This window comes from Phocaeicola paurosaccharolyticus JCM 15092 (genome assembly GCF_000613805.1).
Classification (GTDB): domain Bacteria; phylum Bacteroidota; class Bacteroidia; order Bacteroidales; family Bacteroidaceae; genus Phocaeicola; species Phocaeicola paurosaccharolyticus.
Genome location: NZ_BAJR01000022.1, coordinates 1 through 57,671, shown reverse-complemented (window position 1 = coordinate 57,671; position 57,671 = coordinate 1). Strand labels below are relative to the sequence as shown.

The 57,671-nt window shown below is 37.5% G+C and carries 48 protein-coding genes and 3 pseudogenes; 27 read left to right on the top strand and 24 right to left on the bottom strand.

Annotated features, from left to right (window positions below):
- Positions 1–13: 13 nt before the first annotated feature.
- Positions 14–715: a Crp/Fnr family transcriptional regulator gene (locus JCM15092_RS09950; RefSeq protein WP_024994527.1), complete on the top strand. Its 702-nt coding sequence runs from the start codon at positions 14–16 to the stop codon at positions 713–715.
- A 489-nt stretch (positions 716–1,204) separates the two neighbouring features.
- Here JCM15092_RS09950 and kdsA read toward each other — a convergent pair.
- The 4 genes and pseudogenes from kdsA to gap all read right to left on the bottom strand — a co-directional run bounded on the left by kdsA (position 1,205) and on the right by gap (position 5,000).
- Positions 1,205–2,007, bottom strand: a pseudogene (gene kdsA, locus JCM15092_RS15760) (3-deoxy-8-phosphooctulonate synthase).
- A gap of 5 nt (positions 2,008–2,012) precedes the next feature.
- On the bottom strand, positions 2,013–2,942 hold the full coding sequence (locus tag JCM15092_RS09940; RefSeq protein ID WP_024994526.1) for a diacylglycerol/lipid kinase family protein: 930 nt from the start codon (positions 2,940–2,942) through the stop codon (positions 2,013–2,015).
- A gap of 11 nt (positions 2,943–2,953) precedes the next feature.
- Positions 2,954–3,868 carry a tRNA (adenosine(37)-N6)-dimethylallyltransferase MiaA gene (miaA, locus tag JCM15092_RS15755; RefSeq protein WP_034541879.1) on the bottom strand — a complete coding sequence of 305 codons (915 nt, stop codon included), beginning with the start codon at positions 3,866–3,868 and terminating at the stop codon, positions 2,954–2,956.
- A 121-nt stretch (positions 3,869–3,989) separates the two neighbouring features.
- Complete coding sequence (gene gap, locus JCM15092_RS09930) at positions 3,990–5,000, bottom strand: type I glyceraldehyde-3-phosphate dehydrogenase (RefSeq protein ID WP_024994525.1); 1,011 nt, start codon at positions 4,998–5,000, stop codon at positions 3,990–3,992.
- Positions 5,001–5,152: 152 nt separating this feature from the next.
- On the opposite strand from gap, the pseudogene mscL reads away from it, so the two are divergent.
- Together mscL and guaA are read left to right on the top strand one after the other, a co-directional pair.
- A pseudogene (gene mscL, locus JCM15092_RS15750) lies at positions 5,153–5,588 on the top strand (large-conductance mechanosensitive channel protein MscL).
- Between the two features lie 100 nt (positions 5,589–5,688).
- Positions 5,689–7,212, top strand: a complete 1,524-nt coding sequence (gene guaA, locus JCM15092_RS09920) for a glutamine-hydrolyzing GMP synthase (RefSeq protein WP_024994524.1) — start codon at positions 5,689–5,691, stop codon at positions 7,210–7,212.
- A gap of 136 nt (positions 7,213–7,348) precedes the next feature.
- Here guaA and JCM15092_RS09915 read toward each other — a convergent pair whose 3' ends face one another.
- The 4 genes from JCM15092_RS09915 to JCM15092_RS09900 are packed head-to-tail and all read right to left on the bottom strand — an operon-like array spanning position 7,349 to position 12,547.
- A complete protein-coding gene (locus JCM15092_RS09915; protein WP_024994523.1) occupies positions 7,349–8,056 on the bottom strand; it encodes a LytR/AlgR family response regulator transcription factor in 708 nt (235 codons plus the stop codon).
- A 7-nt stretch (positions 8,057–8,063) separates the two neighbouring features.
- On the bottom strand, positions 8,064–9,122 hold the full coding sequence (locus tag JCM15092_RS09910; protein ID WP_024994522.1) for a sensor histidine kinase: 1,059 nt from the start codon (positions 9,120–9,122) through the stop codon (positions 8,064–8,066).
- Positions 9,119–10,168, bottom strand: a complete 1,050-nt coding sequence (locus JCM15092_RS09905; RefSeq protein ID WP_204367516.1) for a histidine kinase — start codon at positions 10,166–10,168, stop codon at positions 9,119–9,121. The genes JCM15092_RS09910 and JCM15092_RS09905 overlap by 4 nt, the downstream gene beginning before the upstream one ends.
- 18 nt (positions 10,169–10,186) lie before the next feature.
- The gene (locus JCM15092_RS09900; RefSeq protein ID WP_024994520.1) at positions 10,187–12,547 is read right to left on the bottom strand and encodes a TonB-dependent receptor; all 2,361 of its coding nucleotides are present in this window, start codon (positions 12,545–12,547) and stop codon (positions 10,187–10,189) included.
- A 248-nt stretch (positions 12,548–12,795) separates the two neighbouring features.
- On the opposite strand from JCM15092_RS09900, the gene JCM15092_RS16650 reads away from it, so the two are divergent.
- A complete protein-coding gene (locus JCM15092_RS16650; protein WP_024994519.1) occupies positions 12,796–14,772 on the top strand; it encodes a transporter substrate-binding domain-containing protein in 1,977 nt (658 codons plus the stop codon).
- A 53-nt stretch (positions 14,773–14,825) separates the two neighbouring features.
- Here JCM15092_RS16650 and bamJ read toward each other — a convergent pair whose 3' ends face one another.
- From bamJ to JCM15092_RS09845, 10 genes are all read right to left on the bottom strand, one after another.
- Positions 14,826–15,233, bottom strand: a complete 408-nt coding sequence (bamJ, locus tag JCM15092_RS17090; RefSeq protein ID WP_024994518.1) for a BamJ family beta-barrel-assembly machinery protein — start codon at positions 15,231–15,233, stop codon at positions 14,826–14,828.
- Positions 15,234–15,260: 27 nt separating this feature from the next.
- Entirely contained in the window at positions 15,261–16,466 is a 1,206-nt protein-coding gene (locus JCM15092_RS09885) for a transporter (RefSeq protein ID WP_024994517.1), read from the bottom strand.
- Complete coding sequence (locus JCM15092_RS09880) at positions 16,463–17,107, bottom strand: ATP-binding cassette domain-containing protein (RefSeq protein ID WP_024994516.1); 645 nt, start codon at positions 17,105–17,107, stop codon at positions 16,463–16,465. Before JCM15092_RS09880 ends, JCM15092_RS09885 begins: the two co-directional genes overlap by 4 nt.
- A gap of 2 nt (positions 17,108–17,109) precedes the next feature.
- Entirely contained in the window at positions 17,110–18,618 is a 1,509-nt protein-coding gene (locus JCM15092_RS09875; protein ID WP_024994515.1) for a DUF4836 family protein, read from the bottom strand.
- A 3-nt stretch (positions 18,619–18,621) separates the two neighbouring features.
- The gene (locus JCM15092_RS09870) at positions 18,622–19,323 is read right to left on the bottom strand and encodes a 16S rRNA (uracil(1498)-N(3))-methyltransferase (RefSeq protein WP_024994514.1); all 702 of its coding nucleotides are present in this window, start codon (positions 19,321–19,323) and stop codon (positions 18,622–18,624) included.
- A 3-nt stretch (positions 19,324–19,326) separates the two neighbouring features.
- Positions 19,327–19,902 (bottom strand): bifunctional nuclease family protein, encoded by a 576-nt coding sequence (locus JCM15092_RS09865; RefSeq protein ID WP_024994513.1) that lies wholly within the window; start codon positions 19,900–19,902, stop codon positions 19,327–19,329.
- Positions 19,903–19,907: 5 nt separating this feature from the next.
- The gene (locus tag JCM15092_RS09860) at positions 19,908–21,176 is read right to left on the bottom strand and encodes an MFS transporter (protein ID WP_024994512.1); all 1,269 of its coding nucleotides are present in this window, start codon (positions 21,174–21,176) and stop codon (positions 19,908–19,910) included.
- 208 nt (positions 21,177–21,384) lie between these two features.
- Entirely contained in the window at positions 21,385–22,569 is a 1,185-nt protein-coding gene (locus JCM15092_RS09855; RefSeq protein ID WP_024994511.1) for a class I SAM-dependent rRNA methyltransferase, read from the bottom strand.
- The gene (locus tag JCM15092_RS09850) at positions 22,544–23,203 is read right to left on the bottom strand and encodes a 3'-5' exonuclease (RefSeq protein WP_024994510.1); all 660 of its coding nucleotides are present in this window, start codon (positions 23,201–23,203) and stop codon (positions 22,544–22,546) included. Before JCM15092_RS09850 ends, JCM15092_RS09855 begins: the two co-directional genes overlap by 26 nt.
- Positions 23,200–23,760 (bottom strand): DUF5063 domain-containing protein, encoded by a 561-nt coding sequence (locus tag JCM15092_RS09845; RefSeq protein ID WP_024994509.1) that lies wholly within the window; start codon positions 23,758–23,760, stop codon positions 23,200–23,202. The genes JCM15092_RS09850 and JCM15092_RS09845 overlap by 4 nt, the downstream gene beginning before the upstream one ends.
- Positions 23,761–23,938: 178 nt before the next feature.
- On the opposite strand from JCM15092_RS09845, the gene JCM15092_RS09840 reads away from it, so the two are divergent.
- The 9 genes and pseudogenes from JCM15092_RS09840 to rpmA all read left to right on the top strand — a co-directional run bounded on the left by JCM15092_RS09840 (position 23,939) and on the right by rpmA (position 35,614).
- A complete protein-coding gene (locus JCM15092_RS09840) occupies positions 23,939–26,371 on the top strand; it encodes an FtsK/SpoIIIE family DNA translocase (protein ID WP_408636522.1) in 2,433 nt (810 codons plus the stop codon).
- 12 nt (positions 26,372–26,383) lie between these two features.
- Positions 26,384–26,989, top strand: coding sequence for an outer membrane lipoprotein periplasmic chaperone LolA1 (lolA1, locus tag JCM15092_RS09835; RefSeq protein WP_024994507.1), 606 nt, complete (start codon positions 26,384–26,386; stop codon positions 26,987–26,989).
- 80 nt (positions 26,990–27,069) lie between these two features.
- Positions 27,070–28,013, top strand: a pseudogene (trxB, locus tag JCM15092_RS15740) (thioredoxin-disulfide reductase).
- A gap of 18 nt (positions 28,014–28,031) precedes the next feature.
- Entirely contained in the window at positions 28,032–30,854 is a 2,823-nt protein-coding gene (locus JCM15092_RS09825) for a M16 family metallopeptidase (RefSeq protein ID WP_024994506.1), read from the top strand.
- A 2-nt stretch (positions 30,855–30,856) separates the two neighbouring features.
- A complete protein-coding gene (locus JCM15092_RS09820; RefSeq protein ID WP_024994505.1) occupies positions 30,857–32,344 on the top strand; it encodes a DUF5687 family protein in 1,488 nt (495 codons plus the stop codon).
- A gap of 15 nt (positions 32,345–32,359) precedes the next feature.
- Positions 32,360–33,067 carry an ABC transporter ATP-binding protein gene (locus JCM15092_RS09815; protein ID WP_024994504.1) on the top strand — a complete coding sequence of 236 codons (708 nt, stop codon included), beginning with the start codon at positions 32,360–32,362 and terminating at the stop codon, positions 33,065–33,067.
- A 27-nt stretch (positions 33,068–33,094) separates the two neighbouring features.
- On the top strand, positions 33,095–34,858 hold the full coding sequence (locus JCM15092_RS16905) for an HAD-IA family hydrolase (RefSeq protein WP_024994503.1): 1,764 nt from the start codon (positions 33,095–33,097) through the stop codon (positions 34,856–34,858).
- Between the two features lie 153 nt (positions 34,859–35,011).
- Complete coding sequence (gene rplU, locus JCM15092_RS09805; RefSeq protein WP_024994502.1) at positions 35,012–35,329, top strand: 50S ribosomal protein L21; 318 nt, start codon at positions 35,012–35,014, stop codon at positions 35,327–35,329.
- Positions 35,330–35,350: 21 nt separating this feature from the next.
- Complete coding sequence (rpmA, locus tag JCM15092_RS09800) at positions 35,351–35,614, top strand: 50S ribosomal protein L27 (RefSeq protein WP_024994501.1); 264 nt, start codon at positions 35,351–35,353, stop codon at positions 35,612–35,614.
- A gap of 76 nt (positions 35,615–35,690) precedes the next feature.
- Here rpmA and JCM15092_RS17585 read toward each other — a convergent pair whose 3' ends face one another.
- Both JCM15092_RS17585 and JCM15092_RS15735 read right to left on the bottom strand, forming a co-directional pair.
- Positions 35,691–35,978: a hypothetical protein gene (locus JCM15092_RS17585; protein ID WP_235782325.1), complete on the bottom strand. Its 288-nt coding sequence runs from the start codon at positions 35,976–35,978 to the stop codon at positions 35,691–35,693.
- Positions 35,975–37,957, bottom strand: a complete 1,983-nt coding sequence (locus JCM15092_RS15735; protein WP_235782324.1) for a beta propeller repeat protein — start codon at positions 37,955–37,957, stop codon at positions 35,975–35,977. The genes JCM15092_RS17585 and JCM15092_RS15735 overlap by 4 nt, the downstream gene beginning before the upstream one ends.
- 254 nt (positions 37,958–38,211) lie before the next feature.
- Here JCM15092_RS15735 and serS point away from each other — a divergent pair, with 254 nt between their 5' ends.
- On the top strand, positions 38,212–39,486 hold the full coding sequence (gene serS / locus JCM15092_RS09790) for a serine--tRNA ligase (RefSeq protein WP_024994500.1): 1,275 nt from the start codon (positions 38,212–38,214) through the stop codon (positions 39,484–39,486).
- A 158-nt stretch (positions 39,487–39,644) separates the two neighbouring features.
- Positions 39,645–41,939, top strand: coding sequence for a bifunctional dihydroorotate dehydrogenase B NAD binding subunit/NADPH-dependent glutamate synthase (locus tag JCM15092_RS09785; protein ID WP_024994499.1), 2,295 nt, complete (start codon positions 39,645–39,647; stop codon positions 41,937–41,939).
- A 381-nt stretch (positions 41,940–42,320) separates the two neighbouring features.
- Here the strand turns inward: JCM15092_RS09785 and JCM15092_RS16900 are convergent, their stop codons facing one another.
- The gene (locus tag JCM15092_RS16900; RefSeq protein WP_084488530.1) at positions 42,321–42,491 is read right to left on the bottom strand and encodes an integrase core domain-containing protein; all 171 of its coding nucleotides are present in this window, start codon (positions 42,489–42,491) and stop codon (positions 42,321–42,323) included.
- Between the two features lie 330 nt (positions 42,492–42,821).
- On the opposite strand from JCM15092_RS16900, the gene JCM15092_RS15730 reads away from it, so the two are divergent.
- Together JCM15092_RS15730 and JCM15092_RS09770 are read left to right on the top strand one after the other, a co-directional pair.
- Positions 42,822–43,124: a helix-turn-helix domain-containing protein gene (locus JCM15092_RS15730; protein WP_034541885.1), complete on the top strand. Its 303-nt coding sequence runs from the start codon at positions 42,822–42,824 to the stop codon at positions 43,122–43,124.
- Between the two features lie 15 nt (positions 43,125–43,139).
- Positions 43,140–44,630 carry a type II toxin-antitoxin system HipA family toxin gene (locus JCM15092_RS09770; protein ID WP_024994498.1) on the top strand — a complete coding sequence of 497 codons (1,491 nt, stop codon included), beginning with the start codon at positions 43,140–43,142 and terminating at the stop codon, positions 44,628–44,630.
- Positions 44,631–45,055: 425 nt separating this feature from the next.
- Here JCM15092_RS09770 and JCM15092_RS16640 read toward each other — a convergent pair whose 3' ends face one another.
- A complete protein-coding gene (locus JCM15092_RS16640; RefSeq protein WP_024994497.1) occupies positions 45,056–46,183 on the bottom strand; it encodes a winged helix-turn-helix domain-containing protein in 1,128 nt (375 codons plus the stop codon).
- Between the two features lie 165 nt (positions 46,184–46,348).
- Here JCM15092_RS16640 and JCM15092_RS09760 point away from each other — a divergent pair, with 165 nt between their 5' ends.
- The 4 genes from JCM15092_RS09760 (at position 46,349) to JCM15092_RS09745 (ending at position 50,719) form a co-directional block, all read left to right on the top strand.
- Positions 46,349–47,209 (top strand): GLPGLI family protein, encoded by an 861-nt coding sequence (locus JCM15092_RS09760; protein WP_024994496.1) that lies wholly within the window; start codon positions 46,349–46,351, stop codon positions 47,207–47,209.
- A gap of 3 nt (positions 47,210–47,212) precedes the next feature.
- Entirely contained in the window at positions 47,213–49,078 is a 1,866-nt protein-coding gene (locus tag JCM15092_RS09755) for a carboxypeptidase-like regulatory domain-containing protein (RefSeq protein WP_024994495.1), read from the top strand.
- Positions 49,000–49,725, top strand: a complete 726-nt coding sequence (locus JCM15092_RS09750) for a TonB-dependent receptor (protein WP_148296641.1) — start codon at positions 49,000–49,002, stop codon at positions 49,723–49,725. The genes JCM15092_RS09755 and JCM15092_RS09750 overlap by 79 nt, the downstream gene beginning before the upstream one ends.
- 226 nt (positions 49,726–49,951) lie before the next feature.
- Entirely contained in the window at positions 49,952–50,719 is a 768-nt protein-coding gene (locus JCM15092_RS09745; protein WP_024994493.1) for a DUF4858 domain-containing protein, read from the top strand.
- 11 nt (positions 50,720–50,730) lie between these two features.
- Here the strand turns inward: JCM15092_RS09745 and JCM15092_RS09740 are convergent, their stop codons facing one another.
- Entirely contained in the window at positions 50,731–51,102 is a 372-nt protein-coding gene (locus JCM15092_RS09740) for a DMT family protein (RefSeq protein ID WP_024994492.1), read from the bottom strand.
- Positions 51,103–51,128: 26 nt separating this feature from the next.
- Positions 51,129–51,872, bottom strand: a complete 744-nt coding sequence (locus tag JCM15092_RS09735) for a PP-loop family protein (RefSeq protein ID WP_024994491.1) — start codon at positions 51,870–51,872, stop codon at positions 51,129–51,131.
- A gap of 136 nt (positions 51,873–52,008) precedes the next feature.
- Between JCM15092_RS09735 and JCM15092_RS09730 the strand changes: the two genes are divergently transcribed.
- The 6 genes from JCM15092_RS09730 to mnmE form a co-directional block, all read left to right on the top strand.
- The gene (locus tag JCM15092_RS09730) at positions 52,009–53,412 is read left to right on the top strand and encodes a tetratricopeptide repeat protein (protein ID WP_024994490.1); all 1,404 of its coding nucleotides are present in this window, start codon (positions 52,009–52,011) and stop codon (positions 53,410–53,412) included.
- Positions 53,403–53,876, top strand: coding sequence for an NfeD family protein (locus tag JCM15092_RS09725; protein WP_024994489.1), 474 nt, complete (start codon positions 53,403–53,405; stop codon positions 53,874–53,876). Before JCM15092_RS09730 ends, JCM15092_RS09725 begins: the two co-directional genes overlap by 10 nt.
- Positions 53,877–53,898: 22 nt before the next feature.
- Positions 53,899–54,897 carry a flotillin-like protein FloA gene (gene floA / locus JCM15092_RS09720; RefSeq protein WP_024994488.1) on the top strand — a complete coding sequence of 333 codons (999 nt, stop codon included), beginning with the start codon at positions 53,899–53,901 and terminating at the stop codon, positions 54,895–54,897.
- A gap of 24 nt (positions 54,898–54,921) precedes the next feature.
- Positions 54,922–55,800 (top strand): nucleoside phosphorylase, encoded by an 879-nt coding sequence (locus JCM15092_RS09715; protein WP_024994487.1) that lies wholly within the window; start codon positions 54,922–54,924, stop codon positions 55,798–55,800.
- 4 nt (positions 55,801–55,804) lie between these two features.
- Positions 55,805–56,290: a free L-methionine (R)-S-oxide reductase MsrC gene (locus JCM15092_RS09710; RefSeq protein WP_024994486.1), complete on the top strand. Its 486-nt coding sequence runs from the start codon at positions 55,805–55,807 to the stop codon at positions 56,288–56,290.
- A partial coding sequence (gene mnmE / locus JCM15092_RS09705) for a tRNA uridine-5-carboxymethylaminomethyl(34) synthesis GTPase MnmE (RefSeq protein WP_024994485.1) occupies positions 56,291–57,671 on the top strand: 1,381 nt, incomplete at its 3' end.

The window sequence follows — 57,671 nt, the reverse complement described above, 5'->3', positions numbered from 1 at the left end:
GTTTTGTATAATTATGGTTAAGAAGGATTTATCAGAGACAGAGATTGCAGAGAGTATTCCAGATATTTGGCATCCCTTGACTAAAGATCAAAAAGATTTTTTGGCCCAGAACTTTTCAATTCAGAAATACAAGAAAAACGAAACAATCTACTGTGAAGGAGAGACACCTATGCATCTTATGTGTCTTCTTAGCGGAAAAGTGAAAATTTTCAAGGAAGGAGTTGGAGGAAGGAGTCAAATTATCCGTGTTATAAAGGATAAAGAGTACTTTGCATACAGAGCATATTTTGCTGAAGGCAATTTTGTTACTGCAGCAGCTGCTTTTGAGCCATGTACTATATGTCTTATCCCGATGCCTGCTATCATGAAACTACTTCATGAAAATAATGAATTAGGGCTATTCTTTATAAAACAGCTCTCTGTCGACCTTGGTATATCAGATGAAAGAACTGTCAGTCTTACCCAGAAACATATACGAGGACGTCTAGCAGAATCTCTTATCTTCTTGAAAGATACATATGGAGTTGAAGAGGATGAGTCTACCCTGAGCATTTACCTCTCAAGAGAAGATCTGGCAAACCTTTCAAACATGACCACATCCAATGCAATACGAACTCTCTCTAACTTCGCAAATGAAAAACTCATCACAATAGATGGAAGAAAGATAAAGATTATTGATGTGGAGAAGTTAAAGAAGATTAGTAAGATCGGTTAATTCATATAATGCCTATTAATAGTTTAGCTATTTATTTTGCATTACTTCTCAAATAATACATATAAACGATATAGGTACTATATCTGAAATATTTTAATTCTACATTTATTGATTCAACACCGGCATTGGTCATCCCCTGCATCTGGTTTTGTGCTTTAAACCGGTCTATTATCTGTGATACAAAATCTGTCGTGATCGGTTCATCAATGAATCATGATCGGTTGAACAATGAATCATGATCGGTTCATCAACGAATCATGATTGGTTAGTCAATGAATCGTGATCGGTTAAACAATGAAAATAATTTATCCTCTTTTTTCTTTGCATGAAACAAAGATAATACTATTAATCAAGAAGAAATAGAGTTTGTTAAATCCCAATGTAACAGAGTGGTCCAAAGCATTTCAGTCATCAGCGACTGACACTACCATATAAAATAGCAAAGAGGCTGTATACAGTGATATACAGCCTCTTTGCTATTTCTTTATATTATAAAGCCTTTCTCAATCTTACAAGCTTATTCAACAAAGGTTCAAGAAGATCCAGTCTAAGCATATTTGCGCCATCACTCTTAGCAACAGAAGGATCTTCATGAGTCTCCATAAATAGTCCGTCTACTCCAACAGCAACACCGGCTTTTGCTACAGTCTCTATCAGTTCAGGCATTCCCCCTGTAACTCCACTTTTCTGATTTGGTTGCTGAAGAGAGTGTGTTACATCAAGAATAACAGGAAAACCAAATTTCTGCATTTCAGGGATACCTCTGTAATCAACTATCAAATCACCATATCCAAATGTTGTCCCTCTCTCGGTCAGCATAACTTGGTTATTTCCTGCTTCAACCAATTTGTCGGCAACAAACTTCATAGCATCAGGTGAGAGAAACTGTCCCTTCTTAACATTAACTATTTTTCCTGTCTTAGCAGCAGCAATAAGAAGATCTGTCTGTCGGCAAAGGAACGCCGGAATCTGAAGTATGTCAACATATTCTGCGGCCATATCAGCTTCATCAGCAGAGTGAATATCAGTAACTACAGGCACGTCAAAGTTTCACGAACTTTCCTCAATATCTTTAGAGCCTTCTCATCACCTATCCCCATGAATGAGTCAATACGTGAACGATTAGCCTTTCTGTATGAACCTTTAAAGACATATGGAATTCCAAGGTTGGATGTTATATCAACCACTTTTTCGGCAATTCTCAATGCCATCTCTTCTCCTTCTATTACACAAGGTCCTGCAAGAAGGAAAAACATATCATCTTTTTTAATATCTTCTATTCTGTTTATCATTTTATTTATGTCGGAATAATAAGTGTTAGAGCTTCAAGCTTTATCTCAATATCAACAGGAAAATGTTTTTCCAGGATTCTTCCATCTGCGCTTATTGAAGCATTCTGAGCACGTAATAATTTTACTTTCTTCGTTCTATATGGCTTGACTGTTTTATGGTTTAGCAATCGTCCTTGAGCCATCATCCACAAACCGGAAATCAACTGTAATAATTCCGGGCGGTAAACAACCGATACATCGAGCCACCCATTGTATGGCACTGCACTAGGTGTAAGTCCATAGCCTCTGGCACTACCCACACATACAAGCATTATCCTGCCTCGTATATGTTCATCGTTCACCTTAAGGTGCATTCTGTATAGCTTTCTTTCAAAAAGGAGAAGGAACATTGATGCAGCGAAAGATAGTTCACGCATTCCCCAGAAACGTTTTGTACTATTGGTAATCTGTACTATCCTGGCTCCTAAGCCAATATATACTGCATTTACAAAATATCTTTCTATATGTTTGTCCCCATCGAAATATGAGCATGTGCCCACATCAATACGACGGGTTCTCTTATTTATAATCCAATCAACAGCCTGTTTATAATCATCATCCTCAATACCCCAAAATTTGGCGAAGTCATTCCCTATACCATTAGGTATAATACCAAGTGCGATAGATCTTTTATCTTCAACATCCGACCTCATGATTCCATTTACAGCATCATTTATCGCACCATCACCTCCAACAACAACGATGGTCTTATATCCATTATTGGCCAATATTCCTACCAGCCTTTCCACTGAGCCGAATCCTTCAGATTGCACATAGTCAAAACGGATACTCTTAGATTCCATATATGCACGAATCTCGTTCCATCTTTTCTGCGTTTTCCTGCTTCCAGCCTTAGGATTATAAACTATCCCCCATCTGTTTGGTTCTATAGCCATGACTTCTAATTTTAGTCCAACATTTGTTTTATTGCATCTATTTTTTCATTCATAGGCAAACTGGCGTCAATCCAATTAATTTTCAACCCTCTTCTCTCCATGCCTCTGAACCATGTCATCTGTCTTTTTGCGAACTGATGAATTGCTGTCTCAAGCTGAATAAACATCTCCTGATATGTCAGTTCCCCTATCACATGCAGGGTAAGATATTTATATTCAAGCCCATAGTATATCAGTTCGTCAGGAGTAAGTCCCCTTTCCAAAAGTCCTCTCACCTCATCTACCATGCCTTCATCCAAACGTTGCTTGAGCCGTTTTGTAATCTTTTGTCTTCTTATTTCACGGTCAATATCAAGACCAACAATAACAGAGTTAATCATTGGAAAATCACGGTATTCAGCCGGTTTTGACTTATAATACTCCTCAATTTCTATTGCTCTCACCGCTCTCTTTACAGTGTCTACATCAGTTGAGTTATGTAGTTTCTTGTATGATGATAGCATCTCTGTGAGTTCTTGGAGACTCTTTTTTTCAAGTTTTTCTCTCAGCTCAGGATTTTCCGGGACAGGAATTAGTCTGTATCCTTTTAGCACAGCTTCAAGATACATACCAGTGCCACCACATAAAATTGGGGTTATTCCTCTACTCTTTATATCATTATATGCTTCAAGAAAATCATGTTGATATTCAAAGACATTATACTTGTAACCAGGATCAGCGATATCAATAAGATGATAAGGAATATCTTTATCATTAACCTTATATTCACAAAGATCCTTACCCGTTCCCAAGTCCATTCCACGATAAATCTGTCGGCTGTCAGCACTTATTATTTCCGAATTAAGCATGTATGCCAATTCAACTGATAAAGACGTTTTACCACAGGCAGTAGGTCCTAAGACCGTTATCATATCATAGTTTGTCATCAAAACACAATTTCATTTTCACAAAGATATTGATTTTGGACTATTACTCGTACAAAAAAGCACAAAAAAAGTCGCCCGAAACATATCGGGCGACTTCCATATATTTTAGTTCTGACTAAAATTATTTGTTTACTGTAGCCATGTGAGCGATCAAATCCAATACTTTGTTAGAGTAACCGATTTCATTGTCATACCAAGAAACAACTTTAACGAATGTATCTGTCAAAGCGATACCAGCTTTAGCATCGAAGATAGAAGTACGAGTGTCGCCAAGGAAGTCAGAAGAAACAACTGCATCTTCAGTGTAACCAAGGATACCCTTCAATTCGCCTTCAGCAGCCTCTTTCATTGCAGCACAGATCTCAGCATAGCTAGCTGGCTTAGCCAAGTTTACTGTCAAGTCAACAACAGAAACGTCCAAAGTAGGAACGCGCATAGACATACCTGTCAATTTGCCATTCAAAGCTGGGATAACTTTACCTACAGCCTTAGCAGCACCTGTTGAAGAAGGGATGATGTTACCTGCAGCAGCACGACCACCTCTCCAGTCTTTTACTGAAGGACCGTCAACTGTTTTCTGAGTAGCTGTTGTAGAGTGAACTGTAGTCATCAAACCGTCTGTGATACCGAACTTATCGTTCAATACTTTAGCGATAGGAGCAAGACAGTTAGTAGTACAAGAAGCGTTAGATACAAACTGAGTACCCTTAACATAACTCTTCTCGTTTACACCACAAACGAACATTGGAGTGTCATCTTTAGAAGGAGCTGACATTACAACATATTTAGCACCAGCTTCCAAGTGAGACTGAGCTTTTTCTTTAGTAAGGAACAAACCTGTAGATTCAACTACATATTCAGCACCGATAGCATCCCATTTCAAATCAGCAGGATTTCTCTCAGCTGTAACACGGATAGCTTTACCGTTTACAATAAGCTTGCTGTTTTCAACATCTGCTTCGATAGTTCCGTCGAACAGACCGTGCATTGTGTCGTACTTAAGCATATATGCCAAATAATCAACTGGGCAAAGGTCATTAATACCAACGATTTCAATATCGCTTCTTTTCTGAGCTGCACGGAATACAAAACGGCCAATACGACCAAATCCGTTAATACCTACTTTAGTCATTTTTGTTTAAATTTTAAAGGTTTTATAATATAGCTTTTAACATCTAAAAACCAAGTTTTAAATAATAATTGCACTTTATATTTTAAATGCGGTACAAAAATACAAATTTGTTTTTATATTAGTGACATATTTAAACTTTAAAATTTAAAAAAATGGCTAAAAGTAACTTTTTACAAGATTTCAAGGCGTTTGCATGAGAGGTAATGTGATTGATATGGCTGTGGTATAATTATTGGAGCTGCTTTCGGCAAGATTGTCTCAGCAATTGTATCTGATGTGATTATGCCGTTAGTCGGATTACTCGTTGGTGGAATAAATTTCACAGATCTTAAGATTCTTCTTAAACCTGAAGAGATTGTAGATGGAGTAGAAAAAGCTGCCGTTTATCTAAATTATGGAGTCTTTATGCAGGCTGTTTTGGATTTCTTGGTAATCGCTTTGTCTATATTTTTCTGCATCAAAATGATAAGCAAATTTAACAAAAAACAGGAAGAGGCTCCTGCAGCACCTCCTGCTCCTTCTAAAGAGGAAGTTTTACTTGGTGAAATCCGTGATTTACTTAAGGAACAGAACCAAAAAGAGAAATAATTAACTGTTTATTTCCGTTTTCTTCTGCAGAGAGTATTATGGATTACAATTTTCTAAGTATCTTTGCGCCACAAATCATTATATATTATTATCAATAGCTATGCAGCAAAAAGTTATTATTCTTGATTTCGGCTCGCAAACTACTCAGCTTATCGGACGACGCGTTCGTGAACTTGACACATATTGCGAAATTGTACCGTATAATAAATTTCCACACGAAGATCCTTCTGTAATCGGTGTTATCCTTTCAGGTAGCCCTTTTTCGGTATACGATGAAAAGGCTTTTAAGGTTGACCTTACAAACATCAGTGGAAAATATCCTATATTAGGTATTTGTTATGGTGCTCAGTTCATGTCGTATGTTAACGGAGGTAAAGTTGAGCCAGCTGGTACACGTGAATACGGTAGAGCTCATCTTTCTAAGTTCGAGCAGAACAACCCTCTTTTCAAAGATGTGCGTGCAAACTCACAAGTATGGATGTCCCACGGAGATACTATAACAGCTATCCCAGACAACTTTGAGATCATTGCTTCTACAGATAAAGTAGCAATTGCTGCTTATCAAGCAAAGAACGAGAAACTTTGGGGCGTTCAGTTCCATCCGGAAGTATTCCACACTGAAGACGGCACACAGATTCTTAAGAATTTTGTTGTTGATGTATGTGGCAGTAAGCAAGATTGGAGTGCAGCTTCATTCATTGAAACAACAGTAAAAGAGTTGAAAGAGACTCTAGGAGATGATAAGGTTGTACTCGGACTAAGTGGTGGTGTAGATTCATCCGTTGCTGCTGTACTTCTTAATAAAACTATTGGTAAAAATCTTACTTGTATATTCGTAGATCATGGTATGCTACGTAAGAATGAGTTCAAGAATGTAATGAACGATTACCAGTGCCTTGGTCTTAATGTTATCGGAATTGATGCAAGTGAGAAATTCTTCTCTGAACTTGCAGGTGTAACAGAACCTGAAAAGAAGAGAAAAATAATCGGCAAAGGATTCATTGATGTATTCGATGCTGAAGCTCATAAGCTGAAAGATGTAAAATGGTTGGCACAAGGAACAATCTATCCTGACTGCATTGAGTCACTTAGTATTACAGGTACAGTCATCAAGAGTCACCACAATGTAGGTGGCCTTCCTGATAAAATGAACCTTAAGCTCTGTGAACCTCTTCGTCTTCTATTCAAAGATGAGGTACGTCGTGTAGGTAGAAAACTTGGAATGCCTGAACATCTTATTACACGTCATCCTTTCCCTGGTCCAGGTCTTGCTGTAAGAATCCTTGGTGATATAACTCCGGAGAAGGTAAGTGTACTTCAGGAAGCTGATGATATATTCATACAAGGTCTTCGCGACTGGAACCTTTACGACAAAGTATGGCAAGCAGGTGTTATACTCCTTCCTGTACAGAGTGTAGGTGTTATGGGTGATGAAAGAACTTACGAAAGAGCTGTTGCACTACGTGCTGTTACAAGTACAGATGCAATGACTGCTGACTGGGCACATCTTCCATACGAGTTCATGGCTAAGGTATCAAACGACATCATCAATAAGGTTAAAGGGGTTAACAGAGTATGTTATGACATCTCTTCAAAACCACCTGCAACAATTGAATGGGAATAACCAGAGATAAAGGTTATAATTAATTATATCCATAATATTAAAGCACATAAGTATTATAGTTATCTATATACTTATGTGCTTTCTTTATTATTGACAACTCCCTACTCTACTGATATATAACTTTCTAACACCAAGCTTACATACTACGTGTAACAAAGCTATGAAAAAAGTTATCGCGGTAACTGTTACCTATTGCTATCTGATAGCTTTTTACATAGATATCATTGTTATCAAACGACTCAATGTGTGAAGTATTCACAATATATGATTTGCTGATTCTTATAAAATCTTTTTTAGGTAGCAGATCTAATATTGTTTTGAGATTCATCTTGGTAATGATTCTCTGATTATCCATCTGCAATATCACATAATCTTTCAGTCCCTCGACAAAAAGAATATCATCATATTTCACCTTGAAATATCTCCTTTCAGATTTAACAAAAAAATAGTCCATTCCATCCTCAATATCATCTTTTTCTTCTTGTATCAGCAGAGAATGATAGGCCAAAGCCTTTGCTACAGCCTTAGAGAAACGTTTTTCATCTATTGGCTTAAGAAGATAATCTATAGCCTCCGTTTCATAACTTTCTACTGCATATTCAGCATATGCAGTAGTAAATATCACCAATGTTGTCTTAGGTATTTGGCGAGCAAACTCCAGACCCGTAACACCGGGCATCTGTATATCTAGAAAAACAAGATCAACTATGTTGTCTTTCATAAAGTCTGCTGCAGAAGTTGCATTGTTGAAACTGCCTACGAGATTCAAATCTTTTGTACCCGACACAAGCGATTTAACTGCCTGACGTGCCAATGGTTCGTCATCTACAATAATACAATTCATTATATATTTAAATAAGGTTATATATGGTCAGAACAATCTTAAAACTATCATCTTCATCATAAATTTTCAAAACATGACTATCGGGATAGAGTAATTCCAATCTTCGGCGTATATTACTTAATCCAAGACCTCCCACTTGCCTATTGACCATCTCCTTAGTCTTAGTGTTTTCACACTCAAAAATAAGATTACGTCTATTTATTGTAAACTTCATATCAACTTTTGCACCACTATCCGAATTATGTTTTACTGCATTCTCTACAAAAGGAATAAACAGCAATGGAGGTAACGAAACATCATCAATCATCCCATTTACTGAACAACCGAAATCAAATTTATCGCGACGTATTTTTTCCAAATTCAGATAATCGTTAAGAAACTGAATGTCATTCTTAAGCATTACCCTCTCTTTACTACAATCTTTAAACTGATACCTTATAAGGTCTTCCAATTTAAATAGTACCTGAGATGCCTCATAGTCAGATTCACGAAGTAACACATTTGCATTATTAAGAGTGTTGAAAAGAAAATGCGGATTAATCTGAGACTTTAAAATTTCCAATTCTGTGTTTCGAGTAGTCACCTCTAGCTCGCGAACATTAAGCATTTCCTTTGTCCAAAAGCGAAAAAGCATAAGAGTTGTAGTAGAAATAATAATTATGCAGATGTTTATAAACGATGCTATCAAATTTACCAACAAAAGTATGGGACTATTTTGGTAGTTATCTTCTGTATTCGCCCATGACTGAATTATTACTATTACATACATGAAAAGAATGACCTCTAAAAATATGCATAATAAATAAAATAATATTTTCTTCCTCATAAACAGCTTGGGAACGAATATGAACATATTTACATAGCAAACCACATTTAGCATACCATAGAATACAACCCAAATACGAAACCTCTCTTCATTGAAAACAAATATTTCTGAAGATGAACCAAATGCATTCAAGGAGAGGATAAAAAGCATTATCTGTAACATCATATGTCTAGCCCAAGCATATCGGCTACTAGACATAATGAGTTCAAAATGTATTTTACTGCCTATTTTTGTACTCATAATGGAATTATTATTTTAGAGTAGCCAATATTTGTCATTAAAATAAAATCATCAGAGAAAATATGTTGAAGTCTGTCTCTCAACCTAAACTGTTCATATTCTGATAAGCTCTGGTGTTCGTCGTAATCCACGGTAAAGATGAGTTTATCTTTTTCAATCACAAATTTCATATTAACATAGCCTTGTGCTACCGAAATAAGTGAAACGAACAAGAGCGGTGGGACAAACACTCCAAAGCTTTTCCCTTCCACATCCAAAGAATAGTCTTTGCAAAAGCCATTTAGTTTGTTCAACTGCATATAATCGCTAAGAAATTTCACCTCTCCATCTAGCAGAACTTCTCTACGTTTACAATCATATAGTTGATATCTCAAAAGTTTGCTTAGTAGCATAAGCCTTTGTGAGGCCTCTTTTGAATCAGACAGAGTCAATTCTCCACATTTATGTAATGTATTGCAAAGAAACTCCGGAGAAACCTGTTCCTTAAGAAGTTCAGATTCCATTTGTAACTTAGAAGCCTCTATTATTTGTTTACGATTCCTCTCATTTAACCAATAACTAAGCAGATATCCCATAGAAATTCCAATAAGAACAATAAGCCACTGAACAAATTGAACAGCAAAGTCTATAAGGTAAAAGGAGAAGTAACCCATATGTTGTAAACGCCAGAATGGTAATCCATAAACATTGCATGTCAAGAATTCTAATGCGTGTTGTGATAACAACGATGTAAAAATAACAGCGAATGTTAAACTCCAAAAATGACCATATTGATGCTTCGGCAAAAAACGAGGCATTATAACCTTTAGCATAAAGAAGATAGGAAATATCTTACAGATTGTACTTACGAAACAGAGAATAATGAACGGCATTATCCCTGAATCAACATTATGATATTGATATCCAGTATCACCTAGAGAAAAAAGTAACATCAATAAACATAGCAGCAGACATCTTACCCATTTTAAATGTGAAGAAGTTAGTAGATAAGAAAACCATGTAATATTCGAATTCTCAGGCATAATAGCTCGTATTGTATAATTCACAAATGTAATAATAATTTATTAAAACTCAAATTTGTATGATAAATTAGGTAGAGAAAATGCCATTCCATATGCTTCGATACGGCCAGTACGGAAATTATATCTGTGCCCCCAATAGCTCTTTGTTCCTGTTGCATTAACATGCTTAATTGAGAATTCATGAGATAAGCCTTTCTTATTTACTTTATAGCTTATTGTATAGTGCATCAATAGTTCCGGATTATAATGACAAGAGAATGCTCTTGTCTCATCATATTGTACTTCATGATCAGGATGAGCTATTGTCTTATCGAAATCTATTGGAGAATAGTTCTCACCTCCCTGCATAGTTAAGCGGAGGTTCACACTAAACATATTCTGCTTATTCTTTCCAACCATCCACTCCTTTCCAACAAGAGAATTTATTATATAATGGCGGTTATATCTTGTATTTCTCCAAACTTCATCACCACCACTATATTTTGAGTCAAATATTGAGCCGGTAAGCATGCCATACCATCCATTCTCAAGATATCTTTCCAAAGTAAAATCAACACCATAACTTCTACCATTTCCACTATTTACTAATGCTTTGTCAAGATAGAAATCGTTGCGGTTTAAGACCGAATAAGAACTTCCATTCTCAACAGGTACATTAAATAGAAGCTGACAATATGGTTCAACTTTCAATGTCAGGTTTTCCGCTATACTCATAGAATAAGTAAGCATAAAATGATGAGCTTTGGTAAAACCTAAGTTTTCATTCACATTTACATCACCTAATCTCACAAAATAAACATCTGTCTTTTCTGAACGACTATACATACCATATGCTGCAGCAAGAGATTGTTTTTGATTTAGTTGCCATTTTACCCCTATTCTAGGTTCTACAGTCGCAGAATTATTCAAAGCCAACCATTGAGCATTTAATCCAAAATTAATAGTAAAAGTAGGCATACATCTCCATGCAAAGGAACTGTATCCCGAGATAAGTTCTGTATTACCTTTTCCTTTATAAACTACCCCAAGAGGCGTACCAAAGTTTTCAGCCTTATCCATGTGCATATCATATATCATCTCTGTAAATGTCAAGCCACTTTTATTAGTTAGTCTAGGAGTTATCTTTCGTGTATATGAAATGTCGCCTACTATATTGGAATACATACGATGAATATCCATATATGGTTCCTTAATCATGATATTGTTGTATGTATCGACAGAAGCATTTTCTTTGAAATAGGTTGCGGCAATACTACTCTTTAACAACCCTCCATTAGGGAAGAAATATGAGTGTGTGCCTCCTCCTGCTACCATATATTGCTTTGATAATGAACAGCCGTTGTCATCATTGAACTTCCATTCTGTGCTGTCACTCTTTTCATTTTTATAGTTATCTATCAATCCCGTTCCCCAAACAGAGAAAGTTCCACTTTTTACTGTAGGGAAATTAAGTTTAAAGTTCAAATCTTGATAGTCTATAGTCTGCCCATCCATATCCATAAGTCCGACTTTATCTACTAGTCCGGTCATTGAGTATCTGTAATTTACCAAATATGACGAGCCTTTTTCCTTATTTATTGGTCCTTCTGAAGCGAAATCTATTCCTGCAATTCCTACTTGAAAAGCATTCTCATTGTATCTGTCATTTCCATTTCGCATCTTCATATCGAAAACTCCTGATACAGCATTACCATATTCTGCTGGGAAAGCTCCGGTAAAGAAATCAGAATTACCTAACACAAAAGAGCTCAATGAAGAGAATACACCTCCTCCTAATATAGATATATCGGCAAAATGGTTTGGATTTGGTATCTCTATGCCTTCCATTTTCCACATTAATAGATGTGGAGCATTACCATGTATAGAAATTCCATTTGTGGAACCTTCGGAAGCTACACCTGAAAAAGAGCTTGCTAATCTAGCAGGATCGTCGAATCCTCCGGCATATCTGCTAGCCTCCTCAACACTAAACATACGTGCACCTGTAGTGGCCATCACATTTAGTGGCTGCTCCTTATTAATATGTGGCCTGACAATTATCTCATCTATTTGTTCTATGTTCTCTACCATAGGGATTTCAACATATCTGTCTCTACCCGAAGTAACGAGAACTTCTTTGACTAAAGATGGCTCATATCCTATTGATGAGGCTTTGATAGTGTGCCTGCCAAGTGTTACATTATTTATGACAAAAACGCCGAGAGAATCGGTTATAGCACCTGCCTGAGGATCATCCAATAATTGTACCGAAACAAATGGGAGTGGCTTTCTAGAAGATATATCTGTAACCACTCCTCTAATAACATTCTTACCTATAATACCTTTATTTGGCTCTACAGCTTGAATTGTAGCTGTAACTTCCATTATAATTGCTAGTATTAATATCAATTTTCTTTTTTTCATCTGATATATATTATTAATCTGATGCAAAAATAATTTGATATTACTTTAATAATGAAAATAGTATACAAAACGATCCAAATAATGTACTAAACATTATATTTTGAATACATTTGTCTATTTTTAATTGCTTATTATACAAATATCTATCCTAAACATTGAATAACTACAATCAATTAATATCATTTTTTAGAGATTACATATTTATTCATACAAAAACACTATTTTTGTAAATATGTAAAAATAAAAATATGAAATGCCGATTATTGTTGTTGATGATACTCGTTAACCTTTCATTTAATCTATTCTCTCTAAACTCATCATTCTCAAGGGACAAAGTTCTCTTTGTAGGAGGAAACAACCCTCCATATGAGTACAAAAATGAAGATGGAGAACCTGAAGGTTACGATATTGATCTCGTAAAAGAGATTATGAAAAGAATAGGTTCTGATTACGAGATAAAACTCTTTAATTGGGACAAGGCATTGAAGTATGCTAAGGAATATAAGAATGCAGTTCTGTTAGGAATGATCTATTCAAAAGAAAATGCTGCGGAATTTTTCTTTACTACCCCATTCGAATATATTTCGTTAAGTATCATAAGCAATAAAAATAATAAATATCAAACTTTCAGGGAGCTAAAGGATAAGAGCGTCATTGTTATTGATGGCAGCTATGAAGAAATGCTTGTCAATAATAATAAAGAAAAATTCAATATAAAACCTATCATTATAAACAAGGTCCAGGAAGGAGCTGAAATGATTCACCACGATATTTGTGATGCATTTTTGGTCAAATCATCCATGGGTATCTATGCAATAAAGCAGAGAAACTATGACCTAAACATATGTGAGATAAATGATCAGCCTCCTTTGAAGTATTGTATGGCATCATCTGTAGATAACGACTCCATTATCATGCAGATAAATCACTCTCTATCCAGTATCAAATCGGATGGAACTTACAATGTAATCTATGATAAATGGATGAAAACAATAGAGAAAGATAGAGAAATACCTGCTTGGGTAAAGTATGTTGTACTCATAGGATCATCCTTATTATTCATTGCGATAATCTTCACAATATTGCTTGTGAGAAGAATACACAAATCTAGACTGAAGATAAAAGATCAAAACGAAAAGATGCGTAAGATGAATGAGCAACTGTCACTCATCATAAAGAATACTAATTCAGGTTATATATATCTATCCCCAAATCTAGATGTAATATGGGAAAGTATCTCTCAAAACAAGTCTTTTATTTTCAATAATTTATACTACACTACAGATCGTAAATGTTACTCATTAATTGATGATAATGAGTTGTGCAAGAAATGTCCGGTCAGAAAATCCATATTCACTGGTATGATTCAGATCTCCGAGAACATGATGGGCAATATTCCTATTGAGCAGACAGCAATACCTATTTTAGACAAAGAAGGTTTGACTGCAGGAGTAATTCTCAAGATAGAGGATATTTCACAAAGAAAGAAAAATAGAGATGAACTTATCAAGGCAAAGGAAGAAGCTGAAAAATCAGATAAGTTAAAATCTGCTTTCCTTGCAAATGTGACACATGAATTCAGGACACCTCTAAACTCTATTATGGGTTTCTCTTCGCTACTTGTTGATGAAGAGAGGAAAGAGGAGAGACAAAAATACCTTGATATAATACAGCTTAATACCGATATGCTGGTTAATCTGATAGATAGTATACTTGATATGTCTAGCCTTGAAATTGGAGATGTTACAATAGATAATCTTGAGTTCAATGTGAACGATCTGTTCATAAGCATAAAGTCTAATCTGGATACGACTTTTTTATTAGCACCTGGCGTTGAGTTTATAATTGAAAGTCCGTTGGATATACTTATGGTCAATCTTGATTTCAGAAGGGCAGAACAGATACTTCTGAATTTTCTCACTAATGCATCGAAATATACTTCTATTGGTTCTATAACTTTAGGATATGAGATTACCGATAATGAAATGAAGTTTTATGTCAAGGATACCGGATGTGGCATTCCAAAAGATAAGATAAAGTTACTTTTCACATCATTCCAGAAACTTAACTCTTACAAGCAGGGTATCGGATTGGGATTATCAATTGCCAAGATTGTAGCAAAAGCTATGGGTGGTAAAGTAGAGGTCGATAGTGAACTCAACGTGGGAAGTACATTCTGGCTTATCTTTCCAAAGAGTGTTATATCAGACCTTAATGATAAATAAAAAATAGCTCTTTTTTAAAGAGCTATTTCTATTTTTTTCATACAAAATCAAAACTACATTACCCCTAGAAGTTCAACATCGAATACTAGTGTGGAGAAGGCAGGTATATCGCCATTACTTTTATTACCATAACCTAAGTCGTATGGTATGTAAATAATCCATCTGTCACCTAAGTTCATCTTTTGCAAGGCAATCTGCCAACCATCAATAACATCTCTCAGACGGAAAGCTTCAGGGCAGTTTCTTTTTATTGTGCTATCGAACTCTTTACCATTAATCAGTTTTCCTGAATAATTAACAGTAACAATACTGTTTATATTAGGTGAAAGCTTCTTATCGCTGCTCTTAATGACTTCGTATAGAATTCCACCTTCCAGCTCACCTACTCCACTCTTTTTTTTCAATTCATGGAGAAATTCCTCATTACTTCTTCTGTACAACTCCTTCTTCGATAGCGCCATTTTTATTTATTATTAATTTTGAGAAAATCAGCTTTTATGCCTCCATATAAGCATAATTTTCTTCTTAACGGCAAATATATTAAATATTGAAACAGAAACAAATAAAATAAAGCCAACAACGATGGCATACACCATTTGACCTTCTGGAAGATCAGGGAATATATTTGATATGAAATCCATATATTGCTTTCGGATACACCATACTATTGCAATACTTACAAAGAGCACTAATATATTTAGTGTCAAGGTAAGTACCTGATAAGGAAGAGCAACTTTTCCGGGACTATACCCTATGAGAAGCAGGTTCTCCAACTTAGATGTGTTTTTCTGAAGAAGCAGATATATACTGAGCATAAGTATATAGAAAGATAGAATACTTATTATAAGTCCCACTGAGAAAACTATACCCGATACAACCTTAAGGAACCATGTTGTCTTTCCTGCATCCAGTTTATCGTTTTCGGTATCATATCCCTTATCCTTGAAAAACTTGGCAATCTTATCATCTGTTGGGTTATTAACTTCAACAATAAGTCTTGATGGTTGACCACTCTTGCTACTTGCAAATTTGTTATTTGCCCATCTCATGAATGATTCAGGGACAAGAATAGTATTAAGCCTGTTTGAAAAACCTACAATATTACCATTCATATTTACCACCTGGTTATCCTGAGTAAGTATTCTTATATCAAGGTTTATCATACCCATCACTCCCTCAGAGAGCTGCGGAAGGTTTCTGCTCTGTGCAAAACCAAAGTTATACAGATTGAGATAGTTTCTTGGTATTATGATAGGTACACTATTCTCATTCTCATTAAAGTGCCATTTGTCCAACTTCAAGTCAATAAATTCATCGGGTACCGATTCAAAAAACATATCTGTTGACATCTTTAAACCACTATTCGACATGCCCATTCCTGCCGACACCTTAAACTGCGATGATGTAAAAGAGCCTACATTTTTAGTGAATGACTGCTCCTTAATCTCATCGATATCATCTTGTGAGAATGTACTTGTCTTCCCTACCAGAGAGCCCAAAGTAGAGACCTTCTTGCTAACAATAAAATAGTCTTTTTTTATAAAGCTGTCACCTTGACTGAATACAGGAGTAATATCTTTATAGAACTGCACACTCAGCAGCACTATAACCATACCGCAAAGGTTAGCGAAGAAAAAGCCTACAAACTGTGGTAGACTAATATGATGACGTAATAATTTCCATACTAATTTCATAGCGCAAATGTTTTATTGTAGTTCAGTTCAAGGTGTTTTCCGATAGATGTCACTATTATACCGCTTCCGCTCTTATCCGACTCTTCTGTCAGTATAGAAGAGATTATCTTGGCATTCTCCGAGTCAAGATGACTTATTGGTTCATCAAGGAATATAAAGTCGGATGGCTGACAGAGTGACCTTATGAAGGCAACTCTCTGCTGCTGTCCAAATGACATTTTTTTCAAGAGGGCATTCTTCTTATCACCTATTCCCAAAGCCTCAAAAAGAGCTTCAATCTCCTTCTTTGATTTATAGTTTGTCAATGAGTTCTTTATCTGAATATTCTCCATTGCAGTAAGTTCCGAAAAGAGTCTAAGCTCTTGAAAAAGCATGCTTATTGATTGTTTACGTATCTCTGTCCACTGCTTTATTGACCAGCTGCGTATGTTCACTCCATCAAAGCATATCAATCCCTGATAATCATTTCTATAGCCATAGATAAAACTGCAAAAAGAGGATTTACCTGTTCCCGAAGCTGCCTCTATGAGATATTTCTCTCCCTTGTTGAGGGTAACTGTCTGATGCCATATTTCAGACTCTATGCTATCTCTTCCCGCGAAGACTTCAGGAAGAGTGTTTTTCAATTCAATACTATTCATTATTATTGTAATTCTCTGACTAATAACTGTAATACATTTACACTTTTATCTTTTAAGAAAACATCCATTTTTGCACTGTTCCTATCAGGAACATTTATTGTTGCATAATCGCAGTAGTTCAATACCGGTTGCATCATTTTCAGATTATAATCGCTCATCATAGTCATCTGAGATACTATTTGCTGAGCATTTATAAATGTTACAAATCGGCTGTTGGCTGTACTTGATGCCGCCTTAGTATTGAACAAAGAGTTTGGATATTTTTGACATGCCATATTTGCTAGAGAAGCATTGTTGGTTACATATAGCATTCCATTTTTAACTCCGAACCAGAGATTTTCACCCATAGCTCCGAACTGATAAGTAGCCTTTCCTGTCTTCTTAAGAGTCATCTGCCCACCACTCATAGCAACGAGTGGAATAAGTTCATCGAATCCCGACATAAACTGGTCTGTCTTTACTTTTCCGTAAAGTATCATATCATCAAGCGATGGATTAATATATCCTAAAGCTACATCACCATCAACGGCTGAAAAAATATCGTTGATATCAATAGGAATCATTGGATCGTCCATCATTCTCTCAACAGCCGGATTCTTACTTAGAATACTATAAAGCTCACCACCTTTTATAGATGCACCGCTCCATAGAACTGTGTTTGATGGATAATATGCAAGTAGGTCGTTATCCACATTCATAGTAGCCTTGTCAATATCTTCAAGTGTTGATACAATAGATGCCTCACTTATCAGCGACTGAACCTGGCATGATATATTGCCAGCATTAAAATCCACATTCATAAGATATTTGAGATCCTCAAGTTTCATATCTGCAGGCATACCTATCTTCAACTGACTAACCAGGTTGCTTGGCAAAAGAGAAAAGTTCAGTATCATAGCCATCTCTCCCTTTGCCTCATTTAGTTTTTTGAAATATGAAGTATTCGAAAAGCTCTTATCTTTCTCCTGACGCATATACGACATAAGAGTCTCCTTTAGTCCGCTGCTATCATCAGTTCCGTTAGATATTATCATAAGAGTACCATTGTTGAACCCACAGAAGAGATTGCCAATCTTTGCCCATTGGCATTTGTCACCATCATGTATTTCACTGCTTACACCCTCTTCATTTAACACCTCAAGTATTGAACTGAAGTCATCCTCATCATCAAGTTTTGCCAGAATGCCAAAAAGATTTGAAGAATCCCCTGAGAAGAGGTATATATTATCCTCGAAAGATATTCCTGATGAAGAAGGGTCTTTTAAAAGTTCCTCCACTGCCTTGTTCGACTTAGCTCCCAAGCCACTTTTTAAAGCATCTGTTATGCGTCTTACCAATGCTTTGCTGTTCTCTTCATTAATACCACTCTTATCTACAATCTTCTTCATATTAAGAGATATAACCATACTAGCATCCTGTGGAATAGCATCGGTATATTCACTCTTTGAAGAGCAAGATGAGAAAAAGATTACTACAAGGATAAAAATAGTATTAGATATAAGCTTTTTCATCTGTTATCGTTGATTTGTTAAATTCATTATATGACAAGCTACCAGTGCCGCTGTCTCAGTCCTCAATCTGGACTTACCAAGACTTATAGGTACAAAACCATTTGCAATTGCCAGATCGACCTCTTCCTGACTAAAGTCACCTTCAGGACCAATCAGCACAAGAGCATCCTCACCAGACTTGATAATATTTTTAAGCAACGCTTTCTCTCCTTCGTAACAGTGAGCAATAAACTTCTGACCTCTGAACTCTCTCTTAACAAACTTATTGAAGTCTGTCATATCGTTGAGTATTGGTTTTGTAGCCTTCAGAGATTGCTTAATAGCCGAGATAAGAATCTTGTCCACTCTTTCACTCTTTATCACCTTTCTTTCAGAGAATCTGCAGTTCAGAAATGTCAGTTCATCTAATCCTATCTCTGTGGCTTTTTCGGCGAACCACTCAATACGGTCCATATTTTTCGTAGGTGCCATAGCCAGATGTAGATGTCCTGTCCAGAATTTCTCCTGTTTTTCCTTCTGCTCAATATCTACTATACATTTCTTGTTGCTTATAAAAGATATTGACGCTTTATAGAAAAAGCCCTTACCATCGGTCAATGTTATTTTGTCACCCTCTACAAGTCTTAATACTTTTACACAATGAGCTGCCTCTTCTGAAGGCAGCTCAAAATTTGATTCTATATCTGGTGTATAAAATAGATGCATAATTTAAATGTTATTACTTTCAGCATCACTACTACTCTTCTCACGACGTAATATCTCATCTCTGATCCTTGATGCCTGTTCGTAGTTCTCCTCCTTTATTGCTTTATTTAGTTCGTCCCTCAGAATATCAATATTCACCATATTGATAGTAATCGAAAAAGAACCGTTACTCTCTTCATTAAGATGTTCATTATCCATTATCTCAGCAGTAGTAAAGATTGGGGCTTTATACCTCAAAGCTAATGCTATGGCATCGGAAGTACGTGAATCGATGACATACTCGTTACCATCTTTTGTGAAATATAAATATGAATAAAAAACTCCGTCCTTGACAAGATATATCAGCACCTTAGTAAACTCCACCTCCATCTTTCTTATTAGTGTTATAAATAGGTCATGAGTAAGAGGCCTTGGTGATTTATATTTTGTCATTGCTATTTTTATGGAATATGCCTCTTGTGCCCCTATGATAATAGGAAGCTTCCTCGTACCATACTTCTCTTCAAGCACCAACGCATAAGCATCGGCAGGCTGAATTGTAGAAGACATGTCGTGAATCAAAAGTTCAATTTCATTCATTATTATCAATTTTTATCATGCTTATACTTGAAAATTATAGCAAACAGTATTGCTACTACCAACGCGTATGCAGAGAAGACAAACCATGATTGGCTCCATCCCGCAACCTGAGCTGTTTCACTGTTGAAATCCACGAAATTATTCACAACAGCCTGAGCGCCCAATGTTCCCACAGTAGCACCGATACCATTAGTCATGATGACAAACAGACCTTGAGCACTGGAACGTATTGATAAATCTGTCTCCTTATTAACAAATAGAGAACCCGATATATTGAAGAAGTCGAATGCGACTCCATATACAATCATTGAAAATACAAACATCCACACGCCGTTACCTGGATTGCCCAATCCGAATAGACCGAAACGGAGCACCCAAGCCAGCATGGCAATAAGCATAACTCTCTTTATTCCGAAATGTTTCAAGAAGAATGGAATAAGAAGTATACATAATGTTTCAGATACCTGAGATAGTGATATAAGCATATTAGCATGCTTTACGCCGAAGGTATTTGCATATTCAGGTATCTTCTCAAAACTACTGATAAATGGATTGGCAAAACCATTTGTAATCTGTAGTGATACTCCTAAAAGCATTGAGAATATAAAGAATATAGCCATCTTCTTCTGTTTGAACAGAAGGAAAGCACGCAATCCCAATGCATCCACCAAAGACTTCTTTGAATCCGACTTGCTAACTGCACAATTGGGCAATGTGAATGAGTAAGCACCTAAAAGGAGCCCCCAGAAAGCACAGAAGAAGAACTGCATATATGTACGTTGGAATCCCAAAACATCTGTAAGTAACATGGCACATATAAAACCGATGGTTCCAAAGATTCTTATTGGAGGGAAAGCCACCACAGGGTCAAGGTTTACCTTGTCAAGAGAGCTATAAGCTACAGAATTGGAGAGTGCCAAAGTAGGCATATAGAAGGCAACACTCAAAGAGTAAAATGTAAATAGAGGTCCAAATTCTGTTGGATTGGAACTATATCCGTAATAACCTGTAAGTATCATGAAAAAAGCTGCAAGGAACTGACAAACACCTAAGAGTTTCTGAGCAGGTACCCAACGGTCTGCAATTACACCCATTATGGCAGGCATAAAGAGTGACACCACACCCTGCATTGCATAAAACAAACCTATATTCTCACCTAAACCAATATTAGTCAGGTAAGCACCCATAGATGTTAGATAAGTACCCCAAATTGCAAACTGTAAAAAGTTCATGACTATAAGTCTGAACCTCATCATAGATATGTTATTATTCATCTTACTGCTTTATATCATTATTTAACCACAAAGATATAAAACAATTTGTTTTACAATACAGATTAATATTTAAAAAAAAAGGGTATCTATCGCAGACACCCAATCTCAATTAACCTTAAATCTAATACCATGAAAAACATGCTACAAAGATAGGTTATTTATGGTATATAGCATTTAATCTATAATCTTTTTTAAATGAACTTTACTTTTATTCAACATAGAGCACAAGTCCCTTAAGATATTCCCCTTCCGGATGATAAATATTTACAGGATGATCTCCTGGTTGAGTTAGCTGGTGTAATATTTTCACACTTCTTCCAGACTGTGCGGCAGCTGTGAAGATAGCATTTCTGAAATTCTCCTTGCTTACCACCTGAGAACAGGAGAATGTAAATAGAATTCCTCCCGGTTTAATCTTCTCGAATGCCTTTGCATTAAGCTTTGTATAACCTCTTAACGCATTGCGAAGAGCATCTTTATGTTTTGCAAATGCAGGAGGGTCAAGTATTATCAAGTCATACTGGTCACCCATCTGATCAAGATATTTGAATGCGTCTTCAGCAAAAGCCTTATGACGAGGATCACCTGGGAAATTAAGTTCTACATTCAGGTTGGTAAGGTCGATAGCCTTTGCAGAGCTGTCTACTGAATGCACCAGTTTAGCACCTCCGCGCATTGCGTAGAATGAGAAACCTCCTGTATAGCAGAACATGTTCAACACACTACGTCCTTTTGCAAAATGCTCCAATAGATGTCTGTTTTCACGTTGGTCAACAAAGAAACCTGTCTTCTGACCTTTCAGCCAGTCAACATGGAACTTCAGGCCATACTCCATTGCAACATTCTCCGAGCTTCCACCTTTTATAAAACCATTCTCCTGACCTAACTCAGCCTTGAAAGGAAGAGTTGTTTCCGACTTATAGTATATATTCTCAACAATACCATCCATCACCTCTGAGAGTGCTTCGACAATGTCCATTCTGTTCTCATGCATACCTACAGAATGTGCCTGCATAACAGCAGTTTTGCCGTATATGTCTATAACAAGGCCGGGTAAGTTATCACCCTCACCATGTACCAGACGATAAGTATTGTTTATAGGATTTTCGGCAACCCCCAGTGCCTTGCGAAGATCGTAAGCAACCTCTAAGCGACGTTTCCAAAAAGAGTTATCTATAACCTCCTGATTGAAAGTAAGCACACGTACAGCTATACTGCCAACCTGAAAGTGACCACAAGCAATAAATTCTTTCTTTGAACTATATATGTCTACTATTTCTCCCTCTTCACATTCACCCTCTATGCGTGCAATCGCACCCGAAAACACCCATGGATGAAATCTTTTCAATGACTCTTCCTTACCGGGTTTAAGAAATATTTTTTTGTAAACCATCTATATTTGTATTTATTAATTCGTTTTGTACAGTTACATAATCACCACTCTTCTCGAGTTCCTGCAACATGTTGTATATCTTGACACATGCCCAAGCATCCGTTGCTGCATATAGTTGTTGACCGTCACTTAATGACTCAGCCTCCCAGTTTGATAGTCTCTGCGATTTAGAAATTTTTTGTCCGAATAGATTTGCAAAGAGCTTCTGTAAACTTTTATCCTCGATTCCAAATTTAGGAGCATAATCCTGCAGTTCTATCCAGTTGCCAAGATCAGTTTTCACCGATTTTCTCTTTTTCAGTGAGTTGAAATCATCTTTCAGTGATAATCCGATTTTTAGTACATCCCCAATAAGAAATTCTTCCAACTCCTTAGGCATGCCAATCAGATTGAGACGAAACAAAAAGCAAGTATCCAATGTTGATATCTGGAGCAAAGAGACTTTATACATAGTCCCTTTCTTAAAAGATGGCCTTGTCTCTGTGTCTACTCCAACACAGCTTTGCATATTTAAATAATCAACTGCCTTTATTGCTGCTTCCTGAGTATAGATAACGAATACCCTACCAGGAAAGACAACTTTTTCCATTTTAGATATTTCAGTTTTACTTATCTTGTTTTTTAGTTCCCTCATAATATGTCATTTTCTTCATCCTCACACAAGTATTCATCATCATCATCAATTCTACCATATTTTATATCGTGTAGAGCTTTAAGTGCATTTACCAGTCTCTGTCCCCAAAAATCAGCAAAATGCTCTTTACATAAAAACAGAGAGTCATTCATAGTTATATTAAAACCTATCTGGAATACACTTATAAAGTCCTTCAGGTCTTGATATATATCTGCCAAATCTTCGGAGATAGTTCTTTTTATTGGGGTATCACTATACTTCATATCTTCCATGAACACCTCTAGATAATCATCTTTATGAGCAAGGATACCATTTATTTTTGTCCTAACAAATTCATAGTCATCTTCTGTGACAAAAGTCTCAGGATCATATTCTCCAATCTGTTCACATTTCGGAATTAATAATGCCTTAAGATAAAGAAGTGGAAGTATCTTTATAGCTACGTCTACAAACTCTTTTGAATCTTGAATATCATTTCTCTCAATAAAGACACAATATTCAGCCGCAACAGTCACAAACTCTACAGAATTCTTATCAAAAATCACTTGACTTTCCATATTCAATAAATTATGAATTTGATTTGCAAAGGTAAGAAAAAAAGGTAATCTTTGCTCTTACAATTAATCATTTTCGTGTACATTTGCGAAATAATGTAAATTCCTAAAAGTCAAAATTTATATGGCAAGAAAAAAAGCAGATAAAGATAAACCCACTTTAGACAATACACCCAATAAGATTTCAGGATTTTTCAAAAATGAGACAACACATTTCGTTATCGGGCTTATTTGCATAATATTAGCGGTTTATATGCTGCTGGCCTTTACATCATTCTTCTTCACTGGTGCTGCAGACCAAAGCATAATTTACAATCAGGAAAACGGCGAACTCCTACAAACGACAAATCATATAAAGAACTATGCAGGAGCACGTGGTGCCATTCTTGCCGAGACACTGATAAATCAATGTTTTGGTATTGCTTCATATTTCATAATACTTTTCCTTGCTGCCGTGGGTATGAAACTCATGAAAGCATACAAAGTAAGAGTGTGGAAGTGGTTCATGACATGCGCAATACTACTTATCTGGTTCTCTATAACTTTAGGTTTTGCTTTCGACGGACTTATTCCTGATAGTTTTATATATCCGGGAGGTCTTCATGGATACAATGTAAGCAGATGGTTCATATCTCAAATTGGTGTACCCGGGCTGCTATTGCTACTCCTAACAACAGCAATCCTACTTTTTATATATATAAGCAAAGAGACAATAAACATCATCCGCAAAATAGTTCATCCTCAGTTCAGTTCAACTAAAAGTGCTTTTGATGATGATAATGAAGTAAATCATTACAGCGACTCTGAAGATATTGAAACTGAAGATCCAAAGCCTATACATGTAAACTTTGAATTGGACAATGAGAAAGAGGACAACTCACCAATAGATCCAATTATAAATGATCAAAGTGGCATTAATAATGACTTGAATGAAAAATCTTCAGATATCTCTTTTTCTATGCCTCACTTAGCACATCAAAATGGTGAAGCTGTTATAAAGAAGAGCGTAGACAGCGATGGAGATGTTGATGACGAAGAGCTATCATTTACAGTAGAGAGTCAGAATAATGATGATGACAAAGAGTACAACGGACCTGTTTTATCTCCATACAACCCAAAATTGGATTTGGAGAACTATAAGTATCCAACTATTGATCTTCTAAAGAGTTATGATGACCAGGGACCAAATATTGACATGGAGGAGCAGAATGCCAATAAAGACAGAATCATCAATGTCCTTAGAAGTTTCGGTATCGAGATAAGCTCTATTAAAGCAAGTGTAGGTCCTACAATTACGTTGTATGAGATTACTCCTGCTGAAGGAGTACGTATCTCAAAAATCAGAAATCTTGAAGATGACATAGCACTTAGCCTCTCTGCATTGGGTATCCGTATCATTGCACCTATTCCCGGAAAAGGTACTATAGGTATTGAGGTTCCAAATGCGAATCCTAAGATTGTCTCTATGCGTTCCATTATAAACAGCAAGAAGTTCCAGGAGACAACATACGACCTTCCCGTTGCACTTGGAAAGACAATCACCAATGATGTTTTCATGGTAGACCTAACAAAAGCTCCTCACATGCTTGTTGCCGGTGCTACAGGACAGGGTAAATCTGTTGGTCTTAATGCTATAGTTACATCACTGCTGTACAAGAAACACCCTGCTGAACTTAAGTTCGTAATCATCGACCCTAAGAAAGTGGAGTTCTCTGTATATGCACCTATAGAGAGACATTTCCTTGCTAAGTTACCTGACGGAGATGATGCTATCATCACCGATGTTACTAAGGTAGTTCAGACCCTCAACTCACTATGTAGTGAGATGGATACTAGATATGACCTTCTACGTAAAGCAGGCTGCCGTAACATAAAAGAGTATAATGCCAAGTTTATAAGCAGGAAGCTGAATCCTGAAAAAGGACATAGATTCATGCCATATATAGTAATTATTATCGATGAGTTCGGTGACCTTATCATGACAGCAGGCAAAGAGATTGAGTTGCCTATATGCCGTATTGCACAGCTTGCACGTGCTATCGGTATTCATGCTATCATCGCAACTCAGAGACCTACAACAAATATCATAACAGGTACTATAAAGGCCAACTTCCCTGCCAGAATTGCGTTTCGTGTAGCTGCAATGATGGACTCACGAACTATCCTTGACCGCTCTGGTGCCCAGCAGCTTATTGGTAAGGGAGATATGCTTTATCTACAGGGTAATGACCCGGTACGTGTACAGTGTGCCTTCGTTGATACCCCTGAGGTTGAGAATATAACAAACTATATCAGCAAACAACAGGGATATACATCAGCATTCATGCTCCCTGAGTATGTTGGCGAAGAGAGTGAAAGTACTCTCGGAGATATTGACATGAACAGACTTGACCCTATGTTCGAGGATGCAGCCAGACTGATAGTTATTCATCAGCAAGGTTCAACATCACTCATACAGAGAAAGTTCTCTATTGGATATAACCGTGCAGGTAGAATTATGGACCAGCTTGAAAGAGCAGGCATTGTTGGGCCTACTCAGGGAAGCAAAGCCAGAGAGGTACTCTGCGTTGATGAGACTGATTTACAGATGAGATTAAGTAACTTACAACAATAAATTTTATTTAATATGAGAAGACTTTTATTACTAATTACAATATCTGCTTTTTCGCTATCTCTATTCTCTCAGAATGACAGACAGGCAAAGCAGATTCTTGACAAGACCTTCTCTGCTATTAGCTCATCGAACGGTATTAGACTTACATTCAAGGGGACACAAAGTGGAGAACTTCTTATGAAAAAGAACAAGTTTTATCTCAACTCGAATGAGATAGATACTTGGTTTGACGGAAAGACTCAGTGGAGCTATGTGGCAGGCAACGAAGAAGTTAATGTGAGTACTCCTACTTCAGAAGATCTTCAGAGCGTGAATCCTTACTATCTATTATCATCTTATAAAAAAGGATTCAACTATAAATATGTTGGACAGAAAACCATCAATGGTAAAAAAGTCAACGAGGTTGTGCTGACACCACAAAAAAGAGATAATATATCCAGCATTACTATACTTATAACAACCAACAGTCAGCCATTAATGATTAAAGTTAAGGATAGGAATAACAGGGAAAACACTTTTCAGGTTACCTCTTACAACAACCGACTTAATCTTAACGACTCTCAATTTCGCTTCAACAAGAACAAATATCCTAATGCAGAAGTTATCGATTTAAGATAACTCTATCAAAGACATTAAGAATCTACACACTTTAAATTAAGCTAATTGTTTAATTGACAGTAAAACAACTAATATAACATATGGAAAAAGAAAGAGTAAAATGCCTGATCATAGGATCAGGTCCTGCAGGATACACCGCTGCTATCTATGCAGGTCGTGCTAACCTATCTCCTGTATTATATGAGGGATTGCAACCTGGTGGTCAACTTACTATCACTACCGATATTGAGAACTTCCCTGGTTACCCTGAAGGTATCAACGGAACTGAGATGATGGAGGATTTACGTAAACAGGCTGAGAAATTCGGAGCTGATGTACGTTCTGGTATTGCAACAGCTGCTGATTTAAGTAAATCACCATATACTATCACTATAGATGAGGAAAAACAGATAGAGACTGAAGCTTGATAATATCTACAGGTGCTACAGCTAAATATCTTGGACTTGATGATGAAAAGAAATATGCAGGTATGGGCGTTAGTGCATGTGCTACTTGTGATGGATTTTTCTATAGAAAAGGTTGTTGCGGTAGTTGGTGGAGGTGATACTGCATGCGAAGAAGCAATTTATTTAGCTGGTCTTGCAAAAAAAGTCTATATTGTTGTAAGGAAATCATACCTTCGTGCGTCTAAGATTATGCAAGACCGAGTATTAACTCATCCAAAAATTGAAGTTTTATTCGAAACTAACGCAGTAGGGCTCTTTGGAGAGAATGGTGTTGAAGGTGTAAATCTTGTCAAGAGAAAAGGCGAGTCTGACGAAGAGAATTATTCACTTCCTATAGATGGTTTCTTCCTAGCAATAGGTCACAAACCAAATTCAGACATATTTAAACCTTATGTTGAGACAGACGAAACAGGATACATTATTACAGAAGGAAACTCTCCAAGAACAAGAGTACCAGGTGTATTCGCAGCAGGTGATGTTGCTGATCCACACTACCGACAAGCCATTACTGCGGCTGGAAGCGGATGTAAGGCTGCAATTGAGCTGAAAGATATCTCTCTGCCAAAGGTTTAATTTAATTATTTTAATAACAACAAATGACGCATTTTGTAAAAAAAATGTTAGCAACCAGCTTACTGGCTGGTTGCTTTGCGGTTGCACACGCCCAGCAAATGCCACCGATTCCTATTGACAATAATGTCAGAATAGGAAAGCTTGACAATGGTATGACCTATTACATCCGTCATAACCAACTACCTGAAAAGAGAGCAGATTTCTACATAGCTCAAAAAGTAGGATCTATTCTGGAAGAAGAGAATCAAAGAGGGTTGGCTCATTTTCTTGAGCACATGTGCTTCAACGGCACAAAAAACTACCCAGGAAATTCTTTAATCAAATACTTGGAGAGCATAGGAGTTAAATTCGGAGAGAACCTTAATGCTTATACTTCTATAGACGAGACTGTCTACAACATATCAAATGTTCCTGTCGTACGCGATGGCGTAATAGACTCATGTCTTCTTATACTTCATGACTGGGCAAACGACCTTAGTTTGACAGATAAAGACATTGATGATGAACGCGGTGTAATTCATGAAGAGTGGAGAACACGTCAGGGACCAACGATACGTATGTATGAAAAAGCATTCCCTATCGCTTACCCTGGAAGTAAATATGCAAACAGACTACCTATCGGCTTAATAGATGTTATTGACAAATTCCCTTACGAGGTTCTTAGAAATTATTACAAAGAGTGGTATCGTCCCGATTTGCAAGGCTTAGTTATTGTTGGAGACTTTGACGTTGACAAAATGGAGGCTAAAATAAAGTCTCTCTTCTCTACAATCAAACCACGCGTAAACCCTTCTGAACGTAAATATTTCCCTGTTCCGGATACAAAAGAGACTATCGTAGCAATAGCTAAGGATAAGGAACAGACAGTACCTTCAGCATATATATCATATAAACATGACGCTATACCTGATTCAGCCAAGACAAAACTTGACTACATGGTTTACGAATATATGAAGTATATGACAGGTACAATGCTGACAGCTCGTCTCAGTGAGTTGAAAGAGTCACCTACTCCTCCATTCATAGATGCAGGTGCAGATGATGGTAACTACCTTATCTCTAAGACAAAAAAGGCATTCACTGGAGTTGTATATACTAAGGAAGACGGAATTGAGAATGGTATAGCTACTCTTACAAGAGAGATAGAACGCATGAAAAAATTCGGCTTCACCGCTTCAGAGTATTCTCGTGCAAAAGCTAACTACCTTAAGTTCCTTGAATCGGAATACAACGAACGTTCAAAGACTAAGAATGAACAGTATGTAAATAAATATGTGCGTCACTTCATCGACAACGAACCTATCCCAGGTGTCGAGAATGAGTATGCAATCATGAATCAGATTGCTCCTAACATACCTGTTGAAGCAATTAACAGTATAATTCCTACTCTAGTTACCGACAGTAACTGTGTGGTATGTATCTTCATGCCTGAGAAAGAGGGAATGAAATATCCTACTAAAGAGAGTGTTCTTGCAGCAATAGAAAATGTAAAAAAAGAGAATATCACTCCATATGTTGACAAAGTTTCTGACGAACCACTTATCAAGAATAAACCTACTGCAGGTAAAATTACTAAGACTGAGAAAGGTGCTTTTGGCTCTACCTTACTTACACTATCAAATGGTGCAAAAGTTATCATAAAGCAAACAGACTTCAAGGCTGACGAGATACTACTCAGTGCATATAGTCCTGGAGGTTCCTCACTTTTCGCTGATAATGAAATCATAAACATAAATAACTTGAATGGAGTTATTAGCGCTGGCGGACTTGGCAACTTCAGCCCTACAAACCTTGAAAAGGTACTTGCAGGAAAGAAGGTATCTCTTAACGCTTCTATTGACGGAACAACAGAGAACGTAAACGGAAACTGCTCTCCTAAAGATATGGAGTCTATGTTGCAGTTGCTTTACCTCTCTTTCACAGCTCCTAGAAAGGATATGGATGCCTTCACATCTTTCAAGACTCGTATGAAAGCATCCTTGGAAAACCAGGAAGCAAATCCGGCTATAGCTTTGGTCGATACATTAAGAAGTGCAATCTATAAGAATCACCCTCGTTCTATAAGGATGAAAGCTGATATGGTTGACAAGATTGATTATGACAAGATCATGAACATGTACAAAGACCGTTACAAAGATGCCAGCGACTTCACATTCATTATTGTAGGTAATGTTGACATTGAAAAGGCAAAACCATTGATCGAGACATATATCGCTTCTCTCCCATCTATCAATAGAAAAGAGAGCTTCAAGGATAATAAGATGGATATGCGAAAAGGTGCATACAAGAACATCTTCTCTAAGAAGATGGAGACTCCTAAATCAACTGTTGTTGTTTTGTATAACGGAGCCGTACCATACACTCTTAAGAACAGTGTTATGATGAGCATCTTTAGTCAGATTCTAGACATTGTCTATACTGAAGAGATTCGTGAAAAAGAGGGAGGTACATATGGCGTTGGTACATATGGAGAGATAAGCAAATATCCTAAAGAGGTGGCTTACCTTCAGATCTCTTTTGACACAAACCCAGATAGACGTACTAAGATGACACAGATTGTAACCGATCAGATCAACAAATTTGTTGCAGAAGGTCCTTCAGAAGTTAATCTCAATAAGGTTAAAGAATTCATGCTTAAAAAGCATAATGAAAATCTAAAGGAGAATAGCTACTGGATGAATCTCATCAATGAGTACTATTGGAATAAAACTGATATGAACGACAATTACGAGACACTGATCAATAGCATTACAGCAAAAGACATTAAAGAATTTGCTAAATCGTTCATTGGACAGAAAAATGTTGTTGAAGTCAGCATGACCGACGAAACTAAAATTGTTAAATAACAATGCTTCTATCTATAATTAGAAAGAATGATAAACTTGCAGCTAAGCGGAACCCCTCTTTTGAGAGGAACCGCTTTGCGAAGTTTATTATATATTTCATGGTAGCTTTTTGGGCTGCATACCTCATTTTTATTGGAATTACTCTGGCTCTTGGTTTAAAAGAAGGCATTCAAAATATGGAAGCCTATCATGTGTTCAACCAATTTATTATCTACCTTCTGTTTGCCGATTTTCTTCTTAGGTTTATGGGACAACCGGCAACCTCGCAAGAGATAAAGCCATATCTTCTCTTTCCTATAAAGAAGAATAAGCTGATAGATACCTTCCTGCTTCAGTCTGGATTAAGCATATTCAACCTATTCTGGTTCTTCTTGGTCCTTCCTTTCGCAGTCATCACAATACCGGAGACATATGGTTTTTGGGGAGTGATACTATATCTGTTTGGCATGTGGTTACTCTTCATAATGAACAACTACTGGTATCAGATATGTAAGACGCTTCTTCGTCAGAAGACAATATACCTATTGCTGCCAGCTGCTGTATATGGATCGATACTTGCTGTCGACCTATTGCCAAAGACAAACTATTTCGGACGATTTACAATGAATCTAGGCGAAGGGTTTATCCAGGGTAACATTATTGCATTTATAGGTGTAATAGCTGTAATCTTACTGCTATTCATAATAAACAGATACATGCAGATATACCTTATGTACAAAGAGCTTGGTAAGGTAGAAGATTCGAATATAAAACGAGTATCTCAGTTCAAATTTCTTGACAGATATGGAGAAGTTGGTGAATTTATGCGTCTGGAGCTTAAACTGTGCTTGCGTAACAAAGCAGTAAAGCATCAGGTACGTATGGGATTTATCATCATGCTTACCTTCTCGTTTGTGCTAGCTTTTACAGATGTTTATAATGGAACAGGCATGTCAAGATTTATCTGCATCTACAATTATGCTATACTTAGCGTAATGACACTTGGACAGATTATGAGTTTCGAGGGCAACTATATTGACGGCTTGCTATGCAGACGTACCTCTATCTTTAATCTTCTACTTGCAAAATTCTACGTAAACTGCTTTATATTGCTGATTCCATTCGCATTTATGATGATACCTGTATATAAAGGAAAGATTGACCTATTAATGGCATTTGCTTATATGCTCTTCACAGCAGGAGTGGTATTTGCTTTATTGATGCAATATGCAGTATACAACAAGAAGACTATTGCGCTAAATGCTACAATAATGAGAAGCAACAGAGGCAGTTCTTTCTTCCAGACCATTGTCATTTGTTGCGCTCTTTTTCTCCCAATAATATTTAACTCTCTGCTTTCCTCACTATTTTCTGATGAGACAACATATATCATAATGCTTATCACAGGTGCACTATTTATCCTGGCTCACAGAATATGGATTAAGAATATTTACACAAGGATGATGGCTAGAAAATTCGAGAACTTGGAGGGTTTCCGAGAGACACGATAATAAATCAGAAATATCATGGATATAAATATAAAGAATTTAGTAAAAGATTTCGGTTCAAAAAGAGCTGTAGACATAGACCGGTATACTGTAAAAAGTGGAGAGATGATTGGCTTGGTTGGAAACAACGGAGCAGGAAAGACAACACTCTTCCGACTTATCCTTGATCTTCTAAAGAGAGATGAAGGGGATATCACTATTGGTGAATGGAGCGTAAACGAAACTGAACTGTGGAAGAACTACACAGGTACGTTTATTGATGACTCCTTTCTTATCGACTATCTAACCCCTGAAGAGTTCTTCTATTTTGTGGGAAAGATGTACAATATAAGTAAGAGTAGCATTGATGAGAAACTTGAGAAGTTCACACGCTTCATGAACGATGAAGTTATGGATACCAAGAAACTGATAAGAAACTTCTCGGCTGGAAATAAGCAGAAGATAGGAATCATAGCTGCTATGCTCCACGACCCAAAACTTCTTATTTTGGATGAGCCATTCAACTTCCTCGACCCAACATCACAATCTGTCATCAAGCATATGCTTAAAGATTACAATGAGAAAACAGGTGCTACAATAATCATATCAAGCCATAATCTGAATCATACAGTAGATATCTGCAAAAGGATAGCCCTTTTGGAACACGGAAAGATTATCCGCGATATAGACAACAGCGACTACTCTGCAGGGAAAGAACTGGAAGATTATTTTGAAGTGAAAGAGTAGACCAAAGAGTCACTTAATCTAATGCTTATGAGATATAACACTTTTCTTTTTGATTTCGATTATACATTGGTGAATTCATCGGCGGGAATTGTGAAGTGTTTCCGTACTGTACTCGACAAGCACGAATACTTCTCTCCGACTGATGAAGAAATCAGACGCACTATAGGAAAGACTCTTGAAGAGTCTTTCTCTATTCTTACCGGGGAGGTAAATCCCGAGGTACTGCACACATACCGACAGGAATATGTAGCGGAAGCCGACATACACATGACCTCCAACACATTCCTCTTTCCTGAGACAAAAGAGGTTCTGACTACACTTAAGCAGAGAGGAGTAAAACTTGGTATCATATCTACAAAATACAAATACCGCATAAAGGAGTTTTTGGATATCCACTTCCCTGAAGATTTTTTTGATATTATTATAGGCATAGAAGAGGTTGATAAATATAAGCCTCATCCCGATGGTATACTAAAGGCTATTAAATTCCTTAAGAGCAAGAAGAAACAGGTTATATATATCGGCGACAGCACCACCGATGCTGAGGCAGCACAAAATGCTGAGGTAGACTTTATTGGAGTTACACATGGAGTAACTACCACACGTGAGCTTGCGGCTTATCAGAATGTGGCAATAATACCCGAACTATCTCCCATCCTATCACTTTCTGTCAATAGAAATCTAACCAAGCACCTTCGCAGAAGCAAACTGAAATCATTTAATAGATATTTCAATTACAGAAAACATATCGGACATACAAAGAGCATAGACCCTTATAAATATTATGTATGCAATAACTGTGGAACATACTTTATAGGTGAATATTGCAACACCTGTGGGCAACGTCGAAATACAGGTCGTTTTACTTTCAGCTATGTCATAAAGAATATGCTGGGTGGTCTGACAAGTATAGACGATAAGTTCTTGCGTAACCTCATAGAACTGCTCTACAGGCCCGGATACATGATTTTCGATTATATTAAAGGAAAACGAAGCCACTACTTCAAACCATTTCAGACTCTATTTATTCTTGTAGCAATTTATATTATACTGGTTAAGATTTTGGATCCGCTCTCATTCATGAATAAGGATAAAGAGGTAACCTATAAAGATATCAAGAGAGATATAACAACAATTAGTTCCAAGGCAAAGCATCAGAAAACCAAGACACTTCTGACAAAGAGCAGCAACTACCTTGACAGCGCCTACTCCACTGCCCTTCCTGTCGAGAAGGATTATAAGGATGAGGTCAAGTTTGATGTCAACAATGATCCAGCTACAACGAAGTTTGTCACATATTTAATCAAGAACATAATTAATATAGTAAACCCCGAGTCGAAAAAGGATAATAGCGAACCCACATTTATAGATGGAATCCTTAACGTGATAAATAACTGGGCCAAGGACAATAAAACATTGAGCCTTATCATGCTCATACCACTATATACCATTGCCACAAAGAGAGCGTTCAGGAAAAATTCTATATCAAAAGGATTCAACTACACCGAGACGCTCTTTGTACAGGTATATATTGCTTGTCAAATTATTCTTATAAGCATCATACTGCTACCATTTTTAGGACATGGTGAGATAGATGAAGCTTTCGGCATTAGCTGGTGGCTTATCTTCCTGCTATATTGGTGGGATTACCGTCAGCTCTTCAAGGACAGCTGGATGAAGACCTTCAAGAGGACAGTAATAATGTTCATCTATCTTGGACTTATAATGTTTGTCCTTATCATATTGATATTAATTTTAGTAACGTTATGGACCGCAATATCCATGATATGAGAGAGAATAGTCAATTAATATTAAAATATTCATAATATGATTTGTCTCTAACATAAAAAATATCTATTTTTGCAACCAATTTATTCCGTGGAGGTTAAAAAAGTGAATAAACATATTCCACCTTGCGGAGAAAACCCGTTTAATATAAAAGAAATGTACGTAATTGTAGAAATTAACGGTCAGCAGTTCAAAGCTGAAGAAGGAAAGAAATTGTTCGTTCAGCACATCCAAGATGCTGAAGGCGGTGCAACTGTTGAATTTGAAAAAGTATTGTTGGTAGACAACAATGGAACAGTAACAGTAGGTGCTCCTATTGTTGAAGGTGCTAAAGTAGTTTGTGAAGTAGTTTCTCCACTTGTTAAAGGTGAGAAAGTTCTTGTTTTCCACAAGAAAAGAAGAAAAGGTTCAAGAAAGTTGAACGGTCACCGTCAACAGTTCACAGAGTTAACTATCAAACAAGTTATTGCTTAACTATTTAAATTTTAAGAAGAAATGGCACATAAGAAAGGTGTAGGTAGTTCTAAGAACGGCCGTGAATCAGCAAGTAAGAGATTAGGCGTTAAGATATATGGCGGACAGGCTTGCAAAGCAGGTAACATCATCGTTCGTCAGAGAGGTACAGAATACCATCCAGGTAATAACATCGGTATGGGTTCAGACCACACTCTTTTCGCATTAGTAGACGGAACAGTAAATTTCAAAGTAGGACGCGAAGACAAGAGATTTGTTTCTGTAATTCCTGCTGTTGAAGCATAATCCATTACTAGATTATTAAGTTATCAAATAGAGCCTGACTAACAAGATTAGTCAGGCTCTATTTTTTTAATATAATTTAAAGAGGAGCACCCATTATAATACCTCTTCCATGTGTTCCTACATATACTCTACCATACTCTTGCATATCTCCGCAAATATGTAAAACTAATCCATACTGATGCTGGTCATCATTAATCCTCACCCAAGTACGGGCAGTATCATCGGAACGGAAAAATCCGTATTGTCCGTTTACCACTCCTATCAAATATAGAGCTGGGTAGTTATTACCAGGCTTAGCCTTACCAAAACCAAATCCATAGATTGTACTGACTTTATCCATAGTCATGAAATCATACCCGGTCATAGAAGTTGAATGGTATAACCCATCGTAAGCAGCAATCCATAAATCCTTCTCATATCCGGGAGTTGAATAAATACGGTCTTGTCCACCACGAATATCACCACGTGATGGTTGACGCATGTTACCAGCAATCTTGGCAGGGATAGCTGATTATTTACTCCAAGCTGAAGAGTATCGGCAACAAAGGTTGTTCCCCCATCAATACTGCTATACAGAATCTGATCCGATACATTCACCGCATAGAATAATTTTGGATTAGCTTTATCTGCAATAGTACGTATGCCTTTCGGCAAGCCAATACACTTTTGCCATGAATGTCCCTTGTCACTAGTGATATATGCATCCGAATTATCTGGAGTCCAAATCCATGACTTACCATCAGCAGAGACAGCTATATGACCATTACGGGCACCATTGATAGGCACATTGTCACACATTGACCATGTCTTGCCACCATCTTCAGAATAAGATATTGTACGTGCCCCTGGCTGATTACCAAAAAGCGTACCTGTCCTGACAATAAGTTCCTGCTTTAGCCAAGCACCTGTAACGCCATTTGTATTTCCGAATGTAGGATTAGAATGACTACCTTCAGGACAAGGGTTATAAAGGTCAAAATGCGTAAATCCCCCATAATCACCAACTCCAGATATCAACCTTGCACCTTTTTCTGGAGCATACAACTCTAAAGGAACAGTCTCTTCAATACCCGATGACATTATACTCCATTTTACCTTCTCTCCTCTCTCCACTGCCGACAGATTGAATGTCTCCCAACCTCCAAAACCTGTTGTAAATATAGCATGTTCTGAATTAGCAGGATCAATCTCTACATCAAACATCCAATGCAAAGGAGCCACCTTAACATAAGGAGCTTTAGAATAATCGTACTCGTATCCAGTTTTGAAAATTGGTTTCCAATGTTTTCCGCCATCAATAGAATGGAATAGTTCATCACTCTTAAAACCTAGTTTACCACCAAGATTATGTGTGCTTACAATAATATGTTTAGGATTCTTCGCATCCACTGATACAGCCGCATACCCAAAACCGGCATTCTCCCCCTTCTCTATTTTCAGAGGAGATATATCTTCCCATCTCTTTTTTGCAATAGTATATTTCCATAATGCACCGTCGTTCATCTGACTTGGTCCAGGAGTGTCGGCATAACTTACCAATAAATCTCCTGCTGTAGTCATTATCATATGAGTAGGTCTATATTGGGATGGGGCACCATCAACATCATTCCATGTTTCCCCTTTATCATGACTCACAAACAGATTATTACTATTCATTAGAGATACAGCTACATATATATCATCCGATGCATTATCAAACACCACACAAACTATTCCACTTCCTTTTTTTTGCCATGATTTCATGTCACTCATATCAAACCTTTCAGTAACATCAGGAAAAGAGTTCACCTTCTGCCAACTCTCACCTTTATCCATACTCCTCCATAATCCATGAAGCCGTGTACCAATATATATGATGTTACTATTATGAGGATCCACCATCATACGTTCACCATTTCCACGGCCATTCTCATTGCCACCCATAGTGAAAGGAACATCTATGCGTAAAAACGAATTACCTCCGTCACTGGAACGCAAAACTGCACAAGTACGATTTCTTGTATAGGTTCCACATGCTATATATACATTATCAGGGTTATTAGGATCAATAGCAATACTCTCTACGCCCTGCAGATTGCTCTCCTTTAGATTAATCCAATCCAATAAAGATTCCCAACATTGCTTTCCTGGATTCCATTTGTATGCTCCACCCATATCCGTACGGCAATAACGTATATCAGGCACTTTAGGATGGCAAATTATGCCGTCAACAAACCCACCTCCCACTATTGGTACACTGCTCCATTGATATGGGACAGAACCCACACTCTCTACCTTTTGAGCGAAAATCGACATGCTGATTGTCGACAGAGCCATACATACAAACAATAATATTTTTTTCATTGTAACTGTGTTTTTCTATTATTATAATTAATAATGTCATTAAGTTATACATATCCATAATATTACTTTATCTCTTTTCATTAAAAAAGGCAAAAAAAGACATTAGGATAATCAAATAGAAACATTTTAAGACATGTCAATACATTAAATATAACTTATCAGGAAAATACAAATAACTGACATATAAATTATACTTTTTGTTTTTTTCTGTATCTTTGTGAAAATATTCTAGAATTTCAAAAATATAAATAGACATGCTTACTATTAGACAGATTACAGAAGACACGGAAGTCGTTATCCGTGGGCTGGAGAAGAAGCACTTTAAAGATGCAAAGGCTACTATTGATCAGGTCATTGCATTAAATGACAAAAGACGTAATGCACAGAACAAATTAGATAGCAATCTTTCGGAAGTCAACAACCTATCCAAGTCAATAGGCATGCTAATGAAAGAGGGCAAGAAAGATGAAGCTGAAACAGCTAAATCAAGAGTTGCCGATATAAAGGAGTCTAACAAATCTATCCAGGCTGAGATGGATCAGGCTAGCGAAGATATGCAGAACCTTCTTTATACAATTCCTAACGTACCATACGATTCTGTTCCTGAAGGTGTAGGAGCCGATGATAATGTTGTCGAGAAAATGGGCGGAATGGAAACAGAACTTCCTAAGGATGCACTTCCACACTGGGAGTTGGCAAAGAAATACGACCTTATCGACTTCGATCTTGGTGTTAAGATAACAGGTGCAGGTTTCCCAGTATACAAAGGAAAAGGTGCACGTCTTCAGAGAGCCTTGATAAACTTCTTCCTTGATGAAGCACGCGAAGCAGGATATCTTGAGATAATGCCTCCTACTGTAGTAAATGCAGCATCAGGTTATGGTACAGGTCAGCTTCCCGACAAGGAGGGTCAGATGTACCACTGTAATCTTGACGACCTATATCTTATCCCAACAGCAGAAGTTCCTGTAACAAATATATACCGTGATGTAATCCTTGATGAGAAACAGTTGCCTATAAAGAACTGTGCTTACACTCAATGTTTCCGTCGTGAGGCTGGTTCATATGGAAAAGATGTACGTGGGCTTAATCGTCTTCACGAGTTCTCTAAAATAGAGATTGTTCGTATAGACAAACCGGAACACTCAAAAGAGTCACACCAGGAGATGCTTAATCACGTAGAAGGCCTTCTAAAGAAACTGGAACTACCATATCGTATTCTTCGCCTTTGCGGTGGTGATATGAGCTTTACAGCAGCACTTTGCTTTGACTTCGAAGTATATTCTGAAGCACAGCAGCGCTGGTTGGAAGTTAGCTCTGTATCCAACTTCGACTCATATCAGGCTAACCGTCTGAAATGCCGTTACCGTACAGCTAATAAGAAGACAGAACTTTGCCATACTTTGAATGGTTCTGCTCTTGCTCTTCCAAGAATTGTCGCTGCACTTCTTGAGAACAACCAAACACCTGAGGGTATTCGTATCCCTAAGGCACTTGTTCCATACTGTGGCTTCGATATGATTGACTAATTGTGACATTTTATTAATAATTCACTAATATAAGATACTTTTTGAAAGCCGTTCATACAAAAGGACGGCTTTTTATTTGTTCTTAAAGAATTATATGCATACTTTTGTGAAATACATTAAATTAAGTATATAAAGAACACTATAATAACAGCATACTAATGAATAAGATTATTTCAAAAGAGCAATTTTCTGAGAAGGTTTTCAAATTCGTTGTTGAAGCACCATTAATTGCTAAATCTCGCAAAGCCGGACACTTTGTAATAATCCGTGTAGGAGAAAAAGGTGAACGTATGCCTTTAACAATTGCAGAGGCTGATACTAAGGCAGGTACCATCACTCTTGTAGTGCAGGAGGTAGGATTGTCGTCTACTCGTCTTTGCGAATTAAATGAAGGAGATTATATAACAGATGTTGTAGGCCCTCTAGGAAAAGCTACACATATAGACAACTTTGGAACAGTAATCTGTGCCGGTGGTGGTGTAGGCGTTGCTCCTATGCTCCCTATCGTTCAGGCATTAAAAGCTGCTGGTAATAAGGTTATAACCGTTCTTGCCGGCCGTTCTAAAGATCTTATCATCCTTGAGAAAGAGATGCGTGATAGCTCTGATGAAGTAATCATAATGACCGACGACGGTTCTTATGGAAGGAAGGGATTAGTAACAGAAGGTATCGAAGAGGTCATCAAACGTGAGAAAGTTGACAAGTGCTTCTGTATAGGACCTGCTATCATGATGAAGTTCGTTTGTTTGCTTACTAAGAAATATGAGATACCTACAGATGTATCACTAAATACTATCATGGTCGACGGAACCGGTATGTGTGGCGCTTGCCGTATCACTATCGGTGGTGTGACTAAATTCGTTTGCGTTGATGGCCCTGAATTTGACGGACATCAGGTTGACTTCGATGAGATGCTCAAGAGAATGGGAGCATTCAGAGAGATTGAGCACAACGAGATGCACAAACTTGATCATGAGACTGAAGGAAGCTGCGAGGCAATTAAAGAAGCTACCGGCCGTGACGCTGAGTGGCGTGTTGCCCTCCGCAAATCAATGAAGCCAAAAGAGAGAACAGCTATTGCGAGAGTTAAGATGCCTGAGCTTGATCCTGAGTATCGTTCTCACACAAGAGTAGAAGAGGTTAACCTAGGTCTTAGCGAAGAACAGGCTGTAACTGAGGCTAAGAGATGTCTTGACTGTGCTAACCCTACATGTATGACAGGCTGCCCTGTAAGCATCAACATACCTACTTTTATCAAGAACATTGAGAGAGGTGAGTTCCTTGAGGCTGCCAAAACTCTTAAAGAGACAAGTGCACTTCCTGCTGTTTGCGGTCGTGTTTGTCCTCAGGAGAAGCAGTGTGAGTCAAAATGTATCCATCTCAAGATGGGCGAACAGGCTGTTGCTATAGGTCACCTTGAGCGCTTCGCTGCTGACTATGAGCGTGAGAGCGGAAAAATTTCTGTACCTGAGGTAAAAGAAAAGAATGGAATAAAAGTTGCTGTAATTGGTTCTGGCCCTGCCGGATTGTCTTTTGCAGGCGACATGACAAAATATGGATATGATGTGACAGTATTTGAGGCACTTCACGAAATAGGTGGTGTTTTGAAATATGGTATCCCTGAATTCCGTCTTCCTAACAAGATTGTAGATGTTGAGATTGATAACCTATCTAAGATGGGTGTTACATTTATCAAGGACTGCATCGTTGGAAAGACTATCAGCGTAGAAGATCTTGAAGCTGAAGGATTCAAAGGTATATTCGTAGCTTCCGGAGCAGGTCTTCCAAACTTCATGAACATACCTGGCGAGAACTCTATTAATATCATGTCATCAAATGAATATCTTACTCGTGTAAACCTTATGGACGCAGCAAGTGAAGATTCAGATACCCCAGTTACTTTAGGTAAGCGAGTTGCTGTTATCGGTGGTGGTAACACAGCTATGGACTCTGTCCGTACAGCCCGCCGTCTTGGTGCAGAACGTGCTATGATTATCTACCGTCGTTCTGAAGAGGAGATGCCTGCCCGTCTTGAAGAGGTTAAGCATGCTAAAGAAGAGGGCGTGGAATTCCTTACTCTTCATAATCCAATAGAATACATTGCTGACGAGAAAGGTTGCGTAAAGCAGGTGGTACTTCAGAAGATGGAACTTGGTGAACCTGATGCTTCAGGTCGTCGTTCTCCTGTTGCCATCCCTGGTGCTACAGTCACTGTAGACATAGACATGGCTATCGTATCAGTAGGTGTATCTCCTAACCCTATCGTTCCTAGCTCAATAAAAGGTCTGGAACTTGGTCGCAAGGGAACTATCGCTGTTAATGATAACATGCAGTCGTCTATACCAACAATCTATGCAGGTGGTGACATCGTACGTGGTGGTGCAACTGTTATCCTTGCAATGGGTGACGGACGTAAAGCTGCTGCAAGCATGAATGAAAATCTGAAGAAGTAATATCTTAGATATATCAAAAAAAAAGAATCCACAGAAGCATCTCATATAATGAGTACTTCTGTGGATTCTTTTTTTATATCTTGTCCCGTTTCATTTTTCACAGGTGGGGAGTGAATAAACCACATTGAAGTCTATATACTTCACAGTAGTAAACTATATACTCTACAGTTGTGGAGTGAAAAACTATTAGAGACTTTCTGTAGTTTAACTATAAAAGTTGTGTAGTTTAACTATAAAAGTTGACTCTTTATTGTCTTATTTATAAAACTTGTTGACTTTGATTATACTATTTTTATTAATGGTTTACTCAATAATATATATTTGTATATGAAGTTGACTCTTCATCACAAGCTTGGTATACTTCAAATATAGGAGTAAATATTAAACAGCTATTTTCTTTAGTGCATTTTCTCTATAACTAATCCATTTTTTGTTAATCTGTCCTTGGTATTGGGCAGCTTCTTTAGGTGTCATTCCATCCAAACTCATATGGGGACGTTCGTTATTATAAAAATTAACAGCTATTCTTGTTGACTTCCTGACGTCTTCTATACTGAAGAATGTTTTTTATTCATAAATAACCCCCAAAGTTTTTTGTCCAAACTTTGGGGGTCACTTCAAATCTTCAGCGTTGCATTTCTTATCAGCTGAATAGTACTTGTTACATTCTCTGTTTTATTTCCACCGGCAGAAGTACTTGTTGTAATTAGGCAATTGTGATACTCAAATGTTAAATAATTGCTATAGAATCGCATATTCCTACGAAAAAACTCTTTTAATTCAAAAGATATAGTAATATTGTACTTATAACATTCATTATAGTGAAGATAAAACGCAATAAAGGCTATTACTATCAGTATAATGATAGATAAATATAATATTATGGCAGATTTATATGAGTATTCTACACCTGAACTTGTTCGTTTACTAGGCTCACGCTTCAAAGAATACAGGATGCGTTGTAATTTCACACAAAAAGAGGTTGCGGATCAATCTGGCATTGGACTTACGACAATACATAAGTTTGAGAATGGCTCTGCTGGTAATCTTTCTTTGTCAACGTTTATCCTTTTGCTGAAAGTTGTAGGTCAAATTAATGCTTTGGATGACTTATTGCCAGAGTTGCCAGAGTCACCTTACCTCATGCGTGGTGATGAGAAGAAAGCCCAACGTATTCGTCATTAAAAATAATACATCAATATGATTAAGTCGTTAAGAGTTATTCTTTGGGATGAAGAAATTGGAAGGTTGGCTTGGGATGAACGACGCAGAATGTCGTACTTCACATATAATCCAGAGTTTATCAAGAAGGAACTGAATGTTTCTCCTCTTGTAGCACCTATTGATGGGGTTAGGGCACTTGCTCCTGTGTGGGGTGATAATGCCAAGATTTACCAAAAACTTCCAGCCTTTGTTGCAGATTCACTGCCAGATGCCTGGGGTAATCAATTGTTTGACCTTTGGCGTCAGCAAAACCATCTTTCAGGAGCGGATATTACACCGCTGGACAAACTTTCATTCATAGGAAAACGAGGAATGGGTGCTTTAGAGTTTTGGCCTGAATCATCGAGCGATAGAAGAGCTGAGAAGATTGATATTAAGTCATTAGCAGATTTGGCCGAGCGTATCTTTACGGAAAGAGAAAATGCACGAATTAAATCAGATGAATCAATAACCATGCAGTCTTTGCTGACAGTTGGAACTTCTGCCGGAGGACGTCAGCCAAAAGCAATTATTGCAATCAATAAAAAAACAGGTGAGATAAGAAGTGGTCAGATTTCTGGCATGGAAGGTTTGGACTATTATCTGTTGAAGTTTGGTAATTCAGAATTCAGCTCTGCAGAATTAGAAATGGCATATTACGAGTTGGCCATAGCGGCAGGAATCAACATGATGCCATCTGAACTATATAAAGTTGAAGGTAATAACCATTTTATGACTAAACGCTTTGATCGTAATGGAGAGAAGAAAGTGCATACTCAGACTTTGGCTGCTATCTATCCTGATGCAGACAGTTATGAAGAGCTTATAACTGTTTGTAGAAAATTGCATCTGCCGGAAGCTGATTGCCAAGAGGTATTCCGAAGAATGGTATTCAATATCTTATCAAACAATACAGATGATCACAACAAGAACTTCTCGTTTATTATGAGCAAAGATGGTTCATGGCGTTTGTCTCCAGCATACGACATAACCTATATCATAAATAGAGGTGGATACCTTCCTAATGAGAATCATTGTATGTTTATCCGTGCCAAACTTCGTGATATTACTCGTGATGATGTAATTGAATTCGCACGTGATAATGGTATTCGCAGACCGAATGCCATAATTCGTGACGTTGTTGGTTCATTGAAACAATTCCGTTCTGTAGCTTCAAAACATGGTGTAGCAGAAGAATGGATTGGCAGAGTTGAAACCACCATCATAGATCATTTGAAAGCATGGGGAGAGTGGGATTATAATACAAAATTGTCAGAATTTAATATCAATGGCCATACTATTGAGAATATGCGTATCGAGCAGACATATAAAGGGAATTACCATCTGTATGCAAGTATTGATGGTAAGGAATTTAAGTTTGTCATTGGTAAGAACAAGGAAGAGTATCCGCTTATAGAGAAGACAGGTTTGACCAATCTCTCGGATGAACTGCTGAAATGCTTGGTTGAAAAGTACTTTAAACTATAACGCGGCGATTTTGTATTAAAGCATAATCACTACAAAAGCAACTGTTGATGAAATGTGCTGAAATATATTCAAGACACTCCTTAGAATAGTTTTCTATTAAGATAGAATTGATTATGCTTTTTCTCATACTTCGTTGCTGATATCTCAAGAATTTCATAGTAATGCTTATAGCATACAATAGTCACCGTTCGTGCAAAATATTTGCATGAACGGTGATTGTTTATATTTACTGCATGATTCAGTGGTAGAACGCAAATATATTTGCATTAAGTATGAAAGTCAATAGTATTATCATAGGAGGAATTCTTTTTATTTATAAAAAAAATAAGTCAGCGTTTTTTGCCTTTTAAACGGTAAAAAGTATAGGTAGAACTAATGCAACATAATAAAATGCATAATAAAACTCATTTCATCGTAATTCAATTTTATTTATCACTATTTTTAAGTACCTTCAATAGATATCCCTTCTTCATGATTGCCTCAATTGAAATGGAACTATCTGAACTAAATGCCCTACGTATATAGGTTATCTGAACATTAAGTGCCATAGAATTGGAATATGAATCATCTCCCCATACCTTCTCAAGAATCTCGTTTCTTGGTACGACCTCATTTATATTGTCCGATAGAATTTTAATAATCTCAGCCTGCCTACTTGTCACAATGACAGTCTTATCTCCAAAGTTAAGTTCATTCATTGAATAGTAGAATTTCGTATCACCAATAATATTCACATCATCCTTTGCTGCGTCATCGGTTAGAGACTGTTTCATTTCGTAAATCATATTCTTCATAAACTCACGCCTTATGCCGTCAATCCTCTTTTGAAAAAGTATGGTTTTTATCTGATACAACATACAGACTACTAATAGTACAACAAGAAATATGGTACCAATAAGTTGCCACAACATACTTTCAAGTATTGGTTGCATTTTTATAGGCAGATCAAAAGAGACCTCCTGATAAGAAAGAGGATTATATGGATATGTTATGGTAATATATGGAGACAAACCGCTATGTAAAGTATATATTGGATTAAGTGCTCTCTTAGTAGATTTATTAAAAGAGAAATTAATCGCTTCACCTAGAGAATTAGCATTAATAAGTGAGTCCATCACCTCCTTTTGAAATGTCTTCTTGCGTGAAAGCTGATATCTATGTATTAGAGGAGTGATAGCATCCGTTGACAAACCCTCAACATTGAACTTGCGTAAAGTATCTACTTCTGTACCGAACTTTCTAACCTCGCATATCGATACTTTTGTAGTCTGTCTATCTTCGTCAGGGTTTATATTGAAATGCACTAGAGAATAGAAAACTGTTGCCCCATTAGGATCTATCTCACTTTGATAACCCTCCTTGAGAACTTTTACAGAAGCACCTCTAATTATATCTTCTTGAGCCAGCAAAGACTCACATTTAGAAAAAAGCTCTTTCCCTATATTACTCTGTTCATAAATTGACTGATTATATAGCCAATATAACTGCCCCAAAATCATTAGGACAAGAGTTATTATTGTAAGTGTCCAGACTATTCGTATTCTCTTTTCCATATACCTAAATTCTTGGAAAACAAATTTACAAAAAAAAACAGATACTATTATTTGAATAATAAAATAGTAATAACTTTTCCAGAGCTAAGTAATATCTTAATAATAACCATTTCAAGATAATAATAAGGATATCTATGACCTTTGCAGAAACAAAACAAATGCGTTATGAAAAAATTATTAGTCACACTATTATTTGTTTCCACATGTTCAATATCATTGTGGGCACAGCAGTTCATAGTAAAAACTCCAACAGACATGATTCCCGGAAAGCCCTGTGATAAGAGTATTGTAAAGGTTTCGTATATTATGAATTTTGTAAATGACACCACACAATCTCCTATCAAACCTATTAACGAGACAATGATTCTTGAGGTAGGAAAAAAGATTTCACAGTTCTATTGTTATACCAGTTTCGTCGGCGACTCAATATTCTCGTCAGGAATTAAGAATGGCTTGTCACAATCGCTTATAAATGAAAATCTGGGTAAATATGGAATGGGCAAAATAAGCTGGAGGATATATAAAAACTTTAATGGCCCGGGAACAACAACCATGCTTGATGCTTTGGGTATGGAAAGATTCAAATGTGAGGAGAGCAATGAGAGACCTCAGTGGAAACTTAGTGGAGATACAATACGAGTTATAGACTATCTCTGCCACAAAGCAACAACTACATATAAAGGAAGAGTATGGAGTGCATGGTATACATCGGAAATACCGGTAAGTGATGGACCATGGAAGTTATGCGGTCTGCCAGGACTTATACTAAAAGCAAATGACTCTCAAGGATATTTTTCCTTCGAAGCCAATGGCATAGAAAAAGGAAAAACGGAAGATATACTATATAAAGGTGAAGAATACGAGAATATAAGCCGAAAAGATCTAAACAAAATCTATACAAGATACTATTCCGACCCTGTAGGTTATATAACAACTAACCCAAACATATCAATCAGTTTAACCGATGGCAACGGCAACAAGGCAAAAAATCCTAAGAACTTCCCATATAACCCTATTGAAAGATAAAAAATGAAAAGATTAGCATTGTTGATATTATTAATTATTCCATATATCTCATCAGCACAAATAATACACGGAAATGTATCTGACTCAGATAGCGGAGAACCTCTTGAGATGGCTACCATTGTTCTGGAGAGAGACAACATGCCAATAAACTATGTACTTACAGACGCAAAAGGTAACTACACTTTAAGAATAGAGAATATTCAGAAGAACGATATTTTGTCGGTCACATATATGGGCTATGAGAAGATGAATCACAACATAAACAACGAGAGGATAATAAATTTCAAGTTAAAGCCCGAAGCATTCGTATTAAAGGAGGTTGAGATTAAAGGAGGAAGAGTATATGGACGTCAGGATACTACCAAATATGACCTAAGCAGATTTATAACAGACAGAGATAACAGTCTAAAGGATGCATTGAAGAAGTTACCAGGAATAAATATTGATAAAAACGGAGCAATAAGATATAACGGAAAGCAGATAAGCCGTTTCACAGTGGAAGGAATGGATATAAGCGGAGGAAGATACAATATTCTCAATGAAAATATTAAAGCTAAAGATGTTGACAAAGCAGAAGTTATTGATCATTATCAGCCAATACGCTCTCTGGCAAAGAAGATACATTCAGATGATGTTGCACTAAACATAAAGCTGCTCCCACAAGCAAAAGAAAGATGGATTTGTACACTAAAGATGTTGGGTGGAATAGCTGACAGTAAAAATCCTGTTATCTGGGATGGAAATTTCAACGCCATGCAGATAGGCAAAAAGAGACAAGGTATATTAAATTTCAGCAGTGACAACATAGGAAAAGATATTGAACAGGAGAATGCACAGCTTGCAGAGATAAAAAACGATATGATTCTATCAGATTACGGCATGCCTTCATGGTTAAACCAGCCAACAATCGATGCTCCTCTAGAGGAGGAGAGAATGAGATTCAACCACTCATATAGCTTCAACTACAGCCGGCTTCAGAACACCAGTGAAGATACTCAGGTAAGGGTGAATGGCGGATATATTCATAATGAGAATGAGCAGCAGACAGCCAACAGCAGCATATATCTTCTCAATGATGGTAAGCAGATTACAACAGAGCAGAGTGAGGATTATAGCCTTAGAACGGACAAGTTGAATGCCCAGGTAAACATCGAGAAGAACAATGAGAACTATTATCTGATGAACGAAACAAATATTGATGGCAAACTAGAAAAGAGCTATTCACATTTCCTGAATAATTACAACAGTATAGAACAGTCGATAAAGAGTCCAAGAATAGACCTGAACAACAACCTCAGAGTGGTACGTAACCTGGATAAAAGAGTAATCAGCTTCCAGTCACGTGTCGGTATGAACTACTCCCCTTCGGAACTCGCCTTGAAAGATTATAATGAGAAGTTCAATGCCAATCGCATACATACTGACAATGCTGTATCAAACATGATAAAAAGAGGTTTCTTCACCTACGAATATTCACTCGGAGTTGCAACAGAAGATCTCTATCTGAAAGAGCATAACTGGTCTACATCAGTTTACACTCGACCTCACCTTGAATATAAAGGTACGAAACTCACTCTGACAACAAGCACTTCTGTGCAGTGGAAACACTTCTTTAGGCAGCAAAAATCGTTCCTCCTGCTTTCTCCACAGATATATGCCAACATTAGGAGCGGATTCAGAAGCAGTTTTACTCTCTTCTCCTGCTATATTCAGGATGCCGGAGGTTGGAGTAGTATCATCCTAATGAATATAGGGAGGATTATCGCACATGGAAAAGCAGTGACGGCACAGTGCCAAAGCAAGATTATTTCACCGTTAATGCGGGATATGAATACAAGCATGCTCTTCATGAACTATTCTGGAGTGTAGGGGCTTCATACTCTCACAACAATAGCAATATGATAAATAATCTCACAATAAAAGATGGTAAATACTATATTTCAAGCATATCATCTAATGATAACAAGTCTGAACAGTGGAGTGCAAAGGCAAACATATCTAAAGGATGGTTTGATATTAACACCAAAGCATCATGCGCAGTACAATTCGATAAGATTGACAAAGTTAATATGACCAATTCTGAGCTTATAGGATATAAAGTTAACCAACTCTCCCTTCAGCCAAAAATTATCTTCTCACCTAAATGGGCTGAGATAGAGTATTCAGGCGATATCAAGTATTCAAAAACAGTACAGAAAGAGTCAAAAGATGAGTCACATAATCTTGTTAATTGGGTACAGAACATCACACTGACCAAGACCTTTGGAAATGTGGATGGTAAATTCAACATATCCCATTATCGCAATGACCTCTATTCAGGTGAGAAATCATACTTCACCCTGGCAGATGCATCAATTATATTGAGACTCAGCAAAGTGCGTCTTTCGGCCAGCGTGAAGAATATATTCAACAAGAAGGAGTACTCATATACAATGAATCAGGGTAATATATTGTCAACAAGCAGATATAACCTTAGACCACGTGAATGGAGCATCTCGATACAATGGAATCTTTAGAATATAATAATAAACCTCAGACTCTTAAACAACCTCTACAATATAAAACTGAAGTACTTTCGGATATAGTCAACTGGATAAAATCACTCAAATAACAAAGTTATAGTTTAATATAATTAAGTTAATAATTAACAAATCCATAATTCAGTAAACATATAATAACTCCAATTTAACGCCAATAAACAGTTTGTAAAGTATTTTTGTTGAGATTTATAAATAAGTAAAAATGACTCAACGCTTTTGCCTCACTCTGTTATTATGTTACATTGGAGTTATCTCCTCAAAAGCTCAGCTATCAAGACAAGATTCCATAAGATTACAAAACCTGCTCAATGGCAATGGTGAGATTAATATCAATATGGAAGCAATAAAAGATATCCACTTCGACTACAACCCCACGAAGGAGATAATGAAGAGCAAACCGATGATGAGTGAGGATAAAAAGTGGATGGATTATCTTGAAGATCTTCCTAAAAATTATCTTGACAGTACAAAGTGGACAAAGCCAAAATTTGTAAGACTTACTCCCTACTCTATCTTCACAAAATATGGAGAAGACCCAGTTAACGATCCTATAATTGGTAAAAAAGATTCACTGAAAGTAAGAATGAAGTTCAATGTAAAGATGATGCCCGGAATCAAGAATGGTTATCGTGTTCTTCCACAAGGTATGGATCAAAGTGTTACTCCAAGCAACAATCCGATAGGTTCCTTCAGTGCAGAAGATCTTCTTGCTCCAATATTTTCAAAGAAAGCTCATATAAGGAAACACAATGCAAAAAATGCTAATGCCTGGAAAACTTACAAGAATGCCTTGCCGGTTAAAGATGGCCCATTCTCAAAGAAAAAGCCTGCATTAAAAAACAGCGATTCCCCAAAAAAGGATTCATTGAATATTAAAACAGACTCATTAAAGACCGACTCATTACTCTATATTAAGAGAGATACACTTATAGTCCCCAAGAACAACAAGCCGGTAAATATTGTGAACTAAACTACAACATATCATTTCATAAATACGAAATAGACTGCAAGGATAAGACATAGGAAAGCTGCCAGATGATTCCAATGCAGTGTTTCATTATTGAAGAAATATGTTGAGAATACCGTGAAGATTACAAGTGTTATAACCTCTTGAATAACTTTAAGTTGCATAAGAGTAAAAGGGCCACCATTATCTACAAAACCGATTCTATTTGCAGGTACTTGTAGCACATACTCGAAAAAAGCCAGCATCCAGCTGAATACAATAATAGCGAAGAGAGGCAGTGATGCAAACCAGGTAGATGCTTCCTTAAGTTTGAGATGGCCATACCATGCAAAAGTCATGAATACATTGGCAACAATAAGCAGACCCACGGTATAAAATGCTTTCATAATGTAATGCTATATTTCTATTTATATTAAATTTTTCCCGGCAGAAGTTCCTCCTGCACATTGCTCATACTGTTCCAAAGGCTATATCTCGCCTCAGGGTTAAGTTTTTCCAACTCAGCAAGAATCCTCTTCATCTGCGAGCGGTTTGACTGATGCTCGTAAGGACAGTTTTTAACCTGCTTACGATAATCCCTAACCCTTGCCATATCAATAAGATCAGACTCATTAACCAGACACATAGGTCGTATGATTGTCATATCAAATTTCCTCATCTTCAACATAGGAGGCATAGTAGAGAATACCCCTTGGAAAGTGATATTCATAAGCATAGTCTGAATGATATCATCACGGTGATGGCCCAATGCTATCTTATTGCATCCATACTCCTTTGCAACTGTAAAGAGTGCCTTACGCCTGTTCCATGAGCAGAGGAAACAGGGTGACTTACGGCTGTCACTAGACGCATCGAATGATGTACGGTATTCGACAAACTCCACTCCATGTTGCTCACAGAAATCTTTAAGATACTGCATATCCGATTTATATGGAATATTTGTCATTACTATATGAACAGCAACAACCGAAAAACGTGGCTTAATTATTTTGGAACGTATTGCCAGTAACTCAAGTAGTGCCAGCGAATCTTTACCTCCCGAAAGTCCAACTAATATCCTATCATCATCCTCTATAAGTCGGTACTTTACAACACCTTTGTTGAAACTATGCTCAACCTTTCTTAAAATTATATCTTCCTCTGTGAACTTTGTCATATCATTTTATAAACGTGCGCAAAAGTACATTAAAAGAATGATTTATAGAAGAATTAGGAAAATAGAATAATCTAAAGATTAATAAATCAAATAAAATATGTAATTTTGATTTTATTAGTAAGTAATTTTGATAAATATGAGAAGATTATATATACTCTGCCTATTCGCCCTTGGAATGGCAAATTCTATATCATCACAGACCCTTGAACAGGCTAAACAACAGTTCCTTAAAGGTGAGTTCAGTGCTGCAAAACCTGTTTTCAGTAATTTACTTAAGAAATCTCCATCTAACTCCAACTATAACTTTTGGTATGGCGCTTGCGAATATGAGACCGGTAATGCAGAGAATGCCATTCCTTATCTTCAAAAAGGAGCAAAAGCAAAAGTAACCAATGCTTATAAATATCTTGGACTAGCATATTTCGATCTATACAACTTTGGAGAAGCTGAAACATCATACGGACAATATATTGCTGCTCTGACAAAGGCTAAGCAACCTGTTGAAGAGGAAGAGAAGGTTTTTGAGAAGATAAAAAAAGCATCAAGGATGATAAAGGGAGTTGAGAAGGTGACTGTAATCGATAGTTTTGTTGTCGACAAAAACAGGTTTCTCGACAGCTACCATCTTAGCAAACCATCAGGAAAGTTGTCTATGATATCAGATACATATGGCACATCATATGAGACAGAGAATGGAAACAATATTCTGCTCTCTCAAAAGGGCCCTGCTGGAAATATGCAACTCTATACTCAGATAAAGCTGATTAATGATTGGAGCAAGCCTGAACCTGTGACATCACTGCAGAGTGATGCAGATATAAACTATCCGTTCCTTATGACTGATGGTATAACCCTTTACTATAGTGCTACAGGTCCTGAGTCATTAGGAGGATATGATATGTTTGTCACAAGATATGATACCGAAGATAGAAGATATCTCAAGCCGGATAACCTTGGCATGCCTTTCAATTCACAATTCAACGACTATATGTTTGCTATTGATGAATTGAATAACCTTGGATGGTTTGCTTCAGACAGATATCAGCCAAATGATAAGGTATGTATATATGTCTTCATTCCTAATGAGACCAAGGAAGTTTATGATTATGAGAGTACGGACCCTAAACTTTTACATCAGGCAGCGCTTCTATCTCCGATAAAAGTGACACAGGCTGATAAGAAGAGAGTTGAAGAGGCTAAAAGAGTACTAGTCAAGGTGATGTCGGATAATCCTGAAAAACATATAAAGAGAGATTTTGAATTTGTTATTGACGACAAACGTACATATTATTCACTGAAAGACTTTAAGTCAAAGGAGGCAAGCAAACTATATCTTGAGCTCTCTCAGAAAGAGAAAGATTTCAAGTCACTCTGCACTCAGCTAGACAACAAACGTGATGAGTATGCAGCTGCCGTAAACGACAAAAAGAGTTCACTTGCTCCGTCTATATTGGATTTGGAAAAACGTACGGAACAGTTACAAAAAGAGATAAACCAACTTATTATCAACATTAGAAATAAAGAGATAACATGGAAATAATCATTCTAATCTCACTTATCGCAGCAGGACTACTCCTCTTCATAGTAGAGGTATTCCTTATACCAGGTATAAGCTTAGCCGGCATTGGATCGGCAATAAGCCTCCTTGCAGCAGTATACTATTCTTTTACAGCTATAGGTTCAACTGCAGGCTTCATAACTTTGGGAGTATCTGCGGTTAGTATAGTGATAATCATTATGTGGCTCATGCGTTCTAAGACAGTAGACAAATACTCTCTAAAAAAGACGCTGGACTATAAAGAGAACAAAGTCAAAAAATTCAATATAAAAGTTGGCGACGAAGGTGTTGCCATCACCCGCCTTGCACTTATAGGCAATGCCGAAATCAATGGTAACATCATTGAGGTACGTTCTGCCGAAGGTTTTATAGACGAGAATACATTGATTTATGTTGAACGCATCTCAGGTGAGACCATAATGGTGCGTAAACGTCAAGAAAATTAATCATTTAAATAATTCTATTATTATGGAACAACAATTTGTTTTACCGGTTATCGTAATCGGTGGAGTTGTGATCTTCCTGATCATCTTCTTTCACTACGTGCCGTTCTTCCTGTGGCTTTCTGCCAAGGTATCTGGAGTCCGCATCTCATTGGTGCAGTTATTCCTTATGAGAATACGTAACGTGCCGCCATATACTATAGTCCCGGCAATGATTGAGGCACATAAGGCAGGTCTTGGCACTATTACTCGTGATGAACTTGAAGCACATTACATGGCCGGCGGTCATGTTGAGAGAGTTGTTCATGCACTTGTATCTGCCTCAAAAGCTAACATCGAGTTATCATTCCAGATGGCAACAGGTATCGACCTTGCCGGACGTGACGTGTTCGAGGCAGTACAGATGTCGGTTAATCCTAAAGTTATTGACACCCCTCCTGTTACAGCAGTTGCAAAAGATGGTATCCAGCTTATTGCAAAAGCACGTGTCACAGTACGTGCAAACATACATCAGCTTGTAGGTGGTGCCGGAGAAGATACAATTCTTGCCCGCGTCGGTGAAGGTATCGTATCCTCTATCGGTTCTTCAGAGAATCATAAATCGGTTCTCGAAAATCCTGATTCAATATCTAAACTAGTACTCCGTAAAGGCCTTGATGCCGGAACAGCATTCGAGATACTCTCTATTGATATAGCAGATATCGATATAGGTAAGAATATCGGAGCATCACTTCAGATAGATCAGGCTAATGCCGATAAGAACATCGCTCAGGCTAAAGCTGAGGAGCGTCGTGCAATGGCAGTGGCCCTTAGTCAGGAGATGAAGGCAAAGGCTGAAGAGGCTCGTGCCAACGTTATACAGGCTGAACAGGAGATTCCACGTGCAATAGCAGAGTCTTTCAGAAGCGGCAACCTAGGCATAATGGACTATTACAGAATGAAGAATATTCAGGCTGATACTGCAATGCGTGAAAATATTGCTAAACCTGAAATAAATCCTACAGCTAATCCATTAAGTGAATAGTATAACAATTTAATACTAAACATTATGAAAAAATATTTTGCTGCGTCTGAGTTGCTTATCAACTCGGATGGATCAGTTTTTCACCTGCATATAAAACCGGAACAGTTGGCCGACAAGGTAATCCTTGTCGGTGACCCTGGTCGTGTCTCACTTGTCGCCTCTCATTTCGAAAACATAGAGATGGATGTAGAGAGCCGTGAGTTCAAGAGTATCACCGGTTCATATAAAGGAAAGAGAATAACAGTTGTATCTACAGGTATCGGTTGTGACAATATCGATATCGTAATGAACGAGCTAGATGCACTTGCAAATATAGACTTCAAGACTCGTTACGAAAAAGATGAACATCGTGAACTGTCACTTGTCCGTATTGGTACCTGTGGTGGTCTGCAACCAAATACTCCTGTTGGAACATTTGTTGTATCCGAAAAATCTATGGGTTTTGACGGATTGCTCAACTTCTATGCAGGACGTAACGCAGTGTGCGACCTTGCCATGGAGAAAGCATTCATAAACCATATGGGATGGACGGGAAATATGTGCCAGCCATATCCATATGTAATAGATGCTAACAAAGAGTTGATAGAGCGCATAGATAAAGGTGATATGGTAAAAGGTGTGACCATTGCTGCCGGAGGTTTCTTCGGTCCTCAAGGTCGTGAACTTCGTATTCCACTTGCCGATCCTAACCAGAACGAGAAGATCGAAAAGTTTGAATACAACGGTTACAAGATTACCAACTTCGAGATGGAGAGTTCTGCACTGGCAGGTTTGTCACGTCTTATGGGACACAAAGCTATGACTGTATGTATGGTCATTGCCAACCGTCTTATTAAGGAGGCTAACACCGGTTACAAGAGTACCATCGATGAGTTGATAAAAAAAGTATTAGAGAGAATTTAATTATATGGAACCAGGTTTTGCACACAATATCACTGACAAGAGAGAGGCTTATGAGAACTTCATAGAGCAGTTTGCCCTAATGGTGGATGGCGAGACAGAGGAGGTAAGCGTACTTGCCAATGCCTCAGCAGCTATACGTCAGGCATTCGGTTTCTTCTGGATAGGCTTCTACATAGTAAAGAATGATATATTGATACTTGGTCCCTTTCAGGGAGATGTAGCATGCAACCGCATACGCAAAGGAAAAGGTGTATGCGGTACGGCATGGGAGAAAGCAGAGACCATTATTGTGGAGGATGTGGACAAGTTCCCGGGCCATATAGCATGCAGTTCGGCATCACGTTCCGAGATTGTTGTACCACTACTCTGTGGCAACGAGGTACGTGCAGTGTTGGATATAGACAGTGATGAAATAGCCACTTTCGATGAAACAGACAGATACTATCTGGAACAGGTGGTAGAAATAATTTCAAGAAACATTTATAGGTAAATGACAAATCAGGATACAATCTGTGCAATAGCAACAGCACAAGGAGGAGCAATAGGGACCATCCGCGTATCAGGTCCGAATGCAGTAGAGATAACTTCATCAATCTTCAAGCCAATAAAAGGAAAGGGCCTGCTTGATAGGAAACCTTATACACTCACCTTCGGAAATATCACCAACAAAGGAGGAGATATAGTCGACGAGGTGCTTGTAAGCCTTTTCCGTGCACCTCACTCCTACACCGGCGAAGATAGCACAGAGATAATGTGTCATGGTTCGTCATATATACTTCAGCAGGTCATGCAGTTGCTCATACAGAATGGCTGCCGCTCGGCCAATGCCGGTGAGTTCACACAACGTGCATTCCTGAATGGAAAGATGGACCTTAGTCAGGCTGAAGCAGTAGCAGATCTGGTAGCCTCATCGAGTGCAGCTTCACACAAGTTAGCTATGAGTCAGATGCGTGGAGGTTTCAGTAAGGAGCTGACTCTATTGCGTGACAAGCTACTTCATATCACCTCACTCATGGAGTTGGAGCTTGACTTCAGCGATCATGAGGACCTTGAGTTTGCCGACCGTAATGACCTGAAAGAGTTGGCTGCAAATATAGAGACTGTCATCACACGTCTTGCTAAATCCTTCAGTGTAGGTAATGTCATCAAGAATGGTATACCTGTCGCCATCATTGGTGAGACCAATGTCGGCAAGTCTACCTTACTCAATGCACTACTTAACGAGGAGAAAGCCATTGTGAGCGACATACATGGCACCACACGCGACGTCATTGAGGACACAATGAACATTGGCGGTGTGACCTTCCGTTTTATCGATACAGCAGGTATTCGTCAGACAACCGACAAGATAGAGAACATAGGTATTGAGCGTACCTTCCAGAAGCTTTCACAGGCTGATATAGTGTTGTGGATGATTGATACCACTGACAAGGCCGATGGATTTGAGAAGATAAAGAAAGAGATACTTCCTCACTGTGTAGACAAGAAGCTTATTATATTATTCAATAAGTCCGACCTTCTTTCGGCTTCGCAACAAGATGAGATACAAAACTACTTTAATGATGTAGATGCAGAAAAGATATTCATCTCTGCAAAGACCAAGCAGAACATCGAGAAGCTTGAAGAGATACTTGTCAAGGCATCAGCCCTTCCACAGATCAATCAGGGCGATGTCATTGTGACCAACATACGTCACTACGAAGCCCTTACCCATGCCCTTGAATCCATACATCGCGTACAGGAGGGAATGAGCATGAACCTTTCAGGAGATTTAGTCAGTGAAGACCTCCGTCAGTGCATATTCCACCTCAGCGATATAGTTGGAGAAGTTACTACCGACCAGGTGTTGGAGAATATTTTCAAGAATTTTT

Bases quoted from the DNA above. Each gene is read 5' to 3' on its own strand.
- JCM15092_RS09950 (WP_024994527.1), top strand. From the start codon at position 14: ATGGTTAAGAAGGATTTATCAGAGACAGAGATTGCAGAGAGTATTCCA.
- JCM15092_RS09940 (WP_024994526.1), bottom strand. From the start codon at position 2,942: ATGGCTATAGAACCAAACAGATGGGGGATAGTTTATAATCCTAAGGCT.
- miaA (WP_034541879.1), bottom strand. From the start codon at position 3,868: ATGACAAACTATGATATGATAACGGTCTTAGGACCTACTGCCTGTGGT.
- gap (WP_024994525.1), bottom strand. From the start codon at position 5,000: ATGACTAAAGTAGGTATTAACGGATTTGGTCGTATTGGCCGTTTTGTA.
- guaA (WP_024994524.1), top strand. From the start codon at position 5,689: ATGCAGCAAAAAGTTATTATTCTTGATTTCGGCTCGCAAACTACTCAG.
- JCM15092_RS09915 (WP_024994523.1), bottom strand. From the start codon at position 8,056: ATGAATTGTATTATTGTAGATGACGAACCATTGGCACGTCAGGCAGTT.
- JCM15092_RS09910 (WP_024994522.1), bottom strand. From the start codon at position 9,122: ATGAGTACAAAAATAGGCAGTAAAATACATTTTGAACTCATTATGTCT.
- JCM15092_RS09900 (WP_024994520.1), bottom strand. From the start codon at position 12,547: ATGAAAAAAAGAAAATTGATATTAATACTAGCAATTATAATGGAAGTT.
- JCM15092_RS16650 (WP_024994519.1), top strand. From the start codon at position 12,796: ATGAAATGCCGATTATTGTTGTTGATGATACTCGTTAACCTTTCATTT.
- bamJ (WP_024994518.1), bottom strand. From the start codon at position 15,233: ATGGCGCTATCGAAGAAGGAGTTGTACAGAAGAAGTAATGAGGAATTT.
- JCM15092_RS09885 (WP_024994517.1), bottom strand. From the start codon at position 16,466: ATGAAATTAGTATGGAAATTATTACGTCATCATATTAGTCTACCACAG.
- JCM15092_RS09880 (WP_024994516.1), bottom strand. From the start codon at position 17,107: ATGAATAGTATTGAATTGAAAAACACTCTTCCTGAAGTCTTCGCGGGA.
- JCM15092_RS09875 (WP_024994515.1), bottom strand. From the start codon at position 18,618: ATGAAAAAGCTTATATCTAATACTATTTTTATCCTTGTAGTAATCTTT.
- JCM15092_RS09870 (WP_024994514.1), bottom strand. From the start codon at position 19,323: ATGCATCTATTTTATACACCAGATATAGAATCAAATTTTGAGCTGCCT.
- JCM15092_RS09865 (WP_024994513.1), bottom strand. From the start codon at position 19,902: ATGAATGAAATTGAACTTTTGATTCACGACATGTCTTCTACAATTCAG.
- JCM15092_RS09860 (WP_024994512.1), bottom strand. From the start codon at position 21,176: ATGAATAATAACATATCTATGATGAGGTTCAGACTTATAGTCATGAAC.
- JCM15092_RS09855 (WP_024994511.1), bottom strand. From the start codon at position 22,569: ATGGTTTACAAAAAAATATTTCTTAAACCCGGTAAGGAAGAGTCATTG.
- JCM15092_RS09850 (WP_024994510.1), bottom strand. From the start codon at position 23,203: ATGAGGGAACTAAAAAACAAGATAAGTAAAACTGAAATATCTAAAATG.
- JCM15092_RS09845 (WP_024994509.1), bottom strand. From the start codon at position 23,760: ATGGAAAGTCAAGTGATTTTTGATAAGAATTCTGTAGAGTTTGTGACT.
- lolA1 (WP_024994507.1), top strand. From the start codon at position 26,384: ATGAGAAGACTTTTATTACTAATTACAATATCTGCTTTTTCGCTATCT.
- JCM15092_RS09825 (WP_024994506.1), top strand. From the start codon at position 28,032: ATGACGCATTTTGTAAAAAAAATGTTAGCAACCAGCTTACTGGCTGGT.
- JCM15092_RS09820 (WP_024994505.1), top strand. From the start codon at position 30,857: ATGCTTCTATCTATAATTAGAAAGAATGATAAACTTGCAGCTAAGCGG.
- JCM15092_RS09815 (WP_024994504.1), top strand. From the start codon at position 32,360: ATGGATATAAATATAAAGAATTTAGTAAAAGATTTCGGTTCAAAAAGA.
- JCM15092_RS16905 (WP_024994503.1), top strand. From the start codon at position 33,095: ATGAGATATAACACTTTTCTTTTTGATTTCGATTATACATTGGTGAAT.
- rplU (WP_024994502.1), top strand. From the start codon at position 35,012: ATGTACGTAATTGTAGAAATTAACGGTCAGCAGTTCAAAGCTGAAGAA.
- rpmA (WP_024994501.1), top strand. From the start codon at position 35,351: ATGGCACATAAGAAAGGTGTAGGTAGTTCTAAGAACGGCCGTGAATCA.
- JCM15092_RS17585 (WP_235782325.1), bottom strand. From the start codon at position 35,978: ATGACCGGGTATGATTTCATGACTATGGATAAAGTCAGTACAATCTAT.
- JCM15092_RS15735 (WP_235782324.1), bottom strand. From the start codon at position 37,957: ATGAAAAAAATATTATTGTTTGTATGTATGGCTCTGTCGACAATCAGC.
- serS (WP_024994500.1), top strand. From the start codon at position 38,212: ATGCTTACTATTAGACAGATTACAGAAGACACGGAAGTCGTTATCCGT.
- JCM15092_RS09785 (WP_024994499.1), top strand. From the start codon at position 39,645: ATGAATAAGATTATTTCAAAAGAGCAATTTTCTGAGAAGGTTTTCAAA.
- JCM15092_RS15730 (WP_034541885.1), top strand. From the start codon at position 42,822: ATGGCAGATTTATATGAGTATTCTACACCTGAACTTGTTCGTTTACTA.
- JCM15092_RS09770 (WP_024994498.1), top strand. From the start codon at position 43,140: ATGATTAAGTCGTTAAGAGTTATTCTTTGGGATGAAGAAATTGGAAGG.
- JCM15092_RS16640 (WP_024994497.1), bottom strand. From the start codon at position 46,183: ATGGAAAAGAGAATACGAATAGTCTGGACACTTACAATAATAACTCTT.
- JCM15092_RS09760 (WP_024994496.1), top strand. From the start codon at position 46,349: ATGAAAAAATTATTAGTCACACTATTATTTGTTTCCACATGTTCAATA.
- JCM15092_RS09755 (WP_024994495.1), top strand. From the start codon at position 47,213: ATGAAAAGATTAGCATTGTTGATATTATTAATTATTCCATATATCTCA.
- JCM15092_RS09745 (WP_024994493.1), top strand. From the start codon at position 49,952: ATGACTCAACGCTTTTGCCTCACTCTGTTATTATGTTACATTGGAGTT.
- JCM15092_RS09740 (WP_024994492.1), bottom strand. From the start codon at position 51,102: ATGAAAGCATTTTATACCGTGGGTCTGCTTATTGTTGCCAATGTATTC.
- JCM15092_RS09735 (WP_024994491.1), bottom strand. From the start codon at position 51,872: ATGACAAAGTTCACAGAGGAAGATATAATTTTAAGAAAGGTTGAGCAT.
- JCM15092_RS09730 (WP_024994490.1), top strand. From the start codon at position 52,009: ATGAGAAGATTATATATACTCTGCCTATTCGCCCTTGGAATGGCAAAT.
- JCM15092_RS09725 (WP_024994489.1), top strand. From the start codon at position 53,403: ATGGAAATAATCATTCTAATCTCACTTATCGCAGCAGGACTACTCCTC.
- floA (WP_024994488.1), top strand. From the start codon at position 53,899: ATGGAACAACAATTTGTTTTACCGGTTATCGTAATCGGTGGAGTTGTG.
- JCM15092_RS09715 (WP_024994487.1), top strand. From the start codon at position 54,922: ATGAAAAAATATTTTGCTGCGTCTGAGTTGCTTATCAACTCGGATGGA.
- JCM15092_RS09710 (WP_024994486.1), top strand. From the start codon at position 55,805: ATGGAACCAGGTTTTGCACACAATATCACTGACAAGAGAGAGGCTTAT.